A 57,671-nucleotide genomic window follows, 5' to 3' on the forward strand; every position below is an offset into this window, starting at 1 on the left:
ACGAACCCACTTTACTACGTCAACATAGTGTTTGAATTTATCTTTTTAACAGAATTCTCTGAAAGCTTCAGCAATCCTTTCTATTCCCGTAGACATCTCACCAGCTTTTACCTTTGCAAAGGAGAGACGTATAAAGTGTTTCCCTTCCTCTGGAAACGCGAAGAAAATTTCTCCTGGGATAACGGCAACCTTGTGCTCTTTTGCAGCAAAACGGGCAAAAGCCACTCCATCTATCTTTTTATTTTCTCCCCAAAAAAAGAAACCACCATGGGGAAGAGAAAAGGAAAAGCCTAAGGGGGTTAAATATTTGGAAATCGCCTCGGCCATAGCATCTCTCCGCTCTTTATACTCATCTCTGAGTGAATGAAGATGTTCGTCAAAAGAAGGCTGTGATACCACAAAAAAGACAATTCTCTGCAAAAGCGCCGAAGATCCCAGTTCAAGAGTCAGACGTAGCTGAACAGCTTTTTCCATAACCTCAGGAGGTAAAACCATCCATCCGCAACGAAGTCCTGGCGCTACAATTTTAGAGAAGCTGCCAAGATAAATTACAGGATCATCTTCTTCTGCAATACTAAGATAAGTGGCCTCAGGCTGGCTATCAAACCACAACTGTCTATATGGATCATCCTCAACAAGAGTCACCCCATACTTTTTCAAAAGAGCCAGAATTTCTCTTTTTCGTTTTAAAGAAGTGCTTGCCCCTGATGGATTCTGAAATGTAGGGATCGTATAAAAAAAGGCTACTTTTTCTTTTTTTAAAACTTTCTCAAGTCGCATAGGGTCAGGTCCCTCTTCATCTATGGGAACGGTAAGAAAACGAGCCCCCTCTTTTTCAAAGGTCAGCATTGCTTCTGGATAGGAGGGGTTTTCAACAATAACGACATCCCCATCTTTCAGAAAAAGCTGCGAAAGAATATTCAATCCCTGCTGAGAACCAGTAGTCAAAAGAATGCGATCTTCGCCTGGAGCTTCTAAAACAAGTTTTTCATCAGCCATCCAATCAGAAACCCATTTACGCAGCAAAGGATCGCCTGCTGTATGGGGATAAGCCAAAACAGACATATCGTTCAGTGCCTCATTGAACCCTTGTTTAATAACTTCAACCGGATAGAGGTCTTCGGAAGGTTGACCTGCAGCGAAAGAGATAGTTCCTGGACGAGAAGCATAAACCATCATTTCCTGAATCCCCGATGGTTGTAGCTTTTGAGCGCGGGCGTTAAAGAGAGATTCCCAATGCATAATAACAATCACCTCAACATAAAAATTCACTTGACAGAGATGATAAATCTGATACCATCTCTCCATAAACTTTAAAACATATTTTTATCAATCTGTAAACCTTTGTTTAAGGTGGAGGTGTAGGAAATTGAAAAAAATTATCGTTTCAGTACTATTTCTTTATTTGTTCGTTCTCTCACCCATTTCTGCGCATGCTAAGGTTCTAGATAAAGATACCATAGTTATAGGAACAGAGAGCACATATCCCCCCTATGAATTTCGGGATGAAAAGAACAATCTTCAGGGATTTGACATTGAACTTATGGAAAGTATTGCAAATAAACTCGGGAAAAAGATTGAGTGGGTAGATATGCCCTTCGATAGTCTTATCCCAGCGCTACTAGCCCATAAGATCGATATTGTCGCCGCAGGAATGAGCGCAACCCCCGAACGAGCCAAACGAGTAGCTTTTTCTACCCCCTATGAAATATCTATGAGCGCTTTTTTAGCAAAAACTGAGAACACTTCGCTCAAAACACTAAACGACATGAAGGGGAAAATTATAGCTGTTCAGCTTGGAACTGTTCAAGAAACTTTTTCTCGCACAATAGAAGGAGCAAACGTAAAGACCTTCCAAAAATTTGATGATTGTGTGAGAGAAGTTACGCTGGGAAGGGCTGATGCTACATTGATGGATGTTCCAGTAGCTAAAAAATTCCTCGATCAAAAAGATTTTGACGGTAAAATTTCTATCGCATTTGAACAAGAAATTACTGGAGCTGGCAAAGCGCTAGCTATTCATCTTGAAGAAAAAGACTTTTTAGATGCTGTAAATGGAGCCCTTAACGAAATGCAAAACTCTGATGAGCTGGAAAATCTCAGAAACAAATGGTTTAAACAATAAACTAAATAGAAACACACGAAGAAAGAACACAGGGAGGCACACTTTATTTTATGTGCTTCCCTTTATTATTTATTATTTTCTTCTTACTGTCACACAATTTCCTGCAGGAACGCACAAAGCAGGACCCACTGGAATCTTTTTTTCGATCCATTCCAAAGCCTCTTTTTCATTGGTAAAAACTTCCCCTGGAAAAGGCAGGTCAGAACGATCCGAAACAAGTGCCGCTGGATGCCCCTTAAGGTCTGCCACTATTTTCGAAGCAATAAAAGCAGGAATGGAAAAATTTTGTTGCAATTTCTGCATAGCCCTCTCGGGCTCTTCTATAGCAAGGCGAAAATCTTCGCCGAAAGTTCCTGGTCCAGCGCCATCTTCAAGACCTGCAAAAAGGACTAGACCTCCTTTGGAATCCAGTGCATGAAGTACGGCTGAAATAGCTTTTGTCGATTGGTATAGATCAATATCGTATGGATAGCCACCACACGAAACCAGAACCAAAGACGCTTTTTCAGATATCCAAAGGGTCTGAAGCTGTTGCGCCAACTCTGTTCCTTTCAACCATGCCTGGAAAGGATCTCCTGCTACATAACAATATGGGTTCCCATTTTCATCAGGAATCACATTTAGCAAAAATCCTTTTCGTTCAGAAAAAACTATTTGTGCATACTCCTCCATATCTTCAGCTACGGGATTGCCCTTTAATGCTCCGCACTGAACAGAAGAAGCAATTGTCGCGCCCACAAGAGAAAGTGCATGGTTATGCTGAATGGCTTCTGCTCCTGATATACCGGGAAGCAGTGCCTTACGACCACCGCTGAAACCAGCAAGATCGTGATAGGCTATTCCGCCAATGGGAACAATCAAGTCAGCCCTGGCCACAGATTGGTGCAAAATCACAGGAGTTCCACGAGAAGTCACATCTCCAGTTCTGACTCCCTGAGTACTGTCATGGCAAAGAATTTTGTCACCACTCAATGGTATATCTTCAAGAAGCATTTGTATTTCGTTCTTTGTAGGTAATCTATGCTGCCCTCCGCCAATAATCCACGTCACCGGCATACGACCGCCTTCGCGTAGTTCTCTTCGAATAGCCTGAGCCATACGTGGAACATCTTGCCAAGAACGGGTTGCATCAGGAATAACAACAGTAATATCTGAAACTTCTCTAGCCATATTACGCAAAAGAGGACTCTCGCACGGAAGAGCCAAAGCTTTCTCTGGAGAATTAGGGATTGGACGGTTTCCCAGAATCTGAGTTTCCAATATTGGCCGTTCTAAAGAGATATCAAGAGTTCGACGGCCAAGAGCAAAACTGTGAAGAGATTTCATACTGTTTTAAGTCCACCTTTCCATTCATAAAACGTTTTAGGACGCCCAGGACGACCATCCAAAGAAGCAGATACACGCACTACCATTCCCCGATCGGCTAGAAAATCGAGATACCTATGGGCAGTCACATAAGCAAGTCCGGTCTGAGCTGCGACTTCATCACAATCCATAGCTTCCTTATTTCGCTTAACACAATATATAACTTCCCTCATAGTATCGACACTAATGCCTTTTTTACGTATATCCCAATTCAGCTGCTCCCTATAGCTAACCAACTTTTCATGTAATCGCAAACGAGCTCTGAAATCTGAGAGCCGTAACGGTTTTATAATAAAATCATCAGCTCCTACCAATAAGGCCCTTGAAGCCGTATCTTCTTCTTCTGTTTCTGATAAAGCAATGAGAACCACTTTTTCCGAAAGATCCCTCGCTTTTTGTATAAGCTGATACCCACTAACAATGGGCATTTTAATATTCAAGAGAAGGATATCTATTTCATCATCACGTATCCAAGCAAGAGCTTCTTCGGGATCAACTGTAGCGTAAAAACGCCACTCTTCTGCTTCCGCCATTTTTTCAAGCTGGTAGAGAACTTTCCGATCGTTGTCTATAGCTCCCAAATATAGAGTCACTTTTCTTCTCCCCCATTTTTCTTGCCACAAAAGAGCATCCATCTTCGATGAGAAAACAAAACCCATCCGCCCAAGAAAACGCCAAGTAAAGAAAAAAACCAACTTTTTTGAGATGCCATCTCTTTCGAAGGAGAGGAATTATACGGGATACCATATTTTAGGCTCAAATCATGAAGATTGAGAAAATGGAAGACAGGGTACCCTGCAGAGAGAGCCCGACCTATAATGCCATCTCCTGCGTTTTCTCTTCCAGAAGGAAGATGTAAACCTCCTGAGAGAGTCAAGATTTCATCATCATTACCCATATTTGCATGAGAACCACCTATGCTCATCACAAGTTTGGGAACAAAGTTTTCTACAATATTCATCTTCTTTTCTATCATTTTTTCGAGATTCTCTTCACGTAGAAGGGGCACACCTTCCCTTTCCGCCGCTTGAATCATTATCTCTACCCCTTCAGGAGCAATTCCTCCTCCATTTTCGTCATCACCGCCAAGGGTATAGTAATTAGCTTTCGTATGTAATAATCCGTTTTTTCTAAGTTCTTCTGCCATTATGGGCCAAGGAATTTCAGGCACATTGGCACCCCATGTTGACGATCCCAACGAGACGATAAGAAGCACGTTTAGTTTTCGATATTCCGCAGCTTTCAATGCATTAAGCAATAATCCCGGGAAAGAGGATGAAGAAAGTATTGCCACTGGATCTCCTTCTTTCAACCCCATACTATCAAATTTTCTAAGAATGGCCACAGACCAGCCAGGATGACACGCTGTTCGCTTAGATTCAAGACTTCCTAGAGTCGTCGAAAGAGGACTCCACTCCACACCTATAAGTCCAAGTTTCCACGGATCTGCTCCCCCTGCTCCTATCTGTTGATCTTCTCGCAACTGCCAGATATAAAGTTCTGCTTGACGGACATCGTTCCATAATCGCATTTCTTCAGAGGAAAATCCCCAGCGTCTCGGCAAAAACCATAAGAGCACAAGAACAAAAGCCAAAAATAAAAGACGCATACGACTTTTCAAAACAAAGGCTCGTTGTTTCTTCAGATAATCGTTTAAAGACGGGATATGTTCTTCGTTCATAACTTATATCGACCTCTCTAAAAGATGCCCTAAACCAACCAATACATCAAAAGACATCGCCGTAAGCAAAGTCACGATAACCGTTCCAATAAGGGTCTCCCCTATCCCTTGGCGTTGCATATCGGCTGCTAAAAGGCCAGGAACCACCCAGCCAAGCCAAAGAGATGTAGAGGGGAAGAAAAGATCGAGAAGTACTTTACATCCCAAAGCCATGAGCATTGCCAGTGCAATGCGCTGTCGACCATATATACCCGTAAAACGGACAATTATCTCAAGAAGTAAAGCAAGAAAAAGTGCCGTTCCTATAGCTATTCCTACAGAAAGAGGATTTCCTAACTGAAGGGCGATAAAACCTGGGGTAATAATTCCACCACAAGAACGTCCCGTTCGACGATAAAAAAGCATTCCTAAAGCAATTCCTATCCCTATTGTCGCAAACTGAAGATTATGCATGTTTACACCTTTTATATGTATATTCAAGAAGATATTCGAGTGGTAGACCTGCCACATTTCCGCATCCTAATACTCGTTTTTTCTGCCTCATAAAACTCGCGAATTCTTGTGTAGATACCATTTTTATATATTCAATCCCCTCATGACCACAAAAGGGACGAGCCCCCATTAAATAGACTTTCTTCCAATCTTTTCGCCTAAGCCAAGGGAGAAAAGCTTTTAATCGCTCAGGTCTATCCCTTCGATTGTTGAAAAGAAGAGTCGTATCCTCCACGGGCCATCGAAGACTTTCAAAAAGTCGCTGCGTTGTCTCTACATCATTGGCTGAAAAAGCAACTGCTAAAATATTTTCTCCAAACTTTATTTCCTGAAAATCTGCTATATCAGGGAGAAGACGCGTCATTGCTTCTTCTCCCAATTTGGGATCAAGCCCCAAAAAAGAAAGAATATCTCTCACTATCGCCATGTTTTCTTCTTTCCACATAACACATGTTTCAAGAGAAGAAAATGCAGCTATATGTATTTGACATTGTTTTTGAGTCAAAACGCTGAGTAGCAAAGGAGACGAGGATGTTGATTCAGGAATAAAAACAGTACTCTTCCGCGGAATTCCCTGGGTGAGAGCTAAGACAGCCCCCTCCTCTCCTGGTCCCCATGCATCCTGATGATCTGACCGCACGTTGGTTATGACAAAAATGGGATTTTTAAGCCAACATGATGGAAGTTTCTGAAGTTCTGGCGCTACCGCGCTATTTTCCAAAACAACTGCTTCTGCATGAGGAGGAAGAGAACGAAGCCACCAGCGCATCTCTTCTACATGCCCCCCCGCACTTCGCAAAATAGCTCTTTCTCCAAAAGGAGACAGTTCCCTAGGAACAACGCCAGTAATTCTCGCCCATGTCTGAAGCCCATAGGAAGAAAGGGCGCAAAACAATAATCTTGCTACACTACTTTTTCCACGGCTTCCTGTTACAACAATTTGTATCTGGGTCATATTGAGGTTAGCAGAATTCTCAACCCAATGGAGCACAAAACGACTCCGCCAACAATTTCAACATACTTGCCAAGAAAACGTCCTGCCTGGAACCCCAAGAATACACCTGCCGTTGATAGACAACCGGTGATAACACCTGCGGGAACAGCCAAGATCATAACAGGTCCTTTCAAGGCTGCTACACCGATACCAGCAGCTAACGCATCAATAGAGGTAGCTATAGCCAAAGAAAGGAGAGTCAATCCATGAGTACTATCTTTCCCTTCGCATGTCTCTTCCTTTCTCGATTCTCTGATCATATTGACACCAAGAATAAAAAGGATAATAAAGGCAACCCAATGGTCATAAGCTTCTATAAAAGAAAGTAACCGTATTCCCATAGCCCATCCCAAAACGGGCATTAAAAACTGGAAACCACCACAGGCAGCCCCCATTCGAAACGCCGGGCCGGGACTTAACAGAGGTAAACATGCCCCCACGCCAAGCGACACAGCAAAGGCATCCATAGAAAGAGCCGCTGCTGTCAACAAAAGCTCTATAATTGACATTATCTTCCGTCCCTTCAAAAGCAGCTTTTTATTATTTTACCCTAAAGCCACATCTAATATCATCATTATAGTGAAACCCAAAAGGACTCCCATTGTAGCCTGATCTCCATTACCTCCCTGTTGTGATTCAGGAATAACCTCTTCTACAACAACAAAAATCATGGCTCCAGCTGCAAAAGCCAAAGCATATGGTAAAATCGGTCTGGCTGCAACAACAGCGATAGCGCCCAAAACTCCGAAAATAGGTTCCACTATACCTGAAAGCTGCCCGTACCAAAAGCTTTTTAATGGAGAAAACCCCTCCCGTCGCAATGGCATGGAGACAGCCATTCCTTCAGGAAAGTTTTGAATGCCAATTCCCAAGGCAAGAGCAATGGCTCCTGCCAGCGAGGCAGAAGGGATACCATAGGCGACAGCCCCAAACGCCACTCCTACAGCCATTCCTTCAGGAATATTGTGAAGAGTGATAGCCAAAACAAGTAATGTTGTTCTTTTCCATGTCGTAGCAATTCCTTCGGCTTCTTGACGAGGTTGTCCCAAGTGAAGGTGAGGCAATAAACGGTCTATGACTCTGAGGGAAATGCCACCTAAGAGAAAACCTATAGCAGGAGGAAGCCACGGCCGCATCCCCATTTCCGAGGACATATCAATGGCAGGAGCAAGTAAAGACCAATAACTGGCAGCAATCATAACGCCAGCAGCAAATCCCAGCATAATATCGAGCATCTTCTGACTGGGATTTTTTCGTAAAAAAACAGCAGCAGAACCAAGAGCAGTTAATCCCCAAGTAAAGAGAGTGCCAATGAGAGCTTGTACAACAGGACTCAGTGATATAAAGAAATCAAACACCGTTCTCACTCCATTTCTCTGTAATAATACGTGCCTCTAATACAGTGAAAAAGCTGCTGTATAAAATAAAAATAGGGGCTATACGTATATTTATAATACTATATAAAAAAGAGGGTGAACAAAATGAAAAGACTTTTATTTATACTGGTTTTAGTAGCAGTCTCTTTCTCGTCCCTCTCAGGATTAGCTGGAGGAAAACCAGAAATATTATATATCTGTGGACCATGTAGTCGGGATTTCGCCCCTGTAGCAGAAAAGGTTATACAAGAGCTCTCTCTTGAAGAGAGTGTTCAAATAAAGATCACGACTTGCTTGGGAGCCTGCGCTTCTCCTCCTGCAATAGAGTGGAGAAAAGAAATATATGGGTTCATGACAAAAGAAAAGCTTGCTTCGCTGCTCAAGTCTTCCTTTTCCCTTTCATAATTTTCGCATATCATTTTTTACCATGAACATATATACTATTTGTTATTGAGATTATTTGAGTCAGGAGGAACAAATATGGATGGAGCCATTGTAGCTCTAGAAATGAATTACGATGAATGGCTTGAGTTGTGCACAGAAAAACTCGGGCTTCAGCGTTACAGAACAGATCAGCTTTGCCAATGGATATACCAAAAGAAAGTATTTAATATTTATGACATGACAAATCTTGGGAAAGACCTGCGAGAGGATCTTTCTTATAAGCTATTGGTATTGCCTCCAACTCTGGTAAGGCATGAGACATCAAAAGACGGCACACGAAAATTTCTATGGCAGTTGCAGGACGGGCAGAAGATAGAATCTGTTCTTCTCTCTCATGGGAATCACAACACAGCTTGTATTTCAAGCCAGGTAGGTTGCCCTCTGAGATGTACTTTCTGTGCTACGGGAATGAGCGGTTTTGTTCGGGACCTCACTGCAGGAGAGATCGTCGGACAATTTCTTGCTATGGAAAAGGTGGCAGGACAAAACATTACGAATATTGTATTTATGGGTATGGGAGAACCGTTGCTCAATCAAGAAGCTCTTTTTAAGAGCATAAAGATTCTGAACCATCCTAAAATGAGGGGACTTGGCGCTCGCCACATAACTGTTTCAACATCGGGAATAGTTCCTGGTATTCGCGCTATGGCAGAGCTAGACATTCCTGTTCGTCTCTCAGTCTCTCTTCACGCTACAAATGACACGTTGAGAAACAAGCTTATGCCAGTAAACCAGAAGTACTCTTTGGGTTCTCTTATAGAAGCCCTTCGTTATTATCAGGAAAAAACCGGCGATCGTATCACCATTGAATACGTTATGATCGATAAAGTAAATGACTCCAGTGAGCAGGCATACGAACTTGCGGCTTTGACAAATAACTTGTCAATATACGTAAATCTAATTCCTTATAATCCGGTCGATTCCAGATATAAACGTTCAACACCGGAGCGGATAAAAGCTTTTGGCTCTATTCTCAAAGAGCTTAACATCGAATATGAAATACGCCGAGAAAAAGGATCTGATATCAATGCAGCATGTGGCCAACTGCGAAGACGGGATGAATCAGACTCTAAGTCTAAATCTTAAAGATCTCGAAAATGGAATAAGGGCTCAAATTGTCCAAATGCCTTTAGGCGAAAGCCGACGGCGTTTGGAAGCCCTTGGCCTTCGCGAGGGGAAAATTATAGAAAAAATTTCGGGCATGCCCTTTCATGGACCAATTACTATTATTGTGGATGGTCGTCAGATAGCTATTGGATGGCGTATCTCTTCCCGAGTAATGGTTGTACCAGTTAAGGAGAATTGTCATGGCAACTGAACCTCCTTTAACAAAAACACTACTCCTTATTGGAAACCCAAACGTTGGGAAAAGCGTTATCTTTTCAAGATTAACAGGAGTTCGCGCCCTTTCTTCAAATTATCCGGGAACGACAGTAGGTTTTATGGAAGGCTGGCTTCGCTATGATTCTGAGGTATATAGAATCATAGATGTTCCTGGTGCGTACACACTCGATCCTACAAATGAAGCGGAGCACGTAGCTCGTCGCATGATTGATGAAGGCGCGGATCTGGCTATTATCGTTCTCGACGCAACAGCACTTGAACGCAATCTTTATTTGGCTTTTCAGGCAATGGAAAGAGGAATTCCCACTATTGTGGCGTTAAATATGATTGATGAAGCCCGCCATCGTGGAATTAGCATCAATGTAGAGAAGCTTGAAGAACTTCTTGGCGTTCCTGTTGTTCCTACTGTAGCGCTTTCCGGGCAGGGAATAAATCAGATTATTGCACGAATACCGGAAGCTAAAAAATGTAATCTTCCAACGCTTACAAGCGAAGAACGATGGAAACGAATTGGCTCAATTATCGAACAAACTCAAAAAGTTGTTCACCGGCATCATACTCTAAGAGACACTCTTGAAGACCTATCTGTTCACCCTATATGGGGAGGAATAATAGGAATTTTCGTTATCTCTATAAGTTTTTATGTGATTCGTCTCATTGGAGAGGGTTTGATCAATCTGCTTCTTGATCCACTGGTAGAGCGGGTATGGATTCCATTACTTATGAAACTTTCCTCTCTCGTGGCAGGATGGCCCCTTGTTCATCAGCTTCTTATTGGCACACTCTTTAATGGCGCTATAGATATGGAGCAAAGTTTCGGGTTGCTTTCTACAGGTCTTTATGTACCAGTCGTTATGGTTTTACCTTACGTTCTTTCGTTTTATCTGGCATTGAGTTTTTTGGAAGATGTTGGTTATTTGCCACGTTTTGCAGTTCTTTTCGATGCCCTTTTCCACCGACTTGGCCTTCATGGATACGCTGTAGTTCCGGCTTTGTTGGGATTAGGTTGCAATGTCCCCGGAATTCTCGCAACACGAGTTCTCGAATCGGATCGGGAACGTTTTATTGCTGCCACGCTCATTTCAGTAGCAATACCCTGCGCAGGGTTGCAGGCCATGATCGTAGGCGTTATCGGGCACCTAGGAATACAATATGTTCTCATAACATATGGGGTTCTTTTTCTCGCTTGGGTTGTTATCGGGCGAATACTGCACTTATTTATGCCAGGATACAGTCCTGAACTTATTGTAGAAATACCTCCATACAGAGTTCCATCAGCACGAGACCTTTTGTATAAACTCTGGTTTCGCTTAAAGGGATTTTTTATTGAAGCTATTCCTCTTGTGATGGTGGGAGTGTTTTTGGTAAATCTTCTCTATATGACAGGCTTTATAAACGTTATTACGCAACTGCTCAAACCCATATTTACCGGGCTACTCGGTTTACCGGCAGAAGCAGCAGGACCAATTATTATGGGGCTTTTGCGCAAAGACGTTGCTGTCGGAATGTTGGCAACACTCAATATGACGCCGCAACAACTGGTTATAGCAACTGTGACTTTAGCTATGACATTCCCTTGTATTGCTACATTCATTGTTTTATGGAAAGAGCTCGGCGGCAAAAAACTCGCTGCAAGTTTAGCTATTATGATTCTCTCGGCCTTAACTGCAGGAACACTTTTACGACTTGCCCTTAATGTTGCCATAATTTCTTAAGGGAGAAGAGACTCATTGCTACAAGTAAAAAAACGATGAAGTATGTAACGGCATAACCTTCTTTGTCAATAAGAGTGCCAGTTCCCCATTGGAAGAAGATAACTGATACGTAAATAAGGGAATTAACTATTCCCATTACAGCTCCGCGCAGATGTTGCGGAGCTTCTTCGTTAATGCGAGCTGCATAACACACCGCTCCCGATCCGAAACTTACACCCAGAACAAAACTAGCACCTCCGGCAATAAATACAGGAAGACGTAAAAACAAAAATATGTTGAGAAGAAAAAGAGCAATAACAAACAAGGCAGTAGAAGAAAAAAGCAACTTCTCACGACTCGATTTTGAAGTCCCCAAAGAGCCAGCTGCAAGAGTTCCAACCATAACACCTATTCCAATGGACGTTGCCCAAATGCGACATTCTGCAAAGGGGCGGTCGTACACATGGGCAAACCACGATACAGCCCAAAGAGCCTGTAAAGAGAGAAGAGCTCCCATTAACATGCTCCAAATAAGAGCAATAGAACGAACGACGGGTGACGTAAAGACAAAAACACCTGTTTCCTTGAGATTTTGCAGCAAACTCTTCTGCGCCTTTCCCTTTTTACAAAAGATAGGATCCTCTTTTCTCTTTAAAAAGAGAGACAAAGCAAGAACAACACAGAAGAAACTCAGAAAAGCAAAGACAAACGATATCCCCCATGAATCTATGGCCCAGCCAAGAGGCGCAACCCCAACAACGGCTCCGAAATTTCCCACTGCTAACGTCAATCCTGAATAAAAGGCATATCGTTCAAGAGGAAAAGCCGCTGATTGATAGACTAAAGCGCCTAAAAACATAGGAGCTAACCCCAAGCCTGTTAAAAGACGCCAGAGTGCAATAGAAAAAGGCGTCTGAGTAAATAAAATCAAGGCCGTGCCAGACGCCGTAATCAAAAGACCTAAAGCTACGACCCGCAAAGGCCCCAAACGATCAAGAAGAAGGCCGCAAACAGGTTGCATAGCAGCATAGGCATAAAAATAAAAACTTGCGACAAAACCTGTTAAAGAAGCACTCATTCCCAAACGTGTTGAGAAAATAGGCATAACTACAGAGGGGGATATTCTAAAGAAATACGACATAAAATATGCCAATAACAAAATAGAAAAAATAACATGAGTGTTGCGACTTACCCTTTGATCAACTCTTTGAGAATGTAACGTTTTAATCCCCTCATCCTGACTTATAAGTATTTTTCGACACGTATTAAGAACGTATAATCTGCGTTCCCGCTTCTCCTTTCAATGCTGCTATAACCTGATCAAGTCTGGCTATTATAGCTCGCTCCCCGCCATTCTTGACAAAACGCAGCGCTGCCTCAACCTTAGGCCCCATGGAACCAGCTCTGAAATGTCCCTCTTCCACGTATCTTTCCATATCTTCTACAGAAACTTTCCCCAAAGGTTTCTGATCGGGCGTATTGTAATAAAGAATAGCGTTGGGAACATCTGTTAATATAACAAAAATATCGGCCCGTACATCATGAGCTAGGCATTCACCTGCTAAATCTTTATCAATAACAGCTTCTACTCCATATAAAAGCCCCTGCTGATCGCGGCACACAGGAATTCCCCCGCCGCCTGACGCCACTACCAGTGTTCCTTGTTCAACGAGGGCAAGGATAACGTCTTTTTCAACAATCTTCTTCGGATTGGGAGAAGGAACAACCTTACGCCATCCTCGTCCCGCATCTTCAATCCACCGTTCTCCACGCTCCGCCATACGAAGTTCCGCTTCTGACTGCGCATAAAATGGCCCCACAGGTTTTGTGGGATTACGGAAGGCTTTATCTTGAGGATCTACTTCCACTTGAGTTACAAGGCATACTGCATCTTTTTTCAATCCTCGACCAGCACATTCATTTCTAATGCTTTGGCACAACATATACCCAATAAGCCCTTGACTTTCGGCCCCACAGAGATCAAGAGTCATAGGCGGAATTTTATCTTTCGCCATTTCATGTTGAATGAGAATAGCACCAACCTGGGGACCGTTCCCATGAGTCAATACCAATTCATATCCTTCTTCAACGACATCCAAAAGTTGTTTTACAGTATGATCGATATTTGCCATCTGTTCGACAGCTGTTCCTCTTTGTCCCGGCTGTAGAATAGCGTTACCACCTAAAGCCACAAGAACTCTCTTATTCATCCCCTCACGCTCCAGTCTCTCTATATTGAAGAAAGTGACCTCTTCGTTGTAAATCAACATATTCTCCATTTTCAACGATAACGGTGCCTCGCGAAAGAGTACACCACGTTTTTCCAATAACGGGTACATTTTCATAGGGAGAAAAGTCTACTGCCATATGAAGTGTACCAGCAGAAAGTGTCCATTTCTTTTCCTGATCAAAAATAACGATATCAGCATCAGAACCAGGGGCAAGAACCCCTTTTTGGGGATACATTCCCATCAATCTTGCAGGAGATCCCGCCGTCAAATGGACAAAATTCGAAAGAGAAATCCTCTTTTTCCGAACCCCCTCCGAAAAGAGCAGAACTCGTGACGTCTCTACGCCTGGTAATCCATAGGGTAATTTTTTAAAAGACCCCTTCCACTCCTTTTGCTTCTTCGTAAAAGGACAGTGATCAGTTGCAATTATATCTATATCTCCGTTCAGAAGTCCCATCCAAAGTCTCTCGTTGTCCTGCTTTGTTTTTAAACTCGGACTCGCTGAAAAAAGGTACCCTTCAGGAGAATCATATACACTTTCAGTCAAAAACAAATATTGAGGACATGTCTCTGTTGAAATACATGTTCCCAATCTCCTGGCCTGAATAACTTCTTGCAGGCCCAAAGCCGAACTTAAGTGAACGATATGAACATGAGTTCTACTCTGCCTGGCAAGCCAAGAGACAGTCGAAATAGCGGAAGCTTCGCATACATCTGGCCGTGTTCTGGCGAGGCTCGACATTTTTCCCCATTCTTTTTCTGAAAGATTTCTCTCAAGCTGCCTTATTATATCGTCATCTTCTGCATGAATAAGCGCCACGCCATTTAAAGAAGCAATGGCGTTAAATGCTTCAAGAAGAGCCCCATTATCCGTTCTCCGGCCTGAATCTCCGTAAGCCGTAAAAAACTTGAAGCTCCGCAATCCCTTATTGTAACTTTCATATATTTCACGAAGGCGCTGATCATTCCAGCCAACAATTTCGCAGTGGAAAGTATAATCGATGACTGCTTCACGAGCCATATTTATTCTTTCTTCTATATTTTGTATTAGCGATGTATCGGAACTACCTACCGTAAAGTCAACAATTGTGGTTATCCCCCCGCAGGCAGCAGCCACAGTACCAGTATAAAAGCTATCGCTAGAAGCCGTTCCTGCCACGGGCAAAGCCATATGAGTATGTATATCTATTCCTCCGGGAAGTACAAGCTTTCCTTCCGCTAATATCTCACGTTTTCCCGTCAAACCCTCGCCGATAGCTGCTATTTTTTCTCCCTCTACCGCTATATCCGTGTCAAGAATTTTCTCTTCAGTAACAACTCTTCCCTTCTTTATTACAAGATCATACATTCCTATCTCCTCTCTTTTATATACGGAATACCCAGAAAAGCCGGCACATTAAATTGTTTTCGAGAGATAGTTGCAATAATCGTTAATATGTAAGGAATAGCTATAAGAAATTCATTCGGGATCAATCTAAAGCCTGAGGTCTGTATCGCGATAGAGGTAGCATCTGCCAATCCGAAAACAAGAGCCCCAATCATCGCACCCAAAGGATTCCAATTTCCCAGAAAGCAGATAGCAAAAGCTATCCAGCCACGACCGCCTATAATATCTTCTGTAAAAAGTCCTAAAAAACCTATGGAATAGAAAGCACCAGCTAGCCCATTCATGGCACTAGAAAATAAAACCGCCTTGAATCGAATCTTTTCTACATTTATACCGGCAGCATCCACTGCTTCTGGATTTGCTCCTGTCGACCTGAGAATAAGCCCTGTTCTTGTTTTAAAAAGAATCCAATACCCTATACCAACAAATATAAAGGCTGCATATGTCATTATATTTTGCCGGAAAAGGGCCTCTCCAATAATAGGAATGTGACTTAACACGGGAATAGCAAAAACAGGTAAAGGTTCTACAGTTAAGGGAAGAAGAGGAACTCCGAAAAAGACACGGTAGAGATAGAGAGCCAAACCTGGAGCAAGAATGTTTATCGCAGTACCTGTAACAATTTGATGTTGTTTAAGATACACAGTAAGAATCCCGTAAAAACTTCCCACGAAAAGACCGACAACAGCAGCACTCAAAAATCCTACAATGAGACTTCCAGAGAGATAGGTTCCCACGAAACCAGCCCAGGCCCCCATGAGAAAAATGCCTTCTATGGCAATATTCATTACACCCGTTCTTTCTACAAATACTTCTGCTAGCGCTCCTACCATTAGAGGCGTGCTCATCTGTATTGCGCGGGCCAAAAGGCCTACTAAAATCATTGGGATTCCTCCCTTCTCTCTTCTTCTCGAAGTCGCTTCTTTTCGCTGGCAACAATAATCCGCTCTCGAATAAAGTACGACACGATAACAGATAACATGACAAATCCCTCCATAATGCCAATAATGCTTGAGGGAATAGGTGACGTTTGTACAACGAGATTTCCACCAACCTTAAGAGCACCGAAAAGCAGTGCCGAGAGTACTATCCCCAGCGGATGGGCATTCCCAAGAATGGCAATGCCTATGCCTTCTGCTCCAATAAATGGATTGAAACCTTGCACAAGCATATGCTGAATGCCGTTGACTTCCATAAAACCAGCAAGACCCGCAAAAGCCCCACTTATAAAAAAGACTGTAACAAAAACCTTCTTCTCATTAATGCCAGCATATCTGGCACCATCTCTGTTCATTCCTACCGCGCGTATTTTGAAACCCAACGTTGTTTTCCAAAGGATAAAATAGGCAAAAAACGCAACTAAAAGAGCAAGAATAAACCCCCAATGAAGGCGAGTATGGGGAATAAGCTGAGGTATCCAGGCATTTTCAACAATAACATCTGTTTGTGGATATTCTCCCTTCGTTTCTATAAGAGGACCTCGGATAAGATAGTTCATTATGGCCACTGCCACATACGTCGACATCATGCTCAGCAAGAATTCGTTAGCATTGAAACGCGCCTTGGCATAGCCGACAAAAGATCCCCATAGACCTCCTGCAAGCATACTGGCGACACAACAAATAAGAAGTAAAATTGGCAAAGGCAACACTTGAAAAAAGAGTGAGCACGAGACGGCAGCAAGACAACCAATATAAAACTGTCCTTGTGCGCCTATATTGAAGAGAGTAGACCGAAAAGCAAATCCAAAAGCCAACCCCGTAAGAATAAGAGGAGTTGCTTTAGCAAAAATATCAGCAATATTGTATATATCTCGAAAGGCAAAAATGACAAGCTCCTTATATACAACCAAAGGATTTTGTCCAAGAAAAAGCATCATAATCCCACTTAATGCCAGGCCTAAAAAAACAGAGTAAAGAGGAAAAAGTGAGAGCCAGAGACGCCGATTATGTTTCATCGTGAGTCACCCCCACCATAAGAAGACCTATCTCTTCAATATCTGCTTCTTCGCGCCTAAAGACCTTGAGGATACGGCCTCGATACATAACACCTATTCGATCTGAAAGTGTTAGAACTTCTGACAATTCCGTAGAAATAAGAAGAACGGCCTGCCCTTCGTTACGAACATTAAGAAGAGCTCTATGCACATAATCAGCAGCTCCCAAATCAAGACCTCGCGTAGGTTGCACAGCTACAAGAAGAGAGGAGGCTATGCCAAGTTCTCTGGCAATAACAATTTTCTGTTGGTTACCTCCGGAAAGAGCCTTAGCCTTCGTAGCAGAAGAAGGGGTTTTAATGGCGTAATCTTCTATAATTTTTTGTGCGTAAAGCTGAATATTTTTTTCAGAAAGAACGCCACGGCTTGCAAATTCCGAAGAAGAGAAACGTTTTAGGATAAGATTTTCCTCTACCGACATATCAAGAACGAGCCCTTCTCGATGTCTATCTGCCGGAATATATCCTATCCCTTCATGAATCAGATCATGTACACTTTTCCCCACAAGTGAGTTGTCTCTAAGAATAATCTCCCCCTCACTAACAGCGCGAAGCCCGCAAAGAGCTTCAGCAAGTTCTTCCTGCCCATTTCCACTGACACCGGCAATTCCAAAAATTTCTCCCCCATCAATATTCATGCTCAGGGAGTCCACAGCCCAATGCCCCCGGTCTCCTTTTACTTTTATATTTTCAACTCGTAATATACTTTCTTTTTTATGTACATCTTTCTCTTGAGCTTTAACTTCTGATGAAAGGTCTGCAACCTCACGCCCCACCATCATCTGCGCAAGTTCTCGCTCTGAGGCTTCTGAACGTAAAAGTTCGCCAACGACATTTCCGCTACGGAGAACAACAATACGATTCGCAATATCGAGAACTTCATTAAGCTTATGCGTTATGAAAATAACGGAGTGACCGGCCTCTCGAAAATCACGAATAAAAGAAAAAAGTCTTTCTGTATTCTGAGGGGTCAAAACAGCTGTGGGCTCATCCATAATAAGAGTCTGAGCACCTCGATAAAGAGCTTTTAATATTTCTACACGTTGCTGCATACCAACAGCAAGCTGACGAACGAAAGCAAAGGGATCAACCTCAAGATCATAAGCTTTCCCCATACGTTCTATTTCTTTTACCGCTTCTGAAACAGAGGCTCGACCTTTATCTTCTGCCCCTGCTCCAAGAAGAACGTTTTCCACTACGGTATGAACGGGAACCAACGTAAAATGCTGGTGAATCATTCCAATCCCCAACGCCATGGCATCCTGTGGAGAACGTATTTTGACATCTTTTCCATTTACCTTTATAGATCCGCTATCAGGTTGATACATCCCGTACAAAATTTTCATCAATGTTGATTTTCCCGCACCATTTTCGCCGAGAAGTGCAACAACTTCGCCTTTTTTAATTTTGAGGTATACGTCGTGATTAGCAATAGTTCCAGGAAAATATTTTGTAATTCCTATAAGCTCTACGGCTAGATCTGTCTCTTTTATAGGCATTTTTATCACCGTCTGTTCAAAACCTGGATAAGCGGGGAGAGAATTCCCCCCGCTTCATAAAAGGAGTTATCAATCTAAGGGTTCTGGGAACTGTGAAAGGAATTTTACAAATCGTCCTTCTTTTATAGCCTCTTCCGCCTGAGATACTAGATCTCGAACTTCCGAAGCTACTTCGTCACTATAGGCAACCTTAACAATGCCCTCAGCAATACCTGCCTCATTAACTATAGGTTTCAAATCTCCATTTAGGAATTTTCCGACGGCCCATACATACATAGCCTTGAAATCAAAAAACACACTGGCGACGACTGTTCCCGGCGCAACACTGTTTTGGTCACTGGCAAAACCCACGAACTTTACGCCCTTCTCTTTTGCAGCCTGAATAGCTCCAAGCCCAACCTGGTTGGCATAAAAGAAAAGGACATCGGCGCCGTTATCAATCATGGAACTTGCCATCTGCTTGCCAAGAGCGACGTCACTCCACGAGTTCGCATAGGCACGAAGCGCCTTTACTTCAGGCATTCCAACACGGGCACCAAATTCATAGGTATTCAGCAAACGAATCATAAGCTTGTTGGGAAAACCTCCAACCAAACCTATTTTTCCTGTTTTTGTTGTTTTACCAGCAATTATTCCTGCGAGAATGCTGCCTTCATACTCCTTGGGTAAGACTGGACATACGTTTGGTTCTACAGCTATCATGCCATTGATAACACAAAACGTTGATTTAGGATATTTGGGAGCTACGCGCTGGGCAGCTTCATCAAACTGAGTCCCGGCTGCCATAATAAGGTCATACCCTCGCTCGGCGTAGTTACGGAACGTAGACTCATAATCACTTGCCTGTACATTTTCGACATACTCTATTTTTGTTTTCAATTCTTCGTTGGCCGCAACAAGACCGGCATAGTTCGTCGCATTCCAGCTCTGATCGTTAATCGGCCCAGGAAGAATGAGCACCATTTTGTACTCCCCTGGGGCTTTCGCTGAAGCAGAAACAACCGAACCTGTTATTGCCAAACAAAGAACAAGAAACAATAGAGACACCCTTTTCCACGTTCTCACATGAAACACCTCCCTTATCTTTATGACCTAACGTCCTCCCATGGTCAAAGCCATAACGGCTTTAGCCGTATGAAGTCTGTTTTCAGCTTCGTCATAAATAGCAGAATGAGGTCCATCAATAATAGAGTCTTCTACTTCATTTACACGATCTGCTGGAAGAGCGTGCATATAGAGAGAATCCTTGGCAGTAAGCTGCATAAGTTTTTCGGTACATTTCCAATGCTTATTCGCTTCAAGAAGGGAATCAATAACATCCGTTCCTTCATTTGTAACCCAATTTCCCCAATTTTTAGGGAATACCACATCCGCATCTTTGTATGCTTCTTCCTGATCATGGGTAATCCGAAGAGATCCGCCGTTTTCTTCAGCATTCTTCTTCGCTTTTTCTATAACCCAATCAGGAAGTTGGTATCCTTCTGGATAGGCCAAAGTAACATCTATTCCGTAACGAGGGAAAAGAAGAACCTGGCTTACAGGAACAGATATGGGTTTTTTATGAGTTGTAGCATAAGCCCATATAACTGATACTTTCAAATTTCTGGAAGAACGGCCGCGCTTTTCCTGAATTGTCATAAGATCAGCAATCGCCTGAAGGGGATGATATAAATCATCTTGCATATTTATAATCGGTGCAGTTGACCATTTGGCCATTTCTCTGAGATAGGCATTCCCTATCTTCCAGAAACAATTTCTGCACGCTATGGCATGTCCCATTCTGGAAAGAATAATGGCCGTATCCTTTGCCACTTCCCCGTGAGCAATCTGCATGTTGCTTGTATCGAGAAAATGCCCGTGTCCTCCCAACTGGGTAATACCAGCTTCCATAGAGTTACGAGTACGTGTTGACTGTTCGAAAAACATAAGAAAAACCGTTTTGTTCGGTAAATAGCTAGTAGGACGATCCATAGCAAAAGCACGTTTTAATTCGTAAGACACGTCAAGAAGAGTATCGACTTCTTCTTTGCTCCACTCTTCCAAGGTAATAAAATGTTTTCCTCTGAATATTGTCTGCATCTTTTTCCCCTCCTACTTCTCTATTTCGTCCACTTTCCATATGTCTGAACATAAACTGTAGGAATAGCCGCATACATAGCAGCAGCTTTTACTAATTCATCCTTCCAGGTTTTTTCGTTAGGAGCATGTGCCTGATCTTCATGACCAGGTCCAAAACCTACACATGGAATACCAAAACGTCCCATTATAGAGACAGCATTTGTGGAAAAGGTCCACTTATCTACGAGAGGTTCATTTTTAAAAAGCTTCTGATAGGCCAGCACTAAGGATTGGCAGGCAGGGTGTTCTTCTTCAAGAACCCATGTGGGGAAAAAACATTCTGTAGGATACACCAGTCCCGTGTATGAAGGACGTTCGTACGTGTACATTGATACATCTCCACCTCGTTCTTTGACAGATGGAAGATTTCTAATCTCCTGTAACGCTTTTTCCCATGTTTCTCCATCAGTAAGACGACGATCTATAGATATGGAACACCCATCAGCTACAGCACATCGTGAAGGAGAACTGAAAAAAATCTCAGAAACAGTGAGACTCCCCTTCCCCAGGAACGGATCAAAATGAAGATTTTCGTGGAGAGCACGCAGTTCCTCAAGGATAGGGGCCATTTTATAGATGGCATTATCTCCCCGCTCAGGAGCAGATCCATGACAACTTATTCCCTTAGTCGCCACTTTAATCTCCATTCGTCCACGCTGTCCCCGATAGATATTAAGAGACGTTGGCTCTGTTATCACTACAAATTCAGGTCGAATTCCACTCTCATTAATGATGTACTGCCAACAAAGGCCGTCACAATCTTCCTCTTGTACCGTTCCTGTTACAAGAAGAGTGTAATCATCCTCAAGTCCAAGGTCTTTTATAATCTTCCCGGCGTAAACCATAGAGGCCATGCCGCCTTCTTGATCACTCGTGCCTCTACCCATGATAATGTCGTCGTCTTCATAGCCTTCATACGGATCAACGTTCCAAAGGCTTCGATCTCCGACACCAACGGTATCAATATGAGCATCCATAGCAATAAGATGAGAGCCATGTCCTATATAACCTAAGATATTCCCCATGGGATCAATTTCTACTCTGTCAAATCCCACTTTCTCCATCTCTTCTTTGATTCGCTGTATCACCCTTTCCTCTTGGCAACTCTCACTCGGAATAGCAACCATATCTCGAAGAAATTTAGAAATGTCTGAACGATACTCCTCTGCCTGTTGAAGGATTTTTTCAAAATCCACAATCATCAAACTCCCTTCTTTTAATTAATTGGCCAGCCCCATCAAGCGAGGGAGGAAGAGCGGTATATCAGGAATGAAGGTAATTACAAGGAGCACGATCAAAGCTACAAAAATATAGGGAAGTATTTCTCGACTCAGCTGCTCAATTGTCAGCTTACTAATGCCACATGCCACAAAGAGACAAGCACCTACAGGAGGTGTCATGAGAGCGATGTTGAGAGAAAGCACCATAATAATTCCAAAATGAAGCGGGTGAAATCCGAGACTTACTGCAAGCGGGTGAAGAATGGGACCTAATATAATAAGGGCAGCAGCTATATCCATGAACATGCCGATAAAAAGCAACAGCAGTAAAATCATCGACATAATAATCCACTTATTTGTACTGACACTCAGCATCATGGTAGCTACCTTTTCTGGAATCTGTTCCATGGTCAAAACCCATCCCAAGATAGAAGCCGCGGCTATGACCAAAAAAACGACACCAGTTGTACGTGCCATCTTCATAAAAAGAGGCCACATATCTTTCAATGTAATATTTTTATACACAAAAAAGCCGAGAAAAAAGGCATAGGCAACAGCAACTGCTGCCGCTTCCGTCGGCGTGAACATTCCGCTTAAAATTCCTCCCAAGATAATAGCCGGCATAAGCAAAGCTACTGCCGCCTCTTTAAAAGCCAACCATATCTCTTTCAGAGTTGCCCTGCGTTCCCCCACAGGGTATCCTCTCTTCTTAGCTATTCTCGCTGTAAGAAGCATTTCTGCTCCAGCAAGAATCAGACCAGGGAGGAATCCTGTCAGGAAAAGCCCTGCTATGGAAACCTGCATAAAAGCTCCATATATCACCATAATATTTGAGGGAGGAATAGTCGGACCGATAATGGAAGAAGCTGCAGTTACAGCCGCAGAGAAATCTTTGTCATACCCCTCATCCACCATTGCAGGAATTAACATAGAACCAATAGCCGCCGTATCACTCACTGCCGCTCCAGTTATTCCTGCAAAGAAAACAGAGGCAACAATATTTGCGTGAGCCAGACCACCCTGAAGGTGACCCACTAAAACATTACTAAATTTTACAAGGCGACGTGTAATCCCTGCCTTGTTCATAATCTCACCGGCTAATATGAAAAACGGCATAGCCATAAGGGTAAACATATCTACTCCAGCAAAATAACGTTGCGGGACAAGCTGTAAAACAGAGGGAATACCTGTTTTGATCATACCAAACAAGCCTGTTACGCCCAAAACAAAACCAATGGGCATTCCCACTGCTATAAAAAGAAGAAATACTCCTGATAAAAATCCCGTCATGCAGAGTCCCCCCTCGCCCTATTAAAAATCAAGACCTTCTTCTCTTCTTACCGTATCGACTACTTCTTCGGACATCAGTATTTCATCGAGGTTCTCTCTGCGGACATCAAGTATCATTTTGCAGAGTAACATAACCATACAGATAACAGCACTGGCTGGAACAGCCATAAGCCACCATTTCATAGAGGTATTAAGAGCTGTAGAAAGCTGAACTTTGCCTCCTTCAGCCATCTTGAAGCCATACTTTGCCAAAATGTAAAGAAAGTAGAAGACAAAACCGTTTGATATAAAAATGAGGATTTTAGCAATCTTACGAGGAAATTTTTTGATGACCATGGTCACTCCCACATGTTCATGTCTCCATATGCATAAAGCAACTGAGAGAAGAGCCATCCAAATCATTACATATCGAGAGAATTCCTCTGTCCAACCGAGAGGAGAACGAATAACATAGCGAGAAAAAACGCCAAGCAAGACTGTCATTGTCATAATAATGGAAAGGATAAAAACCGGAATCTCAATAAGACGTTCAAGAGTATTTCCCACCCTCTCAATTATTTTGAAAAGACCAGTACGGTTATTACCATTACTTCCCATGATACGTACCTCTAGGGTAAAAGTAGGGGCAAATGCCCCTACTTACTCTCTTCAATAGCTTCATCAATGGCCTTTAAGAAACGTTCCGCCATATCTACCCCTTCATCTTTAAATGTTGTCTCAATAAATTCCATGGTCCCTTTTCGTCCAACTTCGCGGAATTCCTCCATTGCTTCTGGTGTTGGAGTATTAATTTCCATGCCAGCTTTTGCAAGTGCGGGCAACCCCTTATCGGAAGCCTCTATTATTCTGTTAAGACCGCGACTTGCAACAATAGCTGTTTGTGCAGCAGAGTGAATAATGGCTTTTTCGTTATCAGAGAGCCCCTCATAGAATTCCTTATTCATAACCCAGCAATATGTACTGTAAATATGGTTGGTTATAGTGAGATATTTCTGAACTTCATAAAGTTTGCCGGTGAGAATAATAGGAATGGGATTATGCTGCCCATCAACAACACCTGTCTGTAAAGCTGTATAAACCTCGGCCCAGGCTACTGGTGTTGCAGCAGCTCCATAAAGCTTCATCAACTGCTGATGAGAGGGCAGAGTCATGGTACGCATCTTCAAGCCCTTCATATCTGCTACAGTTTTTATTGGCCGCTTACTATTGGAAAGCTGGAAGAAACCACCTGCTTCTGCGAACCCCAGAACCTTATATCCTGCTTTAGTTTCAATATCGTTAGCAAGGTATTTTCCAAAGGAACCATCGAAAACTTTCCATGCGATATCATAGTTTGGAATAGCGAAAGGAATGTCGAGAATGCTATACAGCGGATAGAAGGAAGCCATGCCACCCGCTGAAGCAATGTAGCTCTGAACGACACCAACTTTTACCTGCTCCATTGTCTCTCGTTCGTTACCCAGCTGTCCTGCAGGATAAATCTCAACGCTAATAGTTCCGTTACTCTCTGCTTCGACCATACTCTTAAAGACAGCTGCCATAGCTGCAGTTGCCACTTCGAAGGGTTGCTGAGGGTTCAAATGCGCGAGTTTAATTGTCTTTTCAGCAGCTAGGGCCATACCAGAAGCAGTTAGTAAAAGCATGGCAAGTCCAAGGGCAATCAACCTTCTTTTCATTACTTTTCGCCTCCTTTTATGCCTATGTTATATAGGCTATTCCTTTTCTCCCAAACATTAAAGAAGCCCTGTCAACGCATTAAATTCATCTATTCTTTCATCGATAGCATCAGCCATTCCATGAATAGATCCCCAATACTCATCGTAGTCATACCACTGAGCATTTAATTCGTCGGAGGAACGCCCCTGTTGCTCTATCCATGTGTAATATTTAAGATTGTGAATTCGTTTGCGATCGTAATAGGAAAGTTCTTGCATGTAGTCAATGCCAACACCCAGAATGTGACGATGATGGTCAACAGCAGCACACATCTCATTGTATTCTCCCATCTCTTTGGCCATCTCTTTCACTCTAGAACCATACATTTCCATAGAATCTGTCAAAACGGTCATAATTACATTATGCTCGTCAAGCTCGTAGTATTTAGCCATTTTTACCGCCATCAAGATATTGGCCGCTCCGGAAATACCAATAAGAGGAAGACTCTCGATAAATTGCTCAGTTATTCCGTTTTTCCTTAAATATTCGTGACCTGCAGGTTCGTTGAAAAGACGTATCATTGCCATACTGTCTGCATCATCTATATCAATAACCATATCGGTGTTTTTTACGTTATGAATCCAGGGAACGTGTTTATCGCCTATGCCTTCTATCCGATGAGCTCCAAAACCGTTCCAAAGCAACGTGGGACACTGCAATGCCTCTCCCACTCCGATTTTGCTCCATGGATATTTATCTTTGAGATAATCACCACTTCCAAGAGTTCCTCCAGACCCTGATGTGAGAACAACTCCAAAATAACGATCCTTTTCACCGCAAACTTCCTGTAAAACTTCATCCATAGCATGTCCAGTAACCTCGTAATGCCATAAATGATTACCAAATTCATCAAACTGGTTAAAAACTACTATATTGTCACGGGTCTTGCGAAGCTCCCAAACTTTGTCATAAATCTCTTTCACGTTACTCTCTGTTCCGGGAGTTCCAATAACTTCGCCTGCAACTGTTTTAAGCCACTCGAATCGTTCCGGGCTCATTCCTTCTGGAAGAATAGCTATTGATTCGCACCCCAATAGTTGCGCGTTATATGCACCTCCCCGGCAATAGTTTCCAGTAGATGGCCACACGGCCTTTTGTGAGGTAGGGTCAAATTGACCTGTAACAAGACGCGGGGCTAAACATCCGAAGCTGGCTCCGACCTTATGTGCACCTGTGGGAAACCACTTACCGACAAGAGCAACAATCCGAGCCTTCACACCTGTTATTTCTTTAGGAATTTCTACATAATTAACTCTCCCAAATAGCCCACCTTGCTTTTTAGGTTCATTTTTCCAGGTGATGCGGAATAAATTAGCTGAATCCACATCCCAAAGGCCAGTCTTTTTGAGACGCTCTTTGATCTTTTCAGGTGTGTAACGCTCTGGATTCTTCATCTGTTTAAAGGTTGGGATAATAATATTTCGCTCTTTTGCCCGCGCTACCGCTTTCTTGAGTTTCTCTTCATGAATGGTCAAATCGATCATTCGTGCTCACTCCTGTTCTTTTATTTTTTATCCTCAAGCAGATTGCCTCATTTTTAAAAAAGAAAAAGGAGAACGTTAAAGAAGCGATATTTATGAATGCTAATTTGCAGAAATAATACGCAATGGAAGAAGGTAGATAGGAATGACGGATATTTTAGATTTGTATGTATAAGGATACATCTAATACTATTACTTTCAATAATGAGTTACTTATGAAATACATAAAAATTTTTTAAAGATACCAATTGTCAAAGATGGGCGTTCAGGATTTCTTCAAAAGCATCTATATCAGGAGGTGCAGAAAGAGGCGCCCCAGCAGCTTTTCTTGCATTTGAAATATCTTTCAAACCGTTACCTGTTACTACAACCGCTACGCTCTCGGAACTCTCAAGCATTCCTGCCATTGCCATCTTTCTAAAACCAGCAAAAGCAGCGGCACCTGCCGGCTCACCAAAGACTCCAGTTGATCGAGCTAATTCGGGTATAGCAGAAAGAATTTCTTCGTCCGAAACAACAACCATATCTCCGTTACTTTTTCGAACAGCGCGAAGAGCTTTTGCCCAATTCTTGGGTGCTCCCACAGAAATACTATCGGCAACAGTCTGAACAGGGCCAAATAAAACCCTCTCAGAACCAGCTTTAAAAGCCTCATAAATTGGCGCTGCATGTTCAGCCTGAACTCCAACTATTTTGGGAATACGGTCAATAAACCCGATATTCAGCAGATCCCAAAACCCCTTATATAATCCACCAATACAACAACCATCTCCTACAGAAATAAAAATACGATCGGGGACTTGCCATCCTAATTGCTCGGCTATCTCTAACGCACACGTCTTTTTCCCCTCTACAAGGTAAGGATTTATAGCGCAACTTCTGTTGTACCAGCCGTAACGATCGATAGCGGCAGCTGCCAAGTCAAAAGCATCGCTATAATCTCCTTTTACAAGAACAACAGTAGCTCCATAAACAAGAAGCTGTGTAATTTTTGCTTCTGGAGCTTTTTCCGGCACAAAAATAAAACTGGGAAGCCCCGACACCGCTGCAAATCCTGAAAGAGAACTAGCCGCATTTCCCGTAGAGGCACATGCGATTGTTGTATATCCAAAATCAAGAGCTTTTGCTACGCCAACGGCACTTGCACGATCTTTGAGAGACCCAGTGGGATTTCTGCCGTCATCTTTTATAAAAACAGCCGAAACTCCATAGGTCTCCGCCACCTTTTTGCTCATATAGAGAGGTGTCCAACCTACGGATAAAGAAGGAATATGTTCAGAATTGATAACAGGAAGCAGGGGGATATAACGCCATAAAGAAGGAGAAGAATCTTTTTTCAGACGTTCACGGGAGAAAGATTGCGCCACTTCATCATAATCATAAAGTACGTCCAGTGTTCCATCTTGCCCACAAAAAGGACACGTATATTTTACTTCTTCAGGCTTAAAGGTTTTTCCACATAGAACACACTTCAATTCTAACGGATATCCCATACCTCTATTCGCCCCTTTCATCTATTTTTCTAAAAATTAATATTCAAGAAAGAATAGATTCTGCTATACCACAATACCCTCGATAAGCTAAGGCAAGCTGCTCTATTTCAATATATTCATCAACAGTATGAGCTAACTCCCGACAAGAAGGGCCAAAAGCCACGGTAGGAATTCCCATTTCACCAGCATAGTAACAACCGTTCGTTCCGAAACCAGGAGATTCTGAAAGACGAGGAGCAAGCCCTGCCTTTTCCACCCCTTCTAAAACTTTTTTCAAATAGAAAGAGTCTTCAGGTAAAACCCATGCTCTGGCAAAATGTTTTCCACGTATAGGGGCACCTGTATAACAGCGATCTTCTGTAGCTGATATATAAATTAAGGTGCGAATACCTTCCATATCGTTTTTTTTCGTGTTAACAATAATTTGAAGTCGATCTAATATTTTTTCGGGAGTATCGTAAGGAAGAAGACGAAGATCGTACGTAGCTTTACAGACTTGAGGCACCATTCCATTCGTAAATTCGGGGAAAGTACGAAGATTCGTTAAAACAAGAATGCCTTGTCCAAGATAAGGATCTGAATCAGGTTTAAAGGAACAATGAATAGAAGAAAGAATGCGGGTCATAGCGTCCGCCGCGTTTGTTCCGTATTCAGGCTGAGCAGAATGGGCCATACGTCCTTGTGTTTCAATAACAATTTCAGCTCGACCTCTCTGCCCACGTTCTACTTCAAGTTGAGAAGCTTCCCCTATAACTACAAAATCAGGAGGGTAAGAAAGAGCAACTGCCCGCGATGAGATTCCCTCAAAACGTTCTTGAAAAACCGTTCCTGCAACAACAATCTCACCCTGAAGATTTTTATGCTGATCCTCTTTCAAAGCTGCCCCAGCCATAATCATAGCAGCCAGACACCCCTTCTGATCTGACGCTCCTCGGCCATAAATGCAACCATTTTTTATAAATGCTCCGTAAGGATAATAGCTCCAATCAGTCGGGATTCCTGGATCAACATGATCCATTTGAGATTCAAATAAAAGTCTTTTCCCGGGAGTGGCAAAAAAAATACGTCCAATTACATTTCCATAGGCATCTATTGTTACATCATCATACCCTACAGACCGCATTATTTCTGCCGTAAAAAGTGCAACTTCCCGCTCTTTTCCTGAGAGACTCGGCCTTCGGATTAATTCTTGGCATAATCGGATCAAATCAGTTTGTCGTTTTCCACTGAGAACCATATTGCCTCCTCCTTATTTTATAAACAAGCATACATCTGTTACTATTTATTTCAATAAACAATACCTAATATGAATCATCATATAAATCTTATGGAAAAGAAGGGATACCTATGAACCTTAATCAATTACGTGTTTTCTGTTCTATTGTTGAGGAGGGATCCTTCCGGCTGGCGGGAGAAAAACTATTTCTCTCACAGCCTTCTGTAAGCCAATACATAGCAACACTTGAAAAATCATATGATGTAAAATTGTTTGTTCGCCGTGGACGCTCTATCTCTCTGACCCCCGAAGGCAGGGCTCTGTACATTCTGGCTCAGGACCTGTTAAAACGAGTAGATTCCATTCCAGAAAAATTTCGGGAAATGCAACTTCTCAAATATGGAGAGCTCTGTATCGGAACGACACCAAGTTGCGGAAAGACACTATTACCTTTAATCATCTCTACATATAGGAGTAAATTTCCTCATATAGAGCTTCAAATTAAAACAGCAACCGAACAAGCCCTTATTGACATGATAGAAAATGACAATATAGAACTTGCCTTTTGGGAACATAATCCTCTTCTCACCCCCTCTTCATCTTTAATAAGCCAAACATTGGGACGAAGCGCTTTTGCTCTTATTGCTCCCACAGGGCATCCTTGGGCAAAATCAAAAATAGTTTACCCAGAGCAATTGTTAGACCAACACTTCATTTCATATAGCGCAGATACGCCATTGCATTACTTTGTAAATGATTTCTTCATCAAAAATAAATTGAAAATGCCCCATTTAATTCAAGTAGATAATCAAGAACTGCTTATTCAACTTGTTTCGAGAGGTTTTGGTATCGGCATTGTAATGGAAACAGCGGCAAGAAAAGAAGTGAAGCAAAAGGATGTAGTGATACTCCCTCTGGAGGGACTTAACGATATAAACCGTGAGATATTGATCGTTCATTCAAAAGTAAAGGGGTTAACTTATGCAGGGTGGGAGATGGGGAAAATAGCAGAAAATATAGCGCCTCAGTTTTTATATTAAGAACATGGTGCAAATGTCTAAAAAAGGGGCTGTACTTTCTTTGTATTTTGTATATTAGTCCCATGTAATTGAACGTTTTTTTGTATATGCTATAGATATGTAATTTATATGGAAATCACCACCTCCAGATGTTTAAGAGATTCCCCAGAAAAAAGAGAGTTCCTGAAGTGCCCTCAGGAACTCTCTTTCTAATTTTATCCAAGTAACTCTTTAAGCTCTGCCATCTTTTCTTTAAAAACAGCAATTGTTTCTTCGAGAGGTGCAGATGATGTCATATCTACTCCCGCATTTTTAAGAATATTAATGGAATAAGAAGAACTTCCCTGTTTCAAGAAATCAAGATAGCGGGTTCTTTTTATTTCCCCATCATTCAAAATCTGTTGTGAAAGAGATGTTGCAGCAGCATATCCCGTAACGTACTTATACACATAAAAGGCAGAATAGAAATGGGGAATTCGCGCCCATTCAATATCAATACGATTATCAACAGAGATAGACGGCCCATAATAAGCAACATTAAGATCATGCCATATAGTAGATAGACGATCTGCCGTAAGGGGATCTCCTTTTTCTGCCATAGAGTGAGATGTTCGCTCAAAATCTGCAAACATGGCCTGACGATATACAGTTGTACGTATCTGTTCAAGGAAGTAATTCAATAAATAGATTCGAGTGTTTCGGTCTGTAGAGTTCTCAATAAGATAATGAAGTAACAACGCTTCATTTGTAGTCGAAGCAACTTCAGCTAAAAATATAGTGTAATCCGCATAGATAAAGGGCTGATTCTTATGAGAATACCACGTATGGATAGAGTGTCCCATTTCATGAGCAATAGTAAAAACGTCATTAATGGTGCCATTATAATTCAGCAAAACATAGGGATGAGTTCCATAACTCCCCCACGAATAGGCACCCTTTCTTTTCCCCTGGTTTTCATAAACATCAATCCAGCCAGATTCAAATCCATGCTTTAAAATCGACAGATACTCTTTTCCAAGAGGTTCTAATCCCTTTAAAACCATAGAGCACGCCTCATCGTAAGAAATATCTTTATGCGGTTCATCAACGAGGGGAACATAAAGATCGTGCATGCGCAACTCAGGAACCTCGAGAACCTCTTTTCTCAAAGCCACATATTCATGAAGGGGAGCGAGATTTTCACGAATAGTATCTACAACAGCATCGTAGACCGACAAGGGGATATGATCTGAATCAAGAGCCCCCTCCAGACAACTTTCATATTTTCTTGATTGAGCATAAAAAAGGTCGCTTTTGACGCTTGAACTATACATGGCTGCCAAAGAATTTTTATACTTGCTGTACGTATCAAAAAGGCTTTCATAAGCGTCTTGGCGAACACGACGATCTTTTGAGCGAATAAACCGAATGTACCTTTCCTCACTGAGTTCCACTTCATTTCCCTTTTCGTCAACGACAGTGGGAAATTTCATATCTGCGTTGGTAAAAAGAGAGAATATCTCTTCTGGTCCTCGGGCCACTTCTCCAGCGCGAGCAAGCAACTCTTCCTCAGATTGAGAGAGAGTATGAGGTCTCATGCGTAAAATATTTTCAAAGAAAAAAGCGTATTTCTTCAAGTCCGAAGACTGGTTTATGAAGCTCTGCAAAAGACCATCTTCTGCAGATAAAATCTCTGGGGTATAAAAAGAAACAGCTGCAGACAATTTGGTAAGCAGAGAACCTGCCCTATCTGCCAATGCCTGATAGATTTCTTTTGACGTATCCTCATGACTTTTCATTACTGCGTATGCATAAAGCTTCCCCATTATAATTTCGGCATTTTCCATAAGTTGAATACTCTCAAACAATTTTTGGGGAGATTCGAAAAGATGCCCCTGATACTCTTGAAAACGAGGCAACATTTTTTCGAGATTTTTAAAGTCTTCTTCCCATTTTTCAATAGAAATATAAATATCCTCTAATTTCCACATATACATAGAATCCATATCTTCTCTTTTAGGGAGCACTCCGGAAAAAGCTGAATTATTTTCTTGTTGATAAAGCATCTTTACTCCTCCTGTTTAAAAACTTACTTTATTATATCCCTACAAAAAAACCCGCGAGGAAAGAAAGTACACCCCGCGGGATCTTTACTGAAAACGTACCTTTTATTTAATGAAAAACTTTCCTAATTTATATGCTTCTCCCAAATCAGAACCTAAAGCATAGTAGTGGCGAAATTTCGGAGAAAATATTACAGGCTGAACAAGAGTCGGATCTGGATAGCCATCATTGGCAAGACACTCTTCACTGGCCAATGCATTAAGGACCTCCCCAACAAACATTACATGAGTTCCTAGCTCAAGAGTGTGTACTAACCGACATTCAATGGAGATGGGAAACTCTTCAATATAGGGAGCATCTACTTTTTCTCCCCGAATTGGAGTAAGTTTGGTTTCCTCAAATTTATCATGATCGCGCCCTGAAACCATACCAAAAAAATCTGCTTCTTTCACATATTTATCAGACGGTATATTGACGGTAAAAGCCTTCCTATCCAGAATATTTTTGTAGCTATAACGAATCTTCTGCACAGAGATAGTTATACAAGGAGGCACAGAGCAACATATACCTCCCCACGCAGCTGTCATAACATTCGGCTTGCCTTTTTCGTCATAATTCCCGATAATAAGAACAGGTGCCGGATAGAGTGGCATCTGAATGCCAATAGTTTTTTTCATATTATTAACCTCCTCTCTCTTCATCCTTTTCATTATAACGTAAGGTTGAACCTAAAAATTCCTGCAGAAAAACGAGATTACACAAGGAAATTTAACGTTACTTCATATTTTAAGAAATAAATTGGATTATTCCCCTTTTTAGAAGGTCATGGGAACTTGCCTAACCAATGCTGACGTATATAATAATTACTGAAAGGTCAATAAAGGTCAGTATTTTAGGAGGTGGAGCTTATGAAACGATATTTAGCTCGGAGGCCTTTAGACAGAGTGTTTCCTTCAACTTTTTTTAGTTCTCCCATGGAGAATATGATGAAAAACATGTTTAGGAGTTTTGATGACGTGATGTCATCTTTCCCATGGAATGAAGAGTCAGCTTCGACATCCATGACTCCTCGTGGTGATATGTACAGGAAAGACGGCAAGATTATTGCGGAGCTTGAGCTACCAGGAGTAGATCCTGCCCAGGTCGACTTAAAAATCTACCACGATAGACTCGTTCTTAATGTGGTGAAAAAAGACGAACGGCAAATAGAAGACGAGAATTACTATAGAGCCGAAAGATACTATGGAAATATTTCCCGTATCTTGCAATTTCCCGAAGAAGTGGATCCGGAAAGTGCAAAAGCTTCGTACAAAAATGGTATTTTGACCATAGAAATCACAGAAAAGAAACAACCAGAAAAATATAAAAGTATTGAGATAAAGAACGAAGAGACCAACTAATGTAGGAAGGCGGGTAGATTATGGAATCTGCCCGCCATTTTTTACTTTTGAGAGGAGTGAAAGAATGCAGTATACGGAACCAGTAGAACATCTGGACAACACTACTCGTCGCTGCGCTATGGTGCTCAAAAGTTTACAGGAAGAACTAGAAGCCATTAACTGGTATAACCAGAGGGTTGCCGCTACTGAAGACGACGAACTCAAATCTTTACTGGGACATAACAGAGATGAAGAAATTGAACACGCGGCTATGCTCATTGAGTGGCTACGACGAAATATGCCTGGATGGGATAATGAATTACGCCAATATCTTTTTACAGAAAGGCCTTTACTCCAAGTAGAAGAAGGTGCATCCGACTCTCCATCGAAAACAGAGGAATCTTTATCAGGAACCTTGAATATTGGCAGTCTTAAAAGATAAGGAGGTTTCCTATATGGATATACTTCGAAGAACAACAAAAATGGTCAGTCAAGAGGCTTGGCATGAAATGGATGAGCAGGCCAAACGGGTTTTAGAATCGCACCTTTCAGCACGAAAGTTCATTGACGTTGCTCCTCCCAAAGGTTGGGATTATGCTGCCCATCCATGTGGCCGCCTTGAAGTGCAATCAGAAACGGAAACGACAAAAAATAACGTAGCCTACGGCATTCATCAGGTTCTCCCCTTAGTGGAACCTCGAATTACATTTGATCTTGATTTATGGGAATTAGACAACATAACTCGCGGGCTGAAAAACCCCGATCTCGCCCCTTTAGAAGAAGCAGCTCGAAATATTGCGATCTTTGAAGAACGCGCTATTTATGAAGGCCTACCCTCTGCTGGTATTGTTGGTCTTGCAGAAGCGGCTAAAGACAGAATGATGCCTATGACCGATACTTCTTCTGTACGAGGAATAATGGATGCTATCAGTTCTGCCCTTTACCGTTTTCAAAAAGACGCCGTAGAGGGCCCCTATGCTCTGGTAGCTTCTCCCGAATTATGGAAAATCATTTACTCTGTATCTGAATGCTATCCTCTTATTAAAAATATAAAGGAAGTCCTCAATGGTCCGGTTATTCTTTCCACACATGAGAAAGAATCTTTCCTTGTCTCCACACGAGGGGACGATATGGAACTTGTTATCGGACAAGATCTTTCTCTTGGGTTCGTTGGCAATGATTCACGTAAGGGAACATTCTTCTTTACAGAATCTTTTACATTTAGAGTAATTAACCCTGAAGCTATCATTCCTCTTAGAATCTCGTAGTTTTGTTTTAATATGGGAGGAGGTCTTCTACATACCTCCTCCCGATTTTGTAAGTTGAAGGGAGGATGAAGATGTGAAAATACTGACCAGAGATGATTTGAAGAATCTTTTAGAAGAAGGTCAGAAACCGTGCCTCTCTCTCTACATGACCAACCCAGCACCAGGAGATCCTCGTCAGGCTCAAATACGATTTAAAAGCTTACTTCAAAATGGTGAAAAAGCTCTTAAAGACCTCGGGATGAAAGATCAAGAAATTGATAACCTTCTTACTCAAGCCAAAGCATTGCTTTCTAATTCTGTCTTTTGGCAAAATCTCGAAAACGGTTTGGCAATGTTTGTTTCTTCTCAGTTTTTCGAGACATTCAACGAACCTTTTCCGTTTTCAGATATTGTGGTAACTGGTGAAAACTTTTATTTAAAACCCCTTTTCCCGTTGTTAAGTGGAGATGGTAAATTTTTTATTCTCGGTCTGAGTCAAAAAGGAGTCCGTTTGCTAGAAGGAACCCGCACGAGTATAAGAGAATTAAACGTAGAGAATTTACCTCAAAATGTAACAGAAGCACTTGGTTTCGATTCTCCTGAACGGCAACTTCAATACCCTGTCATTGGCTATAGTCCTTCAGGAATGAAAGGGACAGTAACCAGAGGCCAGGCTATGGGAGCCGAAGTAGAGAAAAAATATATTCTTAAATATTTTCAAACTATAGATAAAGGAATTTCAGACCTCCTTGAAGGGGAACATGCTCCCCTTGTTCTCGCAGGTGTAGATTATCTTCATCCCATATATAAAGAAGCCAATACATACGCCGATTTGCTAGAGGAAGGAATCTACGGAAATCCTGACACTTTTTCAACACAGGAACTTGGGGAAAAAGGTTGGGAAATTGCACATATCCACTTCAAAAAAGAAGAAAAAACACTGGCAGAACGATATGTGGAAATGAAGGGAACGGGTAAAACATCCTGTGACGTAGAAGAAACAACTCGTGCCGCTTTCACTGGAAAAGTAGATACTGTTTTTGTCGCCCTCAATCATCAGATATGGGGAACATTCGACGAAAAAACATTGCATACTACAATCCACTCTGAAAAGCAAGTCGGAGATATTGACTTGCTAGATTTCATAGCATCTCACACGTTGCTACGGGGAGGTCGAGTATATGCTCTTCTCCCAGAACATATGCCTGACACATCAAGCGTTGCATCTCTTTTCCGTTTCTAAAGAAAGTTTCTAGAAAATAAAATTGAAGCGGGATTTTTTCTGTCCCGCTTCCTTTATTTTCCTACTTGTATTTAGACACAAAAGGAATATAATCCGCTCAAGAAGGACCCGCGATTAGAAAGCGGATTTTTCCGCTTATAGGAGGGGAATAATGAGCCAAAAGGCTTATAAAGACGTTTAAGAACTTTTTAAATAAAGACCTTCCTCTTGGGGGAGAGAACTACTAAGAAACACAATCGGGGGTTAAAAATTATGGAAGGGTTATATGAAGAGGAACGAGAGAATCCTCTACCTCTCACGAAAAAAGAAGTAAACATTATTGGCATTACCTATAACTTACGTCAGGAAGCCCAAATGGGAGAACCTGATGACAAGTATGAAGAATATGACTGCCTGGAAACCGTGGAATCACTCTGTACAGAAGTGACCCGTCTCGGATTTCAGGTATTTCTTTTTGAACAGAATGAATTTCTCGTACAGAAACTTGAATCCGTTGCTCCGGATTTTGTATTGAATATAGCCGAAGGGTTAGGAAACTTCAGAGGAAGAGAGTCGCAGGTACCATGCATTCTCGAAAGTCTTGGCATTCCTTTTAGCGGTTCAGACTCCACATCTTTGGCTATAGGGCTGGATAAAGTTTTGACCACACACGTTCTTCGTGCCTCGAATGTTCCCGTACCGGAAAGCTACGTAGTAAGATCCACAGAAGACTTGGATAAAGCACGCCAGCTATTCTCCGTCAGTAAAAGATGCATAGTAAAACCTCGCTGGGAAGGGTCGTCAAAGGGGATTTTCCTCGACTCAGTTGTAAATACTCCTCAAAAAATGGAAGAGTGTATAGAAAGAGTCTGGAAACGCTACGATCAGCCTGCTGTAGTGGAGGCATTCTTACCTGGTGTTGAGATAACAGCTGGAGTTGCCGGGAATTCCAATCCAGAGTGTATTGGAATGATGACTATTTCGCCAGTAAACAAAACTAAAACCTTTTTGTACTCTCTTGAAGAAAAAAGAAATTATCTCGAGCGAATTCGATATAACGGTCCAGAAACAATCAGTGCCAATCTTCGGCAAAAAGTGGCTAAATTAGCAGTAGAAGCTTTTAAAGCCCTTGAACTTCGTGATATAGCACGAATTGATTTTCGCCTCGACGAAAGTGGAGAACCTCGTGTTATTGATATCAATCCACTGCCTGGATTGTCACCTGCATATAGCGATTTACCCATCCTTTATCGCCTTAGCGGAGGGGAATATACACATCTTATTAAAATGCTCCTTCGCGAGGCCTTCTCACGGTACAACTTAAGTGCCGCCTGCTTGAAAAAACAGGAACTTCAAAGAGAGAAGGCCCTATGATGAATACCAAAGAACAATCGATAGAACCTCCTGGTTGCGGTCAACGTCCAGTTTTCATAACTGCCGCTAAGGAAAATACTCTTCGTCAAGATCTTCTCGACAGCCTTTTATGTCGCGAAGAAGTTGGTCGTGCGCTCAGTTCTGAGGGGTATTTTGTCTACAATCTAGACATTTTTCAGGCTGATATGGCTCACCCTAAGCACCTTATAGAGCATCTTAAAAATGCAAATCCATTATGTATTTTTAATCTCTTTGAAGGTTTTGGATCTGCCCCATGGCTTGAAGCTACCTTCTGTGAACTTTTAGAAAAAAACCACATTCCCTACACAGGAAATCCATCATCAGCACTCCGCCTATGTATTGATAAATTTGCCCTTCAGTCTCAACTTAAAAAGGAGGGCATTCCCGTTCCGTTAACATATTACTTACAAACTAGGGAAGATATCGCGAAAATACATGAATTACGTTTTCCGTTGTTTATCAAACCTCGATCAGAAGACGGGAGCGTAGGTATAGACTCAAAATCCTTGGTCCGTAACGAGAAGGAACTTCAAGAAAGTGTTGAAGAAAAGCTGGAGATGTTCCCTAAAGGAATTCTGGCTCAAGAGTTTCTCTCAGGCTCAGAGTACAGCGTAAGTTTTATTGGCAATGCCCCGTTTAAGACAATTGCACTGTGGACCCTTGACTACAGCCGCTATCCAAACGTTCCAGCATATCTATCTTATGATGCTAAATGGGACGAAGAGAGCCCTGAATGGAATCTATGGCCTGAACATGTAGACCTTTCTGGCTCCATAAAGCAAAACATTCTCGCTATGGCCTCTTCGGCCGCAGAGGTCGCAGGTTGTAAAGGATATTTTCGCGTCGATATACGAGAACACAACGGGAATTTTTTCGTTATCGATATTAACCCCAATCCTGCTCTTACACGTGATAGCGGACTGGCCAGACAATATGTAAAAAATGGCGGAACCTATGAACAACTTGTGAGTGAGATACTCCAGCTGGCAATAGAGAACAGTGAAAAGAGGTCAGGTCATGAATAGCGGTCATCTCTCAATCGATGAATATCTTGCCATTGCACAAGCAACAAAGGCTTTTACAACCGAAGAATGCTCTGTATTAAAAGAAGTCCTTTTGGAATGGCAAGCCCATCCATCAAAAGATTATGTACTTTTAGAAGAATATCGAAAGGGAATTCTTGCTGGATTCCTCATTTACGGCGCTACTCCTATGACAGCATTCGCATGGGATTTGTACTGGATTGTTGTGAGCCCTGATTTTCAAAGACAAGGGATTGGATTAGTCCTTCAAGAAAAAATGGAGGCAGAGCTTCTCAATATTCATAAAAATGCGGTTATACGTGTAGAGACATCTGGGAAACAAGCATATGCCGGGCAACGTCACTTTTATGTGCATGCCGGATATGAAGAAAGTGGTCGAATCCACAATTTTTATGGGGAAGGTGATGACCTTGTCATCTACACAAAAGAAATTAAAACCTCGTGTTAAGTTAGAAAGAAAACCGATGCAATTAACCCAAGTTCGGAATCTGCGAGAGGAAGCAGGTGAAGAAAACTGGAATGATTGGCATTGGCAACTGGCAAACCGTATTACAAATGTAGAACAACTTGAACGAGTTGTAGAGTTGACGAAGAGTGAGTCGGCTACCATTAAACGTAGCCTTAACGTACTTAGAATGGCTATCACTCCATACTTCGCCTCTCTTATGGATAGGAATAATCCTTCGTGCCCTATACGTAAGCAGTGCATCCCCACACTGCAAGAAACGCTTATTGCTCAAACTGATCGTAGAGATCCTCTTCACGAAGAGATTGATTCACCTGTTCCCGGCCTGACTCATCGTTACCCTGATCGTTGCCTTTTGTTGGTTACGGATCAATGTTCCATGTATTGCCGACATTGTACTCGAAGACGCTTTGCTGGCCAAACAGATCATCCTCGAAGTGAAAAAGAGATAGAAGCATGCATAGACTACATTCGTAAAACGCCGGTAATACGCGACGTTCTTATCTCTGGCGGAGACCCTCTAACTCTAGCAGACGACTATCTCGAATCAATTCTTCGTGAAATACGGGCCATTCCCCATGTAGAAATCATTCGAATAGGAACTCGTGTTCCCGTCGTTATGCCAATGAGAATCACTGATACTCTCTGCGACATGTTGAAAAGATATCATCCCCTCTGGATGAACATACAGTTCAACCATCCTAAGGAAATAACGCCAGAATCTGCTGAAGCGTGCAGAAAATTGGCGGATGCCGGAATCCCCTTGGGAAATCAATCCGTACTGCTAAGAGGCATTAACGACTGTCCCTATATCTTCAGAGAACTCAACCAGCAGTTATTGAAGATTCGCGTGCGGCCGTATTACATATATCAATGCGATCTTTCACAAGGAATAGAACATTTCAGAACGTCTATTGGAAAGGGCATCGAAATTATGGAATTTCTTCGAGGACATACTTCCGGGCTTGCTGTTCCTACATTTGTTGTCGACGCGCCTGGCGGTGGAGGAAAAATTCCTGTAATGCCCAATTATGTTATTTCTCAATCAGATCGCAAAACAGTCTTACGTAACTTTGAGGGTGTCCTTACGGTCTATACTGAGCCAGATGACAACCAAAGTCGCTGCAACGGCCAATGCAGCTCTATATGCAATCATCAAAAAGAACTTTCGTCAGGAGGAGTCGCAACTCTTTTTGAACGGGAAGGAGCCTCAATGGAGCCTGAAAATCTTCCCCGCAAGAAAAGAAGTGAGATGTGGTCTTCAGAAAAGACAGAAAGGATGTAACTATGTTCAGAATTCGCCGAATCTACGATAACACGCTCTTGATTAACAAAGAAGCTCTTATTCAGATTCAGGCAATTTTGAGACAACAATTTCCAGGACTGACGTCAGAAGAAATAGAAGCACTCCCTTTTAGAATCAGGGATCAATTAAAATATGGATTTCAAACTATACTTTTTGTAGCAGAAGGGGCTCATCGTAAGGTTCAGGGTTTTGCTTTGACTCTTGTGGATCCCCTTCTTCACTTTATGTATCTTGACTATCTTGCAGCCGCAAAATTGACAACAGGGCGAGGCATAGGAGGAGCTCTATATGAACGAATACGACAAGAAGCTCTTCTCTTAGAGTGTCGCGGAATATTTTTTGAATGTTTACCTGATGATCCTGCCATTTCCAGAAACCCAGAGATACGAAAAGAAAATAGAGCCCGCCTCCACTTCTATGAGTACTTTGGCGCCCGCCCCATAATCGGAACTCGCTATGAAACACCTCTCAAAGAAGGGGGAGACAATCCTCCATATCTTGTCTTTGATGATTTGGGGCAAAACCGACCTCTTTCAAAAGGTCTAGCCCGACGCATTGTACGAACAATACTTGAAAAGAAATACAAAGGAATCTGTCCACCAGAGTATATAAGTATGGTCGTTAACTCATTCAATGACGATCCTATACGTTTACGTCCATTTGTTTATATAAAAGAAGCACAGGCATCCTTACCTGTTCGAAATATTCCAGATGATGAAAAGATAGCGCTACTTATGAACAAAGAACATATTATTCATCATGTACATGAAAGAGGTTATGTCGAATCCCCTGCTCGCATTGGTCGAATTCTTTCCCATCTAGAGAAAAGCGGGCTTTTCAAAGAAGAAAGACTTCGCCCTATACCTGATTCATGGCTTCGTAATATTCACGATGGAGATTTTTTAGACTATCTTAAAAAAGTATGCACATCTATAGGCAAAAATCCGTCAGTCTATCCTTATGTTTTCCCCATACGAAATGCAACCCGACCTCCCAAAGAACTTGTTATACGTGCAGGATACTATTGTATAGATACATTTACACCTCTAAACGGCCCTGCATGGCAAGCGGCCCGTCAAGCAATAAACTGTGCCATTACTGGAGCCAAGCTTCTCGAAGAAGGCCATCACCTTGCCTATGCCTTAATTCGCCCTCCAGGCCATCATAGTGAACGAAGAGCCTTTGGAGGGTTCTGTTATCTAAATAGTACAGCCGCTGCAGCCCAGTATCTCAGTCATAGGGGTACGGTAGCCATCCTTGATATTGACTATCATCACGGCAATGGACAACAAAATATTTTCTACAAAAGAAATGACGTCCTCACAATCTCGATTCACGGTCACCCATCCTTTGCCTATCCCTATTTCAGTGGATTTGAAGATGAAAAAGGGGAAGGGGAAGGAAAGGGATATAACGTTAATATTCCTTTATCGGAGAATATTGACGGGGAAAAATATGGAGAGGCCCTTCATCGTGCCCTCAAAATAATACGCCGCTTCTCTCCTTCCTTTCTTGTTGTAGCTCTTGGATTCGATACTGCACAAAAAGACCCTACAGGAAGTTGGAACTTAACGGCTAAAGATTTTTACGCAAATGGCAGAGATATTGGTAAGGAGAAATACCCTACTCTTGTCGTTCAAGAGGGCGGATACGATACCAAAAGGATAGGAATAAACGCCCGTTCCTTTTTTACAGGTTTATGGGAAGGAACATTTTTTAGATAAAAGACAGGAGGCACAAACAATATTCATGCCTCTTGTCTTTAAATCTTCTTATTCAGCGGATCGAAACGACTTCATAAAAACCATGGGAAGAGCAAGAAGAGGAAGTGCCGCAACCACAAGCATTGTGCTGGTAATTCCAAAGACATCGCCCAACTTTCCTAACGGCCCTGTCAACAAATTGGCTACCCCCCACGATAATCCCATAACAATGGAACTCGCCATACCTCGAGAATGAGGAACCTGTTCCTGAGCTACTGCCGCCGTTATAGGCATACTTGAATTAAGAAGAGATGTTCCCAGAATATATAATATTATTGATGTTTTTCCACCTATATAAGCAGCAGGAATCATACAGATGGGACCAGCGATAAGAACAAATATAAGAACTCGAACCTTTCCCCATCTATCAGAAAGTTTACCGCTAATAAGCATAGCAATTGTGCTACACAGCATAATCAAAAAGAGAATAGTTCCAACCATACTAATGTTGCCGCCTTCAGAAACAATACGGATGGGGAGAAAGAATCGAATTCCCTGGCTCGTTGCATCTCGCGCCATAGAAACCATCCATACTGGATAGATTACTCCAAGCACTGAAAATAAAGAGTGAAAAAGTCCCCCCTGATTCTTAGGGAACTCGGCCGCTTCTTCACTTAAAACAGGCATATACCGATAAATAGCAATCGCGAGAATAAGAACAGGTACAATGGCAATATAAGGGATTTTCTCTACCCCCACTATTTTTGCCAAAGCAACTGCAAAAAGAGGACTTATCGTTACTCCTATATTTCCGGCAACACTAAAAATTGCCAATGAAACGGTTAATTTTTCCTGAGGAACAACATGTCCCACTCCTCCATGTCCCTGAGGATGAAAGGTGGCACTACCTACTCCCCAAAGTCCCACTAAAAAAAGAGCCATTCCATACGTAGGAGAACTTGGAAGAAAGGTTGCCCCGAGACATGTCAAGATGGGCCCAATCATAACTAAGTATGAACGTGCAGTCCGATCTGAAACATATCCGAGTAATGGCTGAAGAAAAATATGTATAATACCAACCACAGAATTAAGTAATCCCGCCTGAGCCATAGTAATACCAAGTCGAGATATAAGAGTTGGAACAAATGTCGGGAGAAACGCTGCATAAAGGTCATTGAAAAAATGTCCAATCGAAAGAAGAGAAAGTTTAAATTTAGGACGATCCACACATACGGTTCTGTCTATCATGATTTTTTGCCCCCTGAATAACAAAAACTTTTTATATCGTAACACGTCTTAATAAAAAAAAGAACCGTAGGGGTGTATTACTCTTTCCAAAAAAAAGCAAGCCAAATACACGGTGGCTCTTTTGTAGTGCTGGAGACACGGTGTTTTTCGTGAGGTGAGATAAGAACCCAATCTCCAACTTTTAAAGTACGTCGAGCCCCATCAGCCCAATCGATTATACCTTCGCCTTGTATTACGCAAACCCACTCGAATTCTTCCTGATCATACCAAAAATCCTTCGGGGAAGATTGACCTGTAGAAACAATACGTTCAACTCTAACGTTGCTACCTGTCGCTAATATCTCTGAAATCTCTTTACTCCAATCAATATTCTTTTTATCAAAAAGATTCTTCATTTTTCCCCTCCTCACCCTATATTATGATACACAAAAAGCGGGTCTTTAAAAGACCCGCCATGATTCCTGTCATAAAGGATGAGAACATTGATAGTTTAGTAACAAACGTCTCTATTTTAGGTAAGGAAACCATCCGGTTCCCACGTTATATAAGTCAGTACTTATTGATAGGGCGGCCGATTTCCTGATACTCTCGCTTCATCGTCGCCTTTCCAGAAGCGACGAGATATTCAAGATATCTTCGAGCAGTAATACGGGAAACCTGCAAGACTTCTGCTGTTTCCACCGCGGAAAGCGAACAGTTGCTTTTTTTTAGCAAGGTGATAACTTTTTTTAACATTTCGGGGTTGAGTCCTTTGGGAAGAGTCGTCTGATAGTTTTTTCTATTTTTCACCTGAAACAAGCTATCAATCTCTGATTGATCAAAATCTCCTGATCCTTTTCTAAGCTTACTATCCATTTGCCTAAAAGATTCAAGAGAGGCTTTCAAACGGTCATAAACAAAGGGTTTCACTATATAATCAAAAGCTCCTGCTTGTATTGCTTCGTTTACTGTATTTGCATCGCGTGACGCTGAGACAATAATGACGTCAACGTTTTTCTTCTGTTCTCTTATTTTACGCAGTGCATTGAGACCATCAAGTCCGGGAAGGAAAATGTCAAGAATTAATAGCCGTATAGAAAGCGTGTCGAGTAAATCCAGCGCTTTTTGGCCATCTCCCGCGACAGCTACAACACGGAACCCTTCAAGTGAATTAATAAAGTTCTGGTGAATTTCTGCCACCATTGGATCATCTTCCACAACGAGAACGTCTATTCTATTCAATCAGATCTCCTCCTTCTCCGTTGGGGAGAGTCACTATAAACTCAGTATATTCTCCATATTTGAAATCAAGACAAATATCGCCACCTAAAGCATCAACCATCCGCCTGATATTATATAGGCCATAACCTGACGTTCGTGGTCGCGCCTTTGTTGAAAAGCCCTTTTCGAAAATTTTCTCTGCATTTTCTTCCGTTAGCCCTCCGGCATTATCCCAGACACTCAACATAATCTGGTTCGATTCATCGAAAATGGAAAAGCTGATACGAGGAACCTTTATTGAAGCTTGAAGCATGGCTTCGATAGCATTCTCCATAAGATTGCCCACAATAATAACCAGAGCCTGATCACTAATTTTAATTGATTCTCCACAGTAGCTATCTGGGGTAATTTCACAACCTATGCCAAGCTCTCGGCATCGTCCCATTTTCCCAAGCAAAATACCTCCTACTGCCGGATTCTTAATTCGTTCAGCTATCATAGAAGCCATTGTTTGCCCTGGAGCCTGTTCCTGAGAAATAAAATTCAGAGCCTTTGTATATTTTCCCAGCTGGATAAGCCCTGCTATAGCTTGCAACTTATTCATAAATTCATGGTTCTGCACGCGAAGCGATTCAACGTACATGCGCACACCTGTCATTTCTTCAGCCATGGCGTGTATTTCAGACATATCACGAAAACTGGCTATTGCACCGCAAATCTGACCATTGATCGTCACTGGAACCTTGTTAATAATCAAAGGGGCGCCACCTACATTTTGTTCAAGGTCATAAACAGCCTCTTTTGAAGAAAGAACTCCCTTCAGATTAATTTCAGGAACCAATGAGTCGACATCCTCACCTTCAGCATCATAATGAATTCCAAGCAACTTCATAGCTGAATGGTTAATGAGAGTTATACGTCCCACAGAATCGACAGCCAATATTCCATCTCGAATGAAGTCGATCAACTTTTCTCTCTCTTTCACAACTCGTGCAACCTGTTTTTTCAAAGAGAAATTCCATAAAAGGATAAGGAAAATGGCAACGACAAAGGCACTGAGTACCTTTATGAGAAGCGTTTTATCAACAAATCCTTCATGCTTAAATTGATCAAACCATTTTTTATAAAGTTTCTCATATGTCCCGTCACTGTATATTTGACTCAAACCTTGTTTAAGCATTCGAGCCAATGTAATATCCCCATGAGTAATGGTAAATCCCCACTCTTTGGTAAAAAGAGAGGATTCCAACGGAACTACATTATTGATTTTGAGCTTTTTACACATAGATAATCCCTGATAAAGCCCCATCAGCACAAAGTCATACTGTCCCGAAGAAACGAGATGTATGCCTTCGACAGGATTATCTACGATTAAAACTTTCGACGTGAGGTAACTTGATTGAAGATATGCTTTTTCTGCACTTCCCTGCTCCACAATCACCGTCTTTCCTGCAACGTCACTTAAGCGGCTGCCTTCAAGACCTTTTCTTGTAAAAACAGCGTATGGAACTTTGATGACAGGTAAAGAAAAATAGAACTCGCCTATTTCCTTACCAGAAACATCAGGCAAAAAAGCTGCTTCTCTCTGAGATACATCTGGAACGGAGGGGATATTTATAATAGGTGCCATATGGGGGAGAATAGCTGATTCTTCTCTTGCGCTTACCACGCCAAGTATCAAATCAACGCGAGAAGAATAAAGAAGAGACTCCACTTCTGTCCAGTGCACCATTTGGAAATTAAGAGAAAGATCTTGCTTCTTGGCAATGGTTTCCAAAACATCGATAAAGAACCCCTCTGGCAACTGACGATCGTTAAGATACTCAAAGGGAGTCAATGCTTTGTCCCCAACAACATAGATCACACGCCCAGAAGATTTGCTCCATCCATGTTGAGGGAAAAGCAGCAAAAACCCTGCCAAAAATATTACAACAAGTAAATACAACCCGCATTTTTTCCCAAAGCTCATACTACCAAGACCTGTTCCACGTATATTTAGCTATAAGGAATGTACAAAAATCCCAGAATTTTTGTTTGACTTCGTTCATATTTTTTTCTGTCTCTTCATTTAGAAAACTAACAGCCGCATCCTTATCTTTTTTCAATAAATCAAGAGCCCTCTTCTCCACTTCTGACTGCCTTTTAAAGATGTCACCTTCTATTGGCCTTCTCATTTCTTCTAAATCACGAAAAGCCTGCTGATATCTCTTATTGACCAAATCTCCCGTGAGCATAAAAACCCATCGAGCAGAAGAAGGTGAAAACTGATCCATATTGAAATTGCGCCATTCACTTGGAGTTTGCGTCACACCGGCATAAACAGGAACATACGTACTCATGTGAGGGTGTCCCAACGAAAACCACATGACTCCACCGACACTATCAGGCAACCACGATCGCGATTGGGAAACAAAGCTATAAGACGTTCTTGCCGATACAGGTCTGTGATAAGGAATGTTTAGAAGAGTCCGCATGGCCCTATCTGGAAATGGCGTTGCCAACTCACTTTTTGACAAGTGACCATTTACATCAGGAACAAGCCACGCCGGATGCTCCTCCATGTTAAATGGAGTTCCTTCAAGGGGAGAACGAAGCAAAGCTATGACGTCTCGAACTCCAAGTTTTTTCTCTGGTTTAATAGAAAAAGGATAACAGGCGAGATCACCATTGGGATCCCACTCTTTTGAAGGTGCCAATGATTTATAGAGGTAATGCAAACGTTCTCTTACCCATGGAGCGTACATCGACCAATATCCCGTTTTTGGGGTATAGGCGTTTCTCCAGTTGAAAGATTTTTCCCTTTTAGGGTCGTACCAACCATGTTCAATAGCTACATCTATGTAATTCTTTGACGCCATAAAATAATCTGGCTTTGAAAGATCTATATATGTAAGAACGCTACCATTTGTTACAACAGCAACTTCATCATCGGGAACACGCCGAGCAGCCCAGACAGCACCTGATTTTTTACTTTCTGGTGTCCAGCCAAAGCCCACACTGCGTATTTCAAAAATCCAGGCTTCATAGGGATCTGCAATTGTAAGAGACTCCCCCTGGCCTGCACAAGAAGGAAGAAAGCCATATTTTTCAGCCATTGAACCGATAAGACGAATTGCATCGCGAGCCGTTTTGGTTCGTTGAAGGGCTAAAATCTCAAGTTGCTCTATAGTTAAAATTCCCCTCGCATCTGGTAAGAATGCTTGTAATTCATCTTTCTGCCCCACAGTACTCTCGCCAATAGAAAGTTGATGTTCATTGAAACATGAATACCCAACATGAAAATAGGTATATGTCTCTTCTGCCTGGGGTATTTGTCCAATAACACGTGGAGGATTTCTATCTTCTCCCAAAAGGTTTATATAGACATCCATCATTGTCCCTTTTGGATACTTTGCACCTTGAACAACTCTCAAATTAGAATCATACCAACTATCTGCCGTATGAGAGTTAATAACCGAACCGTCAATACTCACATCTTTACCAACTAAAACAGTGGTACATGCTTCCGCAAGATATGGATTTACGACAAAAAAGACTGCTAAGAAAATCAAAAATAAACCGTGTACACTGCGTTTCACTATGTCAACTCCTTCCTCACCCCTCAGATACTCATTATATACAAAAAAGCGTCGGAATGTCCTCCGACGCTTTTCTCTATATTACGATCAGTTCTGATCCGAACTGTTAGTTAGTTTTTGTATCTATTGCAAGAGCCCCGTTTTCAACAGTGACAGAAACGACACTCCCTTCCCGTATCTTTCCAGAGATCAGAGCCCGAGCTATACGGGTTTCAAGCTGTCTCACAATGTATCTTTTCAGGGGACGTGCTCCGAAAACAGGGTCGTATCCAGCATCCGCTATAAATTGAACAGCTTCATCTGTAAGTTCTAGATCGATACGGCGATCTCTTAAGCGATCTCGTAACGCCTCTGTAAGTAACAACACAATCTTCTCTATCTCTTCTTTCTGAAGAGGCTTAAAAAGGACAATGTCATCAACCCTGTTTAAGAACTCCGGACGGAAAGACTGACGAAGCTCTCTCATAACAGCGTTTCGTGCATCTTCCTTAATTTCACCTTGCGCTGTAATTCCGTCAAGAAGATAGGGGGCACCTATATTACTCGTCATAATAATCACGGTATTTTTGAAATCCACTACATGTCCATGACTATCGGTAACACGTCCATCATCAAGAATTTGAAGCAATACGTTAAAAACATCCTGATGAGCCTTCTCTATTTCATCGAAAAGAATAACAGAATAGGGTCTGCGTCGAACGGCCTCCGTAAGTTGACCTCCCTCTTCATAGCCCACATATCCGGGAGGGGCTCCTATAAGACGAGATACAGAAAACTTTTCCATATACTCAGACATATCAATTCGGATCATGTTCTCTTCACTATCAAAAAGAGCCTCTGCCAATGTTTTGGCAAGCTCTGTTTTTCCTACACCTGTGGGCCCCAGAAAAATAAAGGAACCAACAGGTCGACGAGGATCTTTAATTCCTGATCGTGCCCGTATAACAGCATCTGCCACAAGATCTACCGCTTCGTTTTGTCCTATCACACGCTTATGAAGAATTTCATCAAGCTTAAGAAGCTTTTCCCGCTCCCCTTCCATAAGGCGTGTCACGGGAATGCCAGTCCAATGACTAACAATATCTGCGATCTCATCTTCAGTAACTTCTTCTCTTAAAAGCCGGGAACCTCCCTGCCTTAAAGCAAGTGCCTCCTCTTCTTTTTTCAACTGTTGCTGAAGCTCGGGAAGACGTCCATGTTTCAATTCAGCAGCTTTATTCAGATCGTATTCTCTCTCAGCTTTTTCGATCTCTCTTTTTACTGTATCTATCTCTTCTCGTAACGAGCGTACACGTGTTATAACTTCTTTTTCACTTTCGTACTGGGCTCTGAGAGTATCTGCTTCTTCCCGTGCTTCCTGAAGTTCTTTCTGAAGTGTCTTCAGCCGCTCAAGACTTGCTTCATCCTTCTCTTTCTTCAAAGCAGCTTCTTCTATTTCGAGCTGCATAACCTTTCGAGATGCTGCATCAAGCTCTGCTGGCAAAGAGTCAATTTCCGTTCGAATCATGGCGCAGGCTTCATCGACCAAATCAATAGCCTTATCTGGCAAAAAACGGTCAGTAATATATCTATTGGAAAGAACGGCAGCTCCAACCAGGGCATTATCTCGAATACGCACTCCGTGATGAACTTCCAAACGTTCTTTCAAACCTCGCAAAATTGAAATTGTATCTTCCACGTCGGGCTGCTCAACTAAAACAGGCTGAAAGCGACGAGCCAAAGCCGCATCTTTTTCTATGTGTTTGCGATATTCGTCTACCGTTGTAGCTCCTATACAATGAAGCTCGCCTCTGGCCAGCATGGGTTTTAACATGTTCCCAGCGTCAATTGCCCCCTCTGCCGCCCCGGCTCCAACGATTGTATGTAGTTCGTCAATAAAGAGGATAATACGACCCTCACTATTTTTTATTTCATTTAGAACAGCTTTTAGCCTCTCCTCAAACTCTCCCCTGAATTTCGCACCAGCCACAAGTGAGCCCATATCAAGGGCAAAAATACTTCGATTTTTTAACCCTTCAGGAACATCGCCACGTACAATACGTTGCGCGAGTCCTTCAACTATAGCTGTCTTTCCTACGCCGGGATCTCCGATAAGGACAGGATTATTCTTCGTTTTACGGCTTAAAATACGAACAACTCTTCGTACCTCTTCATCTCGGCCAATAACAGGATCAAGTTTGCCCATACGAGCCATTTTCACGAGATCCCGTCCATATCTGTCGAGGGCTTCATATGTCTCTTCTGGGTTTTCACTCGATACACGCTGAGCTCCTCGAACAGCAGTCAACGTCTCTAAAAAAGTCTCTGACGTAATATGGTGCTGAGCAAGAATTCGGCCAGAAACCGTTGTTGAACCTTCTTCTAAAAGACACGAAAAAATATGTTCGACAGAAACGTACTCGTCCTTTAAACGTTCTGCCCGTTCCTGTGCTTCAATAAGAATCTGGGAAACTCGCCGTGAAATGTAAATTTTTCCGGGCTCAAGCCCAGGCCCAGAAACTCGCGGTCGTTTCTCCAGTTCTCTTTGCACATCCCTTTTCAAGGCATCTACAGATACGTTCATTTTCTGAAGAATACGGGGAATCAAACCTTCCGACTGTTCAAGAAGAGCAAGAAGCAAATGCTCGCCATCTACCTCTTGATGCCCCCATCGAAGAGCCATATCCTGAGCAGACGAGAGTGCTTCTTGTGATTTTCGTGTAAATTTCGTTATATCCATAATTAGAACCTCCCCGAAAGACCGCCTCACTCTATCTTCGACGGCTTTGACCTTTACTAACCAATAAGTATTATAAAGGTCAGGATTGGTCATTCAAGAGAGCAGAGTTTGAACTAATCCATTTTATTTATGATTTATTCTATTTACATCTTATTTTCTCTTTTTTTCTTTGTTTTTTAAATTAGGTGAAATTTTATCTTTTAGGCCAATAAAACAAGAGTGGATATAATGGAAACAATATTCATCATGTCCATAAGCATGTACAATTAATGGTAGACCTATAGATATGGAGGTACTTCCATGAATAAAAAAATAATTCGTTTTCTGTGTTTGGGTGTTCTTCTCTCCATTCTTATTTCCGGATACGCCTTTGGAGCAGAAGACTTCGTCGTTACCGACTGTAAACCTCAAGGACAAGTTAAAGAAGGAACGCCTCACATTACGGTAGTCTTTTCTTCGCCAGTAACAACCACCGACTCATGGCCCATAATAATCCGGCCTGAGCTTCCTGCAGAAGGAACGTGGAACGATTCTCAAACCTTTACTTTAAAGCCTCTCGCTCCACTTTCTCCAGCCACACAATATAACGTGGAACTCAAAGAGAATATTCGTGATCAGAAGGGGAGGTTGCTTGCCGGACGGCATACATTTTCTTTCAATACGGAACCGTTATCTTTTATGGAAGCCCGTCAAGTTGATTTCACAGAAGATGGAAGCGCTACACTTGAGCTTATCTTTTCCCTTCCCGTCTCACCCATCAGGCTTAGGGGATTTGCAACTCTAAAAGATTCTCTGGGGCGATCTGTTCCATATGCTGTTATAGGGGAACGCCCTTCTCGTTCCATATCTCTTACTACACGTTCTTTTGACGGAGACTCCTTGACTTTAAATATTGCCTCTGGACTTACAAGCGAAAGTGGTCCTCTTCCACTCGAAAAGGAAATATTGCAGAAAATTTCTCTTTCAAAGAGGTTAACTATACGTAGTTCCTGGGCATATGCTCAATCTCCACGCCGAGGATCAATTACGATGCAGACATCTACTCCGGTTGATGTTGCAAAAGCGAAAAATTATATTTCTCTTGAACCTGAAATACCTTTTACGTTAAATCCAGAGTACAGTGGTTTCTCTATCGAAGGGGCTTTTCAACCTCGTCAAAGATACGTGGTTACGCTTAAGAAAGGACTAGCTGCCCGTTCAGGAAGCACACTGGAAGAAGATTTTATAAAGGCTTTTGTTTTTTCAGATATTGATGCAGCTATAGACTTTCCTAACGCTGGGATGTTTCTGACACCGGCAGAAGATCTGAGGATTCCTATTGAAACTGTCAATATCAATGAAGTTGACCTGACTCTTTGGCGTCTCTACGAAAACAATATTTCCTACGCAATGCTCACAGGCACCAACGCTATCCCAAGAGAGCTCTCTCGCCTTGTTGTGCAAAAGAAAGCCCGAATTTCCGGCGCTCCCAACAAGATTGAACGACGTGCCGTAGACATTCGCGATTTGGCAAAAGACCATAAAGGCGTATTCCTGCTTACTGCTAAAAATGCTGACCCCAACACGTGGCAAGAAGCACAGCAGGTTGTTGCCGTAACAGATATTGGCATTGTGGCAAGAACCTATTCAGAGGGAATTATGGTATGGGTTAATTCTATTCAGAAACTCACACCTACATCTAGAGCCAATGTCAGAATCTATTCACGAAGTAATCAACTCATAGCAGAGGGGAAAACGGGCCGAGACGGTGTTTTTATGCTTCATCGAACCTCTCCATGGGATGACAATCAACACCCCTATCTGCTCACCGTAGAAAAAGACGATGATCTCTCTTTTCTGCGTCTTGACCGAAATATTCTTGCAGATAACGGCTTCGATATATCCGGCCGTCCATATCTCAGAAAGGGATATGAAGCTTTTTGTTTCGCCCCAAGGAATATATTTAGACCTGGAGAAACAGCTCAATTCAAGGCTATCGTCAGAGATGAGAAACGACAAGCTCCCAAGCCTTTCCCCCTTCTTGTAACTATTCGATCTGGCAATGGGAAAGAGCTTGCCCGTTCTACGGCGGAACTATCAAAAGAGGGAACGTTGCTCTATTCATGGGCTGTTCCTGAAAACAGCATGACGGGCACCTACCAATTGGCCCTCTCTCTACCTGGAAATGAAAAAGCTCCTCTTGGAACAATGACATTTTATATAGAGGAATTTGCTCCACCTCGTCTTGAAGTCGCAATAGATGAAAGTATAAAGACTCTTGAACCGGGAGAAGATGTTACTCTTTCCTTCTCCTCTCAGTATCTTTTTGGAGCTCCAGCATCCGATCTTCCATGGGAGGCGGAGGTTAGGACCATGCCCGTCTCTTTCACTAATTCCCAATGGGCAGCCTACACTTTCGGAGATGCAGAAAAAGAGCATAAGAGTATTACAGAATTTATTGGACAAGGCAACCTTGATGAAGAAGGCAAGGGAACACTGAATTACACGATAAAAGAAGGGCTAGAAGCGCCATCAATACTTCACTTTCTTTTTACCGTCAAAGTCAGAGAAGAAGGTGGACGTTGGGTTCCTGAAACAATAAAGATTCCCTATTATCCCACTCTCTATATGTTGGGAATTGAGAAAAGCAAAGAGACTCCTGTTCCACAAAAACCATACGAAATGCGCGTAGCCGCAGTAACTCCAGACGGAGGTGCTGCCCCTCTGAACTCTGTTACCGCCTCTGTAGCCAAAGTAATGAAACACTATACTCTCAAACGCTACGGTGACCAAACTCGTATGGAAGAACAGGAAGAAATCGGAACAGCAGATGTAAAAGAAATCGCTCTTTCAGAAGGCATCGGAACATTTTCTTTTACACCACAAGATCCAGGAGAATATCTCGTCCGTTTTGAAGATCAGGCAACGGGAAGTTCCGCCTCTACACGACTTGAGGTATGGTATGCCTTTGGAGAGGGTGATGGAGGATCTCCCCTTATCGATAGAGTGCTTCTCTCAACAGATAAAGAAAAATACGTTCCAGGAGAAACGGCAACTATCCAAATCAGATCTCCTTTTGAGGGGCTGCTTCTTTTCACTGTAGAAACAGATAAACAGATCACTCGCAAAATTGAGGAGATAAAATCTGGCGAAACGACATTAAAGGTAAAAATAACTGATGAAATGATTCCCAATGCTTACTGCACGGCTTGGGTTATTCGGCCGGTTTCTGAAAAAGATTATGATGCTTGGGGAGCTCACAGAGCTTTAGGAACAGTACCACTCGTTGTTGGCTCACCGGAAAGTCACCTATCTGTTTCTATTGAAAGCTCAGAAGAGGTCGAACCAGGGAAAACGCTTCCTGTCACCATTCAGCTTAAAAATTATCAAGATAAACCTGTAAAGGGACACGTAGCTCTGGCCTTGGTCGATGAAGGAATTCTTGGTCTGACAGGGTATGCGACACCTTCACCTGATACATTTTTCTTAAGTAAAAGAGAGCTGTCGCCCCTGACAAACGATATGTACGACCAATTGATGCCTCTTGAATCTCGAAAAACACAGCAGCTTCACCCAGCTGGAGGAGACAGCGCAGAAGCCATGTACAGTGCCGCTATGGGGGGACTACTCTCTCCTCTTCTTACAGGAAAGTCTTTTACAATATTGTCACTTTTTGAGGGAGACATCGAGACAGATAACGATGGTAAAGCCAGCATATCTCTCGATATTCCTGAATTCAGCGGGAAGGGACGTTTAATGGCTATCGCTGCAACAGACTCAGCTTTTGGATCTGCATCCCGCCCCGTCATTATTCAAAGAGATATTGTTGTAGAGACGACTCTTCCTCGAGCTGTTGCACCAAAAGATTGTCTTATGATGCCCATTACCGTCTTTTCTCGAAGTGATAAGGAACAAAAGGTAACTCTTCAAATTATAGAAACAAAAGGACTGACCGTTGAAGAAAACAATACGCTGAGCCTTACTGTCCCTGCCAATGGGCGCAAACACACAGAAGTACCAGTTTTTATTGGCGAAAAGGCACAAATTGGGTCCCTTGACATAAAAACAACATGGGGAGAGAAAAGCTTTACGCTTTCAAAAGAGATTACCATCCGGCCACCGTTCCCCAGAATCTCCATTGTAAAAAATGGCACGATTTCAGAAGAGGGAGATCATTTCCTTCATATTGACACATCATGGTTCCCGGGAACACAGAAAGGCACTCTTCTTCTTTCGGGGCTTCCTACTGCCAATCTAACAGGGGCTTTCAATTTCGTGAGAACATATCCTTATGATTGTCTGGAACAAACAGTATCAAAGGGATGGCCACTTCTTGTACTGCCCGATCTGGCTCAAAAACTTGATCCCCTTCTCACGTCGGAGAAAGAAGTAAAAGACCAACTTGAAGCTATTCTGCGTCGTCTCGCTAACCTGCAACTCTTCGATGGAAGTTTTGCTTCATGGAGCGGAGATGGAATTGCCGATATGTGGGGCAGCATATATGCTACCCATTTCCTTGTGGAAGCCTCTCAAAAGAATATACCTATTTCCGAAACCCTTTTGAGCGGAGCGTTATCTTATATGCGCCAAATTCTTTCTTTGAGCGACGAAGAAGGTGCTGATGGCTTCTCTACCCGTGCCTACGCTGCTTACGTCCTCACCCTTCATGGGGAGCCACCATTGGGATGGATGGAGCATCTTAAAAGTCAGAAAGAGAATATGAAAGACTCGGGACGGATTTTCCTTGCTGGAGCCTATGCCCTCTATTCTAAAAACACAGCTCCCCTCAAAGAACTTGGTGATGTGGTAGCGCCCACAGATGAAGGAAAGGAAGAGACAACTCCTGGTAAAACCTTTGAACTCTATTGGAGAAACAGAGCATTACTTCTTCTCATGTGGAATAGTCTTGATCCAATGGCACCGGAAACTACGGCATTGGCTTCTGGACTTATACAAAATATGAAAAAAGAGGGCTGGTCAACAACACAGGAAAATGCATTTGCCCTTATTGCTCTCGGACGATATATAGAGAAAACCTACGCTCTTCAAAAAGAACCCTTTACAGCAGATATTCTCGCTGCTGATGGAACGACACTCGCCAAAACTACAGAAAAAGAGAGTACGGCAATATCTCTTGATGATGTTGCTACAGACCTTAAACTTCAAAAACGTGGCAACGGCGTTCTCCATTATGGCATGACTCTTTCTGGTATACCGACAACTCCTCAAGATCCTTATAACAAAGGAATTGAGGTAGAACGGCTCATAAAAGAACATGCGTCTTTGGGAGAAAAAATCACTGTAGAATTGCACATAAGGCCACAGGCACCAATAACCTCTCTTGTTCTTTCTGATATCCTTCCTGGCGGCGTTGAGATTGAATCTGCTGGAGAAATCTACTTCATGCCTGCCAGCGGAGCCAATGTGCGAGCAGAGAAACGAGATGATCGTCTGATACTCTTTATCTCAAACATTGAAGAATCTCTTATCTATCGTTATACAGTGCGCGCTGTAACAAAAGGTACTTTTGCTCTTCCTCCCGTCTATATAGAAGACATGTACAATCCAGGTGTCAGAAGTTTGAGTCGTGGAGGCATATTCACTATTGAATAAGAAATGGATAAAAGGGCTGGCTATTGGAGCTTCTCTCTTATCGCTCCTTTGGGCCAGCCCCTCTTTCGTCCCGCTTCAAATTGAAAAAGTACAACATTGGCCAGTATCGCGAGTCCTTCTTGACAGAACAGGAAAAACTTTTTATGTGGGGCTCTCTCCAGAATCAGAATGGTGTATTCCAATACCTTACGAACAGATGAGCCCATGGCTTCCTCAAATAGCCGTAGCTATCGAAGACCGAAAATTCTGGTCACATCATGGTGTTGATTTTCAGGCCATTATTCGTGCCGCGTTGCAAAATATAAAGGCCAAAAGAGTTGTTTCTGGAGCCTCTACCATTACGAGCCAAGTCATTCGCCTCTCCAATCCCCGTCCTCGAACGATACTTGTCAAGGCGGCTGAATTTCTTCAAGCAATGAAACTCGAACAGGGAGTGTCAAAAAAAGATATTCTTGAAATTTACCTGAATAGAGCTCCCTTTGGGAGCAATATAAGAGGCGTAGAAGCTGCAAGTCGCATGTGGTTTGGGAAACCAGCATCATCTCTCTCTGTGGAAGAGGCGGCTCTTCTCATCGGAATGTTGCGTGGCCCATCTCTCTACCGTCCAGATCGCAACCCTCAAAGAGCAAAAACACTTCGCGACTCTATATTGAACTCTCTTGTCGAACAGAGGATTATTTCAGAAGAAAAGTGTATCGAAGGGAAAAAAGCACCACTTCCTGAACGCTCTTTTGATATGCCCGCTATGGCTTTTCATTTTGCGCATGAAGTTTTGCAGAAAGTAACGAGCTCGCGCATAGAAACGACGCTAGATGTAGAGCTTCAGAATCAGATAGAGCACACTCTTCAACGAACACTCAACACTCTTCCATCTTCAATTACGGGAGCTGCTTTACTCATTCACAATCCTACCGGTAATATCTTGGCATATGTAGGGAATGGCCGATTTGGAACCCGCCAGTCGGGAAGCTGGATTGATTGTTGCCAGGCTCTGCGTTCTCCAGGATCAGCTTTGAAGCCTTTTGCATATCTTGAAGCCTTTAGTCGAGGTATTCTTACCCCTTCTTCTCTTTTAGCCGATACACCTCTTTCTTTTGGAGGGCTTTCCCCTCGCAACTTCGACTTGCGATATAGAGGCCCCGTCTCAGCCAGACAAGCCCTGGCCCAATCTTTGAATGTTCCAGCCGTAAGAGTTCTCCGAGAAGTAGGAGGAGAAACTTTGCTCCAAACATTACGGTCTGCGGGAATCACCTCTTTGAATGAAGATACTCTCTACTACGGAGATTCCCTTATTTTAGGAGGGTGCGAAACAACTGTTATGCAAATGGCTTTGGCATACGAAACTATAGC

The 57,671-nt window shown here is 42.4% G+C and carries 48 protein-coding genes (1 of these 48 only partly in view); 17 read left to right on the forward strand and 31 right to left on the reverse strand.

Annotated elements, in window-relative coordinates:
* Positions 1 to 45: 45 nt before the first annotated feature.
* Positions 46 to 1,242 carry a PLP-dependent aminotransferase family protein gene (locus VB083_RS07780; protein WP_213689926.1) on the reverse strand — a complete coding sequence of 399 codons (1,197 nt, stop codon included), beginning with the start codon at positions 1,240 to 1,242 and terminating at the stop codon, positions 46 to 48.
* A 127-nt stretch (positions 1,243 to 1,369) separates the two neighbouring features.
* Between VB083_RS07780 and VB083_RS07785 the strand changes: the two genes are divergently transcribed.
* Positions 1,370 to 2,125, forward strand: a complete 756-nt coding sequence (locus VB083_RS07785) for a transporter substrate-binding domain-containing protein (RefSeq protein ID WP_213699486.1) — start codon at positions 1,370 to 1,372, stop codon at positions 2,123 to 2,125.
* 72 nt (positions 2,126 to 2,197) lie between these two features.
* Here VB083_RS07785 and VB083_RS07790 read toward each other — a convergent pair whose 3' ends face one another.
* The 7 genes from VB083_RS07790 to VB083_RS07820 are packed head-to-tail and all read right to left on the reverse strand — an operon-like array spanning position 2,198 to position 8,015.
* Complete coding sequence (locus VB083_RS07790; protein WP_213695678.1) at positions 2,198 to 3,451, reverse strand: nickel-dependent lactate racemase; 1,254 nt, start codon at positions 3,449 to 3,451, stop codon at positions 2,198 to 2,200.
* Entirely contained in the window at positions 3,448 to 4,083 is a 636-nt protein-coding gene (locus tag VB083_RS07795) for a response regulator (RefSeq protein ID WP_213689929.1), read from the reverse strand. Before VB083_RS07795 ends, VB083_RS07790 begins: the two co-directional genes overlap by 4 nt.
* Positions 4,080 to 5,171: a poly-gamma-glutamate system protein gene (pgsW, locus tag VB083_RS07800; RefSeq protein WP_213695677.1), complete on the reverse strand. Its 1,092-nt coding sequence runs from the start codon at positions 5,169 to 5,171 to the stop codon at positions 4,080 to 4,082. Before pgsW ends, VB083_RS07795 begins: the two co-directional genes overlap by 4 nt.
* A 3-nt stretch (positions 5,172 to 5,174) precedes the next feature.
* Positions 5,175 to 5,624 (reverse strand): poly-gamma-glutamate biosynthesis protein PgsC/CapC, encoded by a 450-nt coding sequence (locus tag VB083_RS07805; protein ID WP_213695676.1) that lies wholly within the window; start codon positions 5,622 to 5,624, stop codon positions 5,175 to 5,177.
* Positions 5,617 to 6,654, reverse strand: coding sequence for a Mur ligase family protein (locus VB083_RS07810; RefSeq protein WP_213695675.1), 1,038 nt, complete (start codon positions 6,652 to 6,654; stop codon positions 5,617 to 5,619). The genes VB083_RS07805 and VB083_RS07810 overlap by 8 nt, the downstream gene beginning before the upstream one ends.
* Entirely contained in the window at positions 6,615 to 7,166 is a 552-nt protein-coding gene (locus VB083_RS07815; RefSeq protein ID WP_213699484.1) for a manganese efflux pump MntP family protein, read from the reverse strand. The genes VB083_RS07810 and VB083_RS07815 overlap by 40 nt, the downstream gene beginning before the upstream one ends.
* A 36-nt stretch (positions 7,167 to 7,202) precedes the next feature.
* Complete coding sequence (locus VB083_RS07820) at positions 7,203 to 8,015, reverse strand: ZIP family metal transporter (protein ID WP_213689934.1); 813 nt, start codon at positions 8,013 to 8,015, stop codon at positions 7,203 to 7,205.
* 123 nt (positions 8,016 to 8,138) lie between these two features.
* Between VB083_RS07820 and VB083_RS07825 the strand changes: the two genes are divergently transcribed.
* From VB083_RS07825 to VB083_RS07840, 4 genes are all read left to right on the forward strand, one after another.
* Positions 8,139 to 8,438 (forward strand): NAD(P)H-dependent oxidoreductase subunit E, encoded by a 300-nt coding sequence (locus tag VB083_RS07825; protein ID WP_213689935.1) that lies wholly within the window; start codon positions 8,139 to 8,141, stop codon positions 8,436 to 8,438.
* A gap of 75 nt (positions 8,439 to 8,513) precedes the next feature.
* Positions 8,514 to 9,563, forward strand: coding sequence for a 23S rRNA (adenine(2503)-C(2))-methyltransferase RlmN (gene rlmN, locus VB083_RS07830; protein ID WP_323401935.1), 1,050 nt, complete (start codon positions 8,514 to 8,516; stop codon positions 9,561 to 9,563).
* On the forward strand, positions 9,535 to 9,795 hold the full coding sequence (locus VB083_RS07835) for a FeoA family protein (protein WP_213689937.1): 261 nt from the start codon (positions 9,535 to 9,537) through the stop codon (positions 9,793 to 9,795). Before rlmN ends, VB083_RS07835 begins: the two co-directional genes overlap by 29 nt.
* The gene (locus VB083_RS07840; protein WP_213689938.1) at positions 9,785 to 11,536 is read left to right on the forward strand and encodes a ferrous iron transporter B; all 1,752 of its coding nucleotides are present in this window, start codon (positions 9,785 to 9,787) and stop codon (positions 11,534 to 11,536) included. Before VB083_RS07835 ends, VB083_RS07840 begins: the two co-directional genes overlap by 11 nt.
* Here the strand turns inward: VB083_RS07840 and VB083_RS07845 are convergent.
* From VB083_RS07845 to VB083_RS07915, 15 genes are all read right to left on the reverse strand, one after another.
* Entirely contained in the window at positions 11,514 to 12,674 is a 1,161-nt protein-coding gene (locus VB083_RS07845) for an MFS transporter (RefSeq protein ID WP_323401936.1), read from the reverse strand. The two genes, VB083_RS07840 and VB083_RS07845, sit on opposite strands and share 23 nt — an antisense overlap.
* A 106-nt stretch (positions 12,675 to 12,780) precedes the next feature.
* The gene (gene arcC / locus VB083_RS07850) at positions 12,781 to 13,725 is read right to left on the reverse strand and encodes a carbamate kinase (protein WP_213689940.1); all 945 of its coding nucleotides are present in this window, start codon (positions 13,723 to 13,725) and stop codon (positions 12,781 to 12,783) included.
* Between the two features lie 4 nt (positions 13,726 to 13,729).
* Positions 13,730 to 15,094, reverse strand: a complete 1,365-nt coding sequence (gene hydA, locus VB083_RS07855) for a dihydropyrimidinase (protein WP_213689941.1) — start codon at positions 15,092 to 15,094, stop codon at positions 13,730 to 13,732.
* 2 nt (positions 15,095 to 15,096) lie between these two features.
* On the reverse strand, positions 15,097 to 16,017 hold the full coding sequence (locus VB083_RS07860; RefSeq protein WP_213695673.1) for an ABC transporter permease: 921 nt from the start codon (positions 16,015 to 16,017) through the stop codon (positions 15,097 to 15,099).
* Positions 16,014 to 17,090, reverse strand: coding sequence for an ABC transporter permease (locus VB083_RS07865; RefSeq protein ID WP_213695672.1), 1,077 nt, complete (start codon positions 17,088 to 17,090; stop codon positions 16,014 to 16,016). Before VB083_RS07865 ends, VB083_RS07860 begins: the two co-directional genes overlap by 4 nt.
* Entirely contained in the window at positions 17,080 to 18,627 is a 1,548-nt protein-coding gene (locus VB083_RS07870) for an ABC transporter ATP-binding protein (protein ID WP_323401937.1), read from the reverse strand. The genes VB083_RS07865 and VB083_RS07870 overlap by 11 nt, the downstream gene beginning before the upstream one ends.
* A 69-nt stretch (positions 18,628 to 18,696) precedes the next feature.
* Complete coding sequence (locus VB083_RS07875) at positions 18,697 to 19,692, reverse strand: BMP family protein (protein WP_213689945.1); 996 nt, start codon at positions 19,690 to 19,692, stop codon at positions 18,697 to 18,699.
* A gap of 27 nt (positions 19,693 to 19,719) precedes the next feature.
* Positions 19,720 to 20,706 carry an ornithine carbamoyltransferase gene (locus VB083_RS07880; protein ID WP_213689946.1) on the reverse strand — a complete coding sequence of 329 codons (987 nt, stop codon included), beginning with the start codon at positions 20,704 to 20,706 and terminating at the stop codon, positions 19,720 to 19,722.
* A 20-nt stretch (positions 20,707 to 20,726) separates the two neighbouring features.
* On the reverse strand, positions 20,727 to 21,947 hold the full coding sequence (locus VB083_RS07885; protein ID WP_307879592.1) for a YgeY family selenium metabolism-linked hydrolase: 1,221 nt from the start codon (positions 21,945 to 21,947) through the stop codon (positions 20,727 to 20,729).
* A gap of 18 nt (positions 21,948 to 21,965) precedes the next feature.
* On the reverse strand, positions 21,966 to 23,255 hold the full coding sequence (locus VB083_RS07890; protein WP_213689947.1) for a TRAP transporter large permease: 1,290 nt from the start codon (positions 23,253 to 23,255) through the stop codon (positions 21,966 to 21,968).
* Positions 23,256 to 23,276: 21 nt separating this feature from the next.
* Positions 23,277 to 23,852, reverse strand: coding sequence for a TRAP transporter small permease (locus VB083_RS07895; protein ID WP_213689948.1), 576 nt, complete (start codon positions 23,850 to 23,852; stop codon positions 23,277 to 23,279).
* Positions 23,853 to 23,890: 38 nt separating this feature from the next.
* A complete protein-coding gene (locus VB083_RS07900; protein ID WP_213689949.1) occupies positions 23,891 to 24,931 on the reverse strand; it encodes a DctP family TRAP transporter solute-binding subunit in 1,041 nt (346 codons plus the stop codon).
* 57 nt (positions 24,932 to 24,988) lie between these two features.
* Positions 24,989 to 26,455, reverse strand: a complete 1,467-nt coding sequence (locus VB083_RS07905) for a pyridoxal-phosphate dependent enzyme (protein ID WP_213699479.1) — start codon at positions 26,453 to 26,455, stop codon at positions 24,989 to 24,991.
* A 248-nt stretch (positions 26,456 to 26,703) separates the two neighbouring features.
* Positions 26,704 to 27,945 carry a threonine synthase gene (locus tag VB083_RS07910; RefSeq protein ID WP_213695257.1) on the reverse strand — a complete coding sequence of 414 codons (1,242 nt, stop codon included), beginning with the start codon at positions 27,943 to 27,945 and terminating at the stop codon, positions 26,704 to 26,706.
* Between the two features lie 43 nt (positions 27,946 to 27,988).
* A complete protein-coding gene (locus tag VB083_RS07915) occupies positions 27,989 to 29,182 on the reverse strand; it encodes a YgeY family selenium metabolism-linked hydrolase (protein WP_213689952.1) in 1,194 nt (397 codons plus the stop codon).
* Positions 29,183 to 29,292: 110 nt separating this feature from the next.
* On the opposite strand from VB083_RS07915, the gene VB083_RS07920 reads away from it, so the two are divergent.
* A complete protein-coding gene (locus VB083_RS07920; RefSeq protein WP_213689953.1) occupies positions 29,293 to 30,201 on the forward strand; it encodes a LysR family transcriptional regulator in 909 nt (302 codons plus the stop codon).
* 194 nt (positions 30,202 to 30,395) lie between these two features.
* On the opposite strand, the gene pepF is transcribed toward VB083_RS07920, so the two are convergent.
* Together pepF and VB083_RS07930 are read right to left on the reverse strand one after the other, a co-directional pair.
* On the reverse strand, positions 30,396 to 32,225 hold the full coding sequence (gene pepF / locus VB083_RS07925) for an oligoendopeptidase F (protein WP_213699477.1): 1,830 nt from the start codon (positions 32,223 to 32,225) through the stop codon (positions 30,396 to 30,398).
* A gap of 102 nt (positions 32,226 to 32,327) precedes the next feature.
* The gene (locus VB083_RS07930; RefSeq protein ID WP_213689955.1) at positions 32,328 to 32,900 is read right to left on the reverse strand and encodes a flavin reductase family protein; all 573 of its coding nucleotides are present in this window, start codon (positions 32,898 to 32,900) and stop codon (positions 32,328 to 32,330) included.
* Between the two features lie 231 nt (positions 32,901 to 33,131).
* Between VB083_RS07930 and VB083_RS07935 the strand changes: the two genes are divergently transcribed.
* From VB083_RS07935 to VB083_RS07975, 9 genes are all read left to right on the forward strand, one after another.
* Positions 33,132 to 33,623, forward strand: a complete 492-nt coding sequence (locus VB083_RS07935; RefSeq protein ID WP_213699475.1) for an Hsp20/alpha crystallin family protein — start codon at positions 33,132 to 33,134, stop codon at positions 33,621 to 33,623.
* 64 nt (positions 33,624 to 33,687) lie between these two features.
* Positions 33,688 to 34,044 (forward strand): encapsulin-associated ferritin-like protein, encoded by a 357-nt coding sequence (locus tag VB083_RS07940; RefSeq protein ID WP_213695251.1) that lies wholly within the window; start codon positions 33,688 to 33,690, stop codon positions 34,042 to 34,044.
* Between the two features lie 13 nt (positions 34,045 to 34,057).
* Positions 34,058 to 34,870 carry a family 1 encapsulin nanocompartment shell protein gene (locus tag VB083_RS07945; RefSeq protein ID WP_323401938.1) on the forward strand — a complete coding sequence of 271 codons (813 nt, stop codon included), beginning with the start codon at positions 34,058 to 34,060 and terminating at the stop codon, positions 34,868 to 34,870.
* 73 nt (positions 34,871 to 34,943) lie between these two features.
* Positions 34,944 to 36,092: a hypothetical protein gene (locus VB083_RS07950; protein ID WP_323401939.1), complete on the forward strand. Its 1,149-nt coding sequence runs from the start codon at positions 34,944 to 34,946 to the stop codon at positions 36,090 to 36,092.
* 252 nt (positions 36,093 to 36,344) lie between these two features.
* Positions 36,345 to 37,445, forward strand: a complete 1,101-nt coding sequence (locus VB083_RS07955) for a D-alanine--D-alanine ligase family protein (protein ID WP_323401940.1) — start codon at positions 36,345 to 36,347, stop codon at positions 37,443 to 37,445.
* Positions 37,442 to 38,491 (forward strand): D-alanine--D-alanine ligase family protein, encoded by a 1,050-nt coding sequence (locus VB083_RS07960; RefSeq protein ID WP_213695250.1) that lies wholly within the window; start codon positions 37,442 to 37,444, stop codon positions 38,489 to 38,491. The genes VB083_RS07955 and VB083_RS07960 overlap by 4 nt, the downstream gene beginning before the upstream one ends.
* The gene (locus tag VB083_RS07965; RefSeq protein WP_213689962.1) at positions 38,484 to 38,957 is read left to right on the forward strand and encodes a GNAT family N-acetyltransferase; all 474 of its coding nucleotides are present in this window, start codon (positions 38,484 to 38,486) and stop codon (positions 38,955 to 38,957) included. Before VB083_RS07960 ends, VB083_RS07965 begins: the two co-directional genes overlap by 8 nt.
* Positions 38,958 to 38,973: 16 nt before the next feature.
* A complete protein-coding gene (gene ablA, locus VB083_RS07970) occupies positions 38,974 to 40,260 on the forward strand; it encodes a lysine 2,3-aminomutase (protein WP_323401941.1) in 1,287 nt (428 codons plus the stop codon).
* A gap of 2 nt (positions 40,261 to 40,262) precedes the next feature.
* The gene (locus VB083_RS07975; protein ID WP_323401942.1) at positions 40,263 to 42,005 is read left to right on the forward strand and encodes a histone deacetylase family protein; all 1,743 of its coding nucleotides are present in this window, start codon (positions 40,263 to 40,265) and stop codon (positions 42,003 to 42,005) included.
* A 48-nt stretch (positions 42,006 to 42,053) separates the two neighbouring features.
* Here VB083_RS07975 and VB083_RS07980 read toward each other — a convergent pair whose 3' ends face one another.
* The 6 genes from VB083_RS07980 to clpB form a co-directional block, all read right to left on the reverse strand.
* Positions 42,054 to 43,232: an MFS transporter gene (locus tag VB083_RS07980; protein WP_213689965.1), complete on the reverse strand. Its 1,179-nt coding sequence runs from the start codon at positions 43,230 to 43,232 to the stop codon at positions 42,054 to 42,056.
* 77 nt (positions 43,233 to 43,309) lie between these two features.
* Entirely contained in the window at positions 43,310 to 43,627 is a 318-nt protein-coding gene (locus VB083_RS07985; protein ID WP_323401943.1) for a cupin domain-containing protein, read from the reverse strand.
* 154 nt (positions 43,628 to 43,781) lie between these two features.
* On the reverse strand, positions 43,782 to 44,453 hold the full coding sequence (locus tag VB083_RS07990) for a response regulator (RefSeq protein ID WP_213689967.1): 672 nt from the start codon (positions 44,451 to 44,453) through the stop codon (positions 43,782 to 43,784).
* The gene (locus VB083_RS07995) at positions 44,446 to 46,401 is read right to left on the reverse strand and encodes a transporter substrate-binding domain-containing protein (protein WP_213689968.1); all 1,956 of its coding nucleotides are present in this window, start codon (positions 46,399 to 46,401) and stop codon (positions 44,446 to 44,448) included. The genes VB083_RS07990 and VB083_RS07995 overlap by 8 nt, the downstream gene beginning before the upstream one ends.
* 1 nt (position 46,402) lies before the next feature.
* On the reverse strand, positions 46,403 to 48,010 hold the full coding sequence (locus tag VB083_RS08000; RefSeq protein WP_307879596.1) for a dipeptidase: 1,608 nt from the start codon (positions 48,008 to 48,010) through the stop codon (positions 46,403 to 46,405).
* 106 nt (positions 48,011 to 48,116) lie between these two features.
* Complete coding sequence (gene clpB / locus VB083_RS08005; protein WP_323401944.1) at positions 48,117 to 50,729, reverse strand: ATP-dependent chaperone ClpB; 2,613 nt, start codon at positions 50,727 to 50,729, stop codon at positions 48,117 to 48,119.
* Positions 50,730 to 51,029: 300 nt separating this feature from the next.
* On the opposite strand from clpB, the gene VB083_RS08010 reads away from it, so the two are divergent.
* Both VB083_RS08010 and pbpC read left to right on the forward strand, forming a co-directional pair.
* A complete protein-coding gene (locus VB083_RS08010) occupies positions 51,030 to 56,321 on the forward strand; it encodes an MG2 domain-containing protein (RefSeq protein ID WP_323401945.1) in 5,292 nt (1,763 codons plus the stop codon).
* Positions 56,314 to 57,671, forward strand: partial view of a penicillin-binding protein 1C gene (gene pbpC, locus VB083_RS08015; protein ID WP_323401946.1) — the 5' portion only. Its footprint extends 874 nt past the window's final position; the window shows 1,358 of its 2,232 coding nt (coding positions 1-1,358); the start codon lies at positions 56,314 to 56,316; the stop codon falls past the right edge of the window. Before VB083_RS08010 ends, pbpC begins: the two co-directional genes overlap by 8 nt.

Origin of the sequence: Aminobacterium sp. (genome assembly GCF_034926885.1) — a bacterium.
In the GTDB taxonomy this organism is placed as follows: Bacteria; Synergistota; Synergistia; order Synergistales; family Aminobacteriaceae; genus Aminobacterium.

What these genes read in the sequence shown, in the direction of transcription:
- VB083_RS07780 (WP_213689926.1), bottom strand. Translation starts at nt 1,242, where the DNA reads ATGCATTGGGAATCTCTCTTTAACGCCCGCGCTCAAAAGCTACAACCA.
- VB083_RS07790 (WP_213695678.1), bottom strand. Translation starts at nt 3,451, where the DNA reads ATGAAATCTCTTCACAGTTTTGCTCTTGGCCGTCGAACTCTTGATATC.
- pgsW (WP_213695677.1), bottom strand. Translation starts at nt 5,171, where the DNA reads ATGAACGAAGAACATATCCCGTCTTTAAACGATTATCTGAAGAAACAA.
- VB083_RS07805 (WP_213695676.1), bottom strand. Translation starts at nt 5,624, where the DNA reads ATGCATAATCTTCAGTTTGCGACAATAGGGATAGGAATTGCTTTAGGA.
- VB083_RS07815 (WP_213699484.1), bottom strand. Translation starts at nt 7,166, where the DNA reads ATGTCAATTATAGAGCTTTTGTTGACAGCAGCGGCTCTTTCTATGGAT.
- VB083_RS07825 (WP_213689935.1), top strand. Translation starts at nt 8,139, where the DNA reads ATGAAAAGACTTTTATTTATACTGGTTTTAGTAGCAGTCTCTTTCTCG.
- rlmN (WP_323401935.1), top strand. Translation starts at nt 8,514, where the DNA reads ATGGATGGAGCCATTGTAGCTCTAGAAATGAATTACGATGAATGGCTT.
- VB083_RS07835 (WP_213689937.1), top strand. Translation starts at nt 9,535, where the DNA reads ATGAATCAGACTCTAAGTCTAAATCTTAAAGATCTCGAAAATGGAATA.
- VB083_RS07840 (WP_213689938.1), top strand. Translation starts at nt 9,785, where the DNA reads ATGGCAACTGAACCTCCTTTAACAAAAACACTACTCCTTATTGGAAAC.
- arcC (WP_213689940.1), bottom strand. Translation starts at nt 13,725, where the DNA reads ATGAATAAGAGAGTTCTTGTGGCTTTAGGTGGTAACGCTATTCTACAG.
- hydA (WP_213689941.1), bottom strand. Translation starts at nt 15,094, where the DNA reads ATGTATGATCTTGTAATAAAGAAGGGAAGAGTTGTTACTGAAGAGAAA.
- VB083_RS07860 (WP_213695673.1), bottom strand. Translation starts at nt 16,017, where the DNA reads ATGATTTTAGTAGGCCTTTTGGCCCGCGCAATACAGATGAGCACGCCT.
- VB083_RS07865 (WP_213695672.1), bottom strand. Translation starts at nt 17,090, where the DNA reads ATGAAACATAATCGGCGTCTCTGGCTCTCACTTTTTCCTCTTTACTCT.
- VB083_RS07870 (WP_323401937.1), bottom strand. Translation starts at nt 18,627, where the DNA reads ATGCCTATAAAAGAGACAGATCTAGCCGTAGAGCTTATAGGAATTACA.
- VB083_RS07880 (WP_213689946.1), bottom strand. Translation starts at nt 20,706, where the DNA reads ATGCAGACAATATTCAGAGGAAAACATTTTATTACCTTGGAAGAGTGG.
- VB083_RS07885 (WP_307879592.1), bottom strand. Translation starts at nt 21,947, where the DNA reads ATGATTGTGGATTTTGAAAAAATCCTTCAACAGGCAGAGGAGTATCGT.
- VB083_RS07890 (WP_213689947.1), bottom strand. Translation starts at nt 23,255, where the DNA reads ATGACGGGATTTTTATCAGGAGTATTTCTTCTTTTTATAGCAGTGGGA.
- VB083_RS07895 (WP_213689948.1), bottom strand. Translation starts at nt 23,852, where the DNA reads ATGGGAAGTAATGGTAATAACCGTACTGGTCTTTTCAAAATAATTGAG.
- VB083_RS07900 (WP_213689949.1), bottom strand. Translation starts at nt 24,931, where the DNA reads ATGAAAAGAAGGTTGATTGCCCTTGGACTTGCCATGCTTTTACTAACT.
- VB083_RS07905 (WP_213699479.1), bottom strand. Translation starts at nt 26,455, where the DNA reads ATGATCGATTTGACCATTCATGAAGAGAAACTCAAGAAAGCGGTAGCG.
- VB083_RS07910 (WP_213695257.1), bottom strand. Translation starts at nt 27,945, where the DNA reads ATGGGATATCCGTTAGAATTGAAGTGTGTTCTATGTGGAAAAACCTTT.
- VB083_RS07915 (WP_213689952.1), bottom strand. Translation starts at nt 29,182, where the DNA reads ATGGTTCTCAGTGGAAAACGACAAACTGATTTGATCCGATTATGCCAA.
- VB083_RS07920 (WP_213689953.1), top strand. Translation starts at nt 29,293, where the DNA reads ATGAACCTTAATCAATTACGTGTTTTCTGTTCTATTGTTGAGGAGGGA.
- pepF (WP_213699477.1), bottom strand. Translation starts at nt 32,225, where the DNA reads ATGCTTTATCAACAAGAAAATAATTCAGCTTTTTCCGGAGTGCTCCCT.
- VB083_RS07930 (WP_213689955.1), bottom strand. Translation starts at nt 32,900, where the DNA reads ATGAAAAAAACTATTGGCATTCAGATGCCACTCTATCCGGCACCTGTT.
- VB083_RS07935 (WP_213699475.1), top strand. Translation starts at nt 33,132, where the DNA reads ATGAAACGATATTTAGCTCGGAGGCCTTTAGACAGAGTGTTTCCTTCA.
- VB083_RS07940 (WP_213695251.1), top strand. Translation starts at nt 33,688, where the DNA reads ATGCAGTATACGGAACCAGTAGAACATCTGGACAACACTACTCGTCGC.
- VB083_RS07945 (WP_323401938.1), top strand. Translation starts at nt 34,058, where the DNA reads ATGGATATACTTCGAAGAACAACAAAAATGGTCAGTCAAGAGGCTTGG.
- VB083_RS07955 (WP_323401940.1), top strand. Translation starts at nt 36,345, where the DNA reads ATGGAAGGGTTATATGAAGAGGAACGAGAGAATCCTCTACCTCTCACG.
- VB083_RS07960 (WP_213695250.1), top strand. Translation starts at nt 37,442, where the DNA reads ATGATGAATACCAAAGAACAATCGATAGAACCTCCTGGTTGCGGTCAA.
- VB083_RS07965 (WP_213689962.1), top strand. Translation starts at nt 38,484, where the DNA reads ATGAATAGCGGTCATCTCTCAATCGATGAATATCTTGCCATTGCACAA.
- ablA (WP_323401941.1), top strand. Translation starts at nt 38,974, where the DNA reads ATGCAATTAACCCAAGTTCGGAATCTGCGAGAGGAAGCAGGTGAAGAA.
- VB083_RS07975 (WP_323401942.1), top strand. Translation starts at nt 40,263, where the DNA reads ATGTTCAGAATTCGCCGAATCTACGATAACACGCTCTTGATTAACAAA.
- VB083_RS07980 (WP_213689965.1), bottom strand. Translation starts at nt 43,232, where the DNA reads ATGATAGACAGAACCGTATGTGTGGATCGTCCTAAATTTAAACTTTCT.
- VB083_RS07985 (WP_323401943.1), bottom strand. Translation starts at nt 43,627, where the DNA reads ATGAAGAATCTTTTTGATAAAAAGAATATTGATTGGAGTAAAGAGATT.
- VB083_RS07995 (WP_213689968.1), bottom strand. Translation starts at nt 46,401, where the DNA reads ATGAGCTTTGGGAAAAAATGCGGGTTGTATTTACTTGTTGTAATATTT.
- clpB (WP_323401944.1), bottom strand. Translation starts at nt 50,729, where the DNA reads ATGGATATAACGAAATTTACACGAAAATCACAAGAAGCACTCTCGTCT.
- VB083_RS08010 (WP_323401945.1), top strand. Translation starts at nt 51,030, where the DNA reads ATGAATAAAAAAATAATTCGTTTTCTGTGTTTGGGTGTTCTTCTCTCC.